This is a genomic window from Allobosea sp. (assembly GCF_030694325.1).
Taxonomy (GTDB): domain Bacteria; phylum Pseudomonadota; class Alphaproteobacteria; order Rhizobiales; family Beijerinckiaceae; genus Allobosea.
The window spans coordinates 1-54,534 of the sequence record NZ_JAUXYO010000219.1 but is presented as its reverse complement, the minus strand read 5'-3'; the positions used below and the strand labels follow the sequence as shown (position 1 = coordinate 54,534).

The 54,534-nt window shown below is 68.4% G+C and carries 58 protein-coding genes and 1 tRNA gene (1 of these 59 only partly in view); 23 read left to right on the top strand and 36 right to left on the bottom strand.

The window, feature by feature from the left end:
• From Q8M82_RS14640 to Q8M82_RS14615, 6 genes are all read right to left on the bottom strand, one after another.
• Window positions 1-90 carry the 5' end (the start) of a ribokinase gene (locus Q8M82_RS14640; protein WP_305692068.1) on the bottom strand. It extends 819 nt beyond the left edge of the window, so 90 of the gene's 909 nt are visible here — the first part of the coding sequence; the start codon lies at window positions 88-90; the stop codon falls past the left edge of the window.
• Window positions 87-983, bottom strand: a complete 897-nt coding sequence (locus tag Q8M82_RS14635) for a 2-dehydro-3-deoxygalactonokinase (protein WP_305692067.1) — start codon at window positions 981-983, stop codon at window positions 87-89. Before Q8M82_RS14635 ends, Q8M82_RS14640 begins: the two co-directional genes overlap by 4 nt.
• Window positions 984-1,165: 182 nt before the next feature.
• On the bottom strand, window positions 1,166-1,756 hold the full coding sequence (pcaG, locus tag Q8M82_RS14630) for a protocatechuate 3,4-dioxygenase subunit alpha (protein WP_305692066.1): 591 nt from the start codon (window positions 1,754-1,756) through the stop codon (window positions 1,166-1,168).
• Entirely contained in the window at window positions 1,746-2,456 is a 711-nt protein-coding gene (gene pcaH / locus Q8M82_RS14625; RefSeq protein ID WP_305692065.1) for a protocatechuate 3,4-dioxygenase subunit beta, read from the bottom strand. Before pcaH ends, pcaG begins: the two co-directional genes overlap by 11 nt.
• Window positions 2,453-3,223 carry a CoA-transferase subunit beta gene (locus Q8M82_RS14620; protein WP_305692064.1) on the bottom strand — a complete coding sequence of 257 codons (771 nt, stop codon included), beginning with the start codon at window positions 3,221-3,223 and terminating at the stop codon, window positions 2,453-2,455. The genes pcaH and Q8M82_RS14620 overlap by 4 nt, the downstream gene beginning before the upstream one ends.
• A 211-nt stretch (window positions 3,224-3,434) precedes the next feature.
• Window positions 3,435-4,292, bottom strand: coding sequence for a CoA transferase subunit A (locus tag Q8M82_RS14615; protein WP_305692063.1), 858 nt, complete (start codon window positions 4,290-4,292; stop codon window positions 3,435-3,437).
• Window positions 4,293-4,375: 83 nt separating this feature from the next.
• Here Q8M82_RS14615 and Q8M82_RS14610 point away from each other — a divergent pair, with 83 nt between their 5' ends.
• Window positions 4,376-5,143 carry an IclR family transcriptional regulator domain-containing protein gene (locus Q8M82_RS14610; protein ID WP_305692062.1) on the top strand — a complete coding sequence of 256 codons (768 nt, stop codon included), beginning with the start codon at window positions 4,376-4,378 and terminating at the stop codon, window positions 5,141-5,143.
• 10 nt (window positions 5,144-5,153) lie between these two features.
• Entirely contained in the window at window positions 5,154-6,047 is an 894-nt protein-coding gene (locus Q8M82_RS14605; protein WP_305692061.1) for an aldose epimerase family protein, read from the top strand.
• 9 nt (window positions 6,048-6,056) lie between these two features.
• Here Q8M82_RS14605 and Q8M82_RS14600 read toward each other — a convergent pair whose 3' ends face one another.
• Entirely contained in the window at window positions 6,057-6,707 is a 651-nt protein-coding gene (locus Q8M82_RS14600) for a L,D-transpeptidase (protein ID WP_305692060.1), read from the bottom strand.
• A gap of 233 nt (window positions 6,708-6,940) precedes the next feature.
• Here Q8M82_RS14600 and Q8M82_RS14595 point away from each other — a divergent pair, with 233 nt between their 5' ends.
• Window positions 6,941-7,693, top strand: a complete 753-nt coding sequence (locus tag Q8M82_RS14595) for a sulfite exporter TauE/SafE family protein (protein WP_305692059.1) — start codon at window positions 6,941-6,943, stop codon at window positions 7,691-7,693.
• A 24-nt stretch (window positions 7,694-7,717) separates the two neighbouring features.
• Here the strand turns inward: Q8M82_RS14595 and Q8M82_RS14590 are convergent, their stop codons facing one another.
• Window positions 7,718-8,443 (bottom strand): carbonic anhydrase, encoded by a 726-nt coding sequence (locus Q8M82_RS14590; protein WP_305692058.1) that lies wholly within the window; start codon window positions 8,441-8,443, stop codon window positions 7,718-7,720.
• A gap of 261 nt (window positions 8,444-8,704) precedes the next feature.
• On the opposite strand from Q8M82_RS14590, the gene Q8M82_RS14585 reads away from it, so the two are divergent.
• From Q8M82_RS14585 to Q8M82_RS14555, 7 genes are all read left to right on the top strand, one after another.
• Window positions 8,705-9,490, top strand: coding sequence for a helix-turn-helix domain-containing protein (locus Q8M82_RS14585; RefSeq protein WP_305692057.1), 786 nt, complete (start codon window positions 8,705-8,707; stop codon window positions 9,488-9,490).
• A 58-nt stretch (window positions 9,491-9,548) separates the two neighbouring features.
• On the top strand, window positions 9,549-10,310 hold the full coding sequence (gene hisF, locus Q8M82_RS14580) for an imidazole glycerol phosphate synthase subunit HisF (protein ID WP_305692056.1): 762 nt from the start codon (window positions 9,549-9,551) through the stop codon (window positions 10,308-10,310).
• Window positions 10,311-10,470: 160 nt separating this feature from the next.
• Window positions 10,471-10,788: a phosphoribosyl-ATP diphosphatase gene (locus Q8M82_RS14575; RefSeq protein WP_305681135.1), complete on the top strand. Its 318-nt coding sequence runs from the start codon at window positions 10,471-10,473 to the stop codon at window positions 10,786-10,788.
• Between the two features lie 69 nt (window positions 10,789-10,857).
• On the top strand, window positions 10,858-11,817 hold the full coding sequence (gene coaA, locus Q8M82_RS14570; protein ID WP_371126369.1) for a type I pantothenate kinase: 960 nt from the start codon (window positions 10,858-10,860) through the stop codon (window positions 11,815-11,817).
• A gap of 49 nt (window positions 11,818-11,866) precedes the next feature.
• Complete coding sequence (locus Q8M82_RS14565) at window positions 11,867-12,313, top strand: YqaA family protein (protein WP_305692055.1); 447 nt, start codon at window positions 11,867-11,869, stop codon at window positions 12,311-12,313.
• A gap of 81 nt (window positions 12,314-12,394) precedes the next feature.
• Window positions 12,395-12,745, top strand: a complete 351-nt coding sequence (locus tag Q8M82_RS14560) for a RidA family protein (RefSeq protein WP_305692054.1) — start codon at window positions 12,395-12,397, stop codon at window positions 12,743-12,745.
• Window positions 12,746-12,833: 88 nt separating this feature from the next.
• A complete protein-coding gene (locus Q8M82_RS14555; RefSeq protein WP_305692053.1) occupies window positions 12,834-14,207 on the top strand; it encodes a hypothetical protein in 1,374 nt (457 codons plus the stop codon).
• 5 nt (window positions 14,208-14,212) lie between these two features.
• Here the strand turns inward: Q8M82_RS14555 and Q8M82_RS14550 are convergent, their stop codons facing one another.
• Entirely contained in the window at window positions 14,213-15,373 is a 1,161-nt protein-coding gene (locus Q8M82_RS14550; protein ID WP_305692052.1) for an aminotransferase, read from the bottom strand.
• Window positions 15,374-15,657: 284 nt separating this feature from the next.
• Between Q8M82_RS14550 and Q8M82_RS14545 the strand changes: the two genes are divergently transcribed.
• The 3 genes from Q8M82_RS14545 to Q8M82_RS14535 all read left to right on the top strand — a co-directional run bounded on the left by Q8M82_RS14545 (window position 15,658) and on the right by Q8M82_RS14535 (window position 20,006).
• A complete protein-coding gene (locus tag Q8M82_RS14545) occupies window positions 15,658-17,142 on the top strand; it encodes a cobyric acid synthase (protein WP_305692051.1) in 1,485 nt (494 codons plus the stop codon).
• 229 nt (window positions 17,143-17,371) lie between these two features.
• Complete coding sequence (locus tag Q8M82_RS14540; RefSeq protein WP_305692050.1) at window positions 17,372-17,968, top strand: TetR/AcrR family transcriptional regulator; 597 nt, start codon at window positions 17,372-17,374, stop codon at window positions 17,966-17,968.
• A 70-nt stretch (window positions 17,969-18,038) separates the two neighbouring features.
• Window positions 18,039-20,006 carry a nucleoside-diphosphate sugar epimerase/dehydratase gene (locus Q8M82_RS14535; RefSeq protein ID WP_305692049.1) on the top strand — a complete coding sequence of 656 codons (1,968 nt, stop codon included), beginning with the start codon at window positions 18,039-18,041 and terminating at the stop codon, window positions 20,004-20,006.
• Here Q8M82_RS14535 and Q8M82_RS14530 read toward each other — a convergent pair.
• Together Q8M82_RS14530 and Q8M82_RS14525 are read right to left on the bottom strand one after the other, a co-directional pair.
• A complete protein-coding gene (locus Q8M82_RS14530) occupies window positions 19,930-20,859 on the bottom strand; it encodes an NAD-dependent epimerase/dehydratase family protein (RefSeq protein WP_305692048.1) in 930 nt (309 codons plus the stop codon). The genes Q8M82_RS14535 and Q8M82_RS14530 overlap by 77 nt on opposite strands.
• Window positions 20,856-21,875: an MraY family glycosyltransferase gene (locus Q8M82_RS14525; protein ID WP_305692047.1), complete on the bottom strand. Its 1,020-nt coding sequence runs from the start codon at window positions 21,873-21,875 to the stop codon at window positions 20,856-20,858. Before Q8M82_RS14525 ends, Q8M82_RS14530 begins: the two co-directional genes overlap by 4 nt.
• Before the next feature lie 133 nt (window positions 21,876-22,008).
• On the opposite strand from Q8M82_RS14525, the gene mmcB reads away from it, so the two are divergent.
• Window positions 22,009-22,476 carry a DNA repair putative endonuclease MmcB gene (gene mmcB / locus Q8M82_RS14520; protein WP_305692046.1) on the top strand — a complete coding sequence of 156 codons (468 nt, stop codon included), beginning with the start codon at window positions 22,009-22,011 and terminating at the stop codon, window positions 22,474-22,476.
• Between the two features lie 29 nt (window positions 22,477-22,505).
• Here the strand turns inward: mmcB and Q8M82_RS14515 are convergent, their stop codons facing one another.
• Window positions 22,506-23,075, bottom strand: a complete 570-nt coding sequence (locus tag Q8M82_RS14515; protein WP_305692045.1) for an ActR/PrrA/RegA family redox response regulator transcription factor — start codon at window positions 23,073-23,075, stop codon at window positions 22,506-22,508.
• Between the two features lie 73 nt (window positions 23,076-23,148).
• A complete protein-coding gene (locus Q8M82_RS14510; RefSeq protein ID WP_305692044.1) occupies window positions 23,149-24,504 on the bottom strand; it encodes an ActS/PrrB/RegB family redox-sensitive histidine kinase in 1,356 nt (451 codons plus the stop codon).
• Window positions 24,505-24,704: 200 nt separating this feature from the next.
• Here Q8M82_RS14510 and Q8M82_RS14505 point away from each other — a divergent pair, with 200 nt between their 5' ends.
• On the top strand, window positions 24,705-26,006 hold the full coding sequence (locus Q8M82_RS14505; RefSeq protein ID WP_305692043.1) for a polyhydroxyalkanoate depolymerase: 1,302 nt from the start codon (window positions 24,705-24,707) through the stop codon (window positions 26,004-26,006).
• A 96-nt stretch (window positions 26,007-26,102) separates the two neighbouring features.
• On the opposite strand, the gene Q8M82_RS14500 is transcribed toward Q8M82_RS14505, so the two are convergent.
• Window positions 26,103-27,527, bottom strand: a complete 1,425-nt coding sequence (locus Q8M82_RS14500; protein WP_305692042.1) for a sodium:proton antiporter — start codon at window positions 27,525-27,527, stop codon at window positions 26,103-26,105.
• Window positions 27,528-27,712: 185 nt separating this feature from the next.
• On the opposite strand from Q8M82_RS14500, the gene Q8M82_RS14495 reads away from it, so the two are divergent.
• Window positions 27,713-28,501 (top strand): class II glutamine amidotransferase, encoded by a 789-nt coding sequence (locus tag Q8M82_RS14495; protein ID WP_305692041.1) that lies wholly within the window; start codon window positions 27,713-27,715, stop codon window positions 28,499-28,501.
• Window positions 28,502-28,727: 226 nt separating this feature from the next.
• On the opposite strand, the gene Q8M82_RS14490 is transcribed toward Q8M82_RS14495, so the two are convergent.
• Together Q8M82_RS14490 and Q8M82_RS14485 are read right to left on the bottom strand one after the other, a co-directional pair.
• Window positions 28,728-28,803: transfer RNA gene (locus Q8M82_RS14490), tRNA-Ala, on the bottom strand.
• Window positions 28,804-28,995: 192 nt separating this feature from the next.
• On the bottom strand, window positions 28,996-29,394 hold the full coding sequence (locus Q8M82_RS14485) for a TIGR02300 family protein (RefSeq protein WP_305692040.1): 399 nt from the start codon (window positions 29,392-29,394) through the stop codon (window positions 28,996-28,998).
• A 231-nt stretch (window positions 29,395-29,625) separates the two neighbouring features.
• Here Q8M82_RS14485 and aroA point away from each other — a divergent pair, with 231 nt between their 5' ends.
• From aroA to Q8M82_RS14470, 3 genes are all read left to right on the top strand, one after another.
• Window positions 29,626-30,966, top strand: coding sequence for a 3-phosphoshikimate 1-carboxyvinyltransferase (gene aroA / locus Q8M82_RS14480; protein WP_305692039.1), 1,341 nt, complete (start codon window positions 29,626-29,628; stop codon window positions 30,964-30,966).
• A gap of 17 nt (window positions 30,967-30,983) precedes the next feature.
• The gene (gene cmk / locus Q8M82_RS14475) at window positions 30,984-31,652 is read left to right on the top strand and encodes a (d)CMP kinase (RefSeq protein ID WP_305692073.1); all 669 of its coding nucleotides are present in this window, start codon (window positions 30,984-30,986) and stop codon (window positions 31,650-31,652) included.
• 115 nt (window positions 31,653-31,767) lie between these two features.
• Window positions 31,768-32,523: a DUF1194 domain-containing protein gene (locus Q8M82_RS14470; protein WP_305692038.1), complete on the top strand. Its 756-nt coding sequence runs from the start codon at window positions 31,768-31,770 to the stop codon at window positions 32,521-32,523.
• A 117-nt stretch (window positions 32,524-32,640) separates the two neighbouring features.
• Here Q8M82_RS14470 and hrpB read toward each other — a convergent pair whose 3' ends face one another.
• A complete protein-coding gene (gene hrpB, locus Q8M82_RS14465) occupies window positions 32,641-35,151 on the bottom strand; it encodes an ATP-dependent helicase HrpB (protein WP_305692037.1) in 2,511 nt (836 codons plus the stop codon).
• Window positions 35,152-35,237: 86 nt separating this feature from the next.
• Between hrpB and trpA the strand changes: the two genes are divergently transcribed.
• From trpA to Q8M82_RS14450, 3 genes are read left to right on the top strand one after another with little or no spacing between them, the layout of a single operon-like run.
• Window positions 35,238-36,098 carry a tryptophan synthase subunit alpha gene (trpA, locus tag Q8M82_RS14460; protein WP_305692036.1) on the top strand — a complete coding sequence of 287 codons (861 nt, stop codon included), beginning with the start codon at window positions 35,238-35,240 and terminating at the stop codon, window positions 36,096-36,098.
• Window positions 36,099-36,149: 51 nt separating this feature from the next.
• Window positions 36,150-37,055: an acetyl-CoA carboxylase, carboxyltransferase subunit beta gene (gene accD / locus Q8M82_RS14455; RefSeq protein ID WP_305692035.1), complete on the top strand. Its 906-nt coding sequence runs from the start codon at window positions 36,150-36,152 to the stop codon at window positions 37,053-37,055.
• 16 nt (window positions 37,056-37,071) lie between these two features.
• Complete coding sequence (locus Q8M82_RS14450) at window positions 37,072-38,394, top strand: bifunctional folylpolyglutamate synthase/dihydrofolate synthase (RefSeq protein ID WP_305692034.1); 1,323 nt, start codon at window positions 37,072-37,074, stop codon at window positions 38,392-38,394.
• 11 nt (window positions 38,395-38,405) lie between these two features.
• Here Q8M82_RS14450 and Q8M82_RS14445 read toward each other — a convergent pair whose 3' ends face one another.
• Window positions 38,406-38,825 (bottom strand): type II toxin-antitoxin system VapC family toxin, encoded by a 420-nt coding sequence (locus Q8M82_RS14445; RefSeq protein ID WP_305692033.1) that lies wholly within the window; start codon window positions 38,823-38,825, stop codon window positions 38,406-38,408.
• Window positions 38,825-39,082 carry a type II toxin-antitoxin system Phd/YefM family antitoxin gene (locus tag Q8M82_RS14440; RefSeq protein WP_305692032.1) on the bottom strand — a complete coding sequence of 86 codons (258 nt, stop codon included), beginning with the start codon at window positions 39,080-39,082 and terminating at the stop codon, window positions 38,825-38,827. The genes Q8M82_RS14445 and Q8M82_RS14440 overlap by 1 nt, the downstream gene beginning before the upstream one ends.
• Window positions 39,083-39,165: 83 nt before the next feature.
• Between Q8M82_RS14440 and Q8M82_RS14435 the strand changes: the two genes are divergently transcribed.
• The gene (locus Q8M82_RS14435; protein WP_305692031.1) at window positions 39,166-40,026 is read left to right on the top strand and encodes an aldo/keto reductase; all 861 of its coding nucleotides are present in this window, start codon (window positions 39,166-39,168) and stop codon (window positions 40,024-40,026) included.
• Between the two features lie 174 nt (window positions 40,027-40,200).
• Here Q8M82_RS14435 and hisA read toward each other — a convergent pair whose 3' ends face one another.
• From hisA to yidC, 17 genes are all read right to left on the bottom strand, one after another.
• Window positions 40,201-40,941 carry a 1-(5-phosphoribosyl)-5-[(5-phosphoribosylamino)methylideneamino]imidazole-4-carboxamide isomerase gene (gene hisA / locus Q8M82_RS14430; protein ID WP_305692030.1) on the bottom strand — a complete coding sequence of 247 codons (741 nt, stop codon included), beginning with the start codon at window positions 40,939-40,941 and terminating at the stop codon, window positions 40,201-40,203.
• Window positions 40,929-41,585: an imidazole glycerol phosphate synthase subunit HisH gene (hisH, locus tag Q8M82_RS14425; RefSeq protein WP_305692029.1), complete on the bottom strand. Its 657-nt coding sequence runs from the start codon at window positions 41,583-41,585 to the stop codon at window positions 40,929-40,931. Before hisH ends, hisA begins: the two co-directional genes overlap by 13 nt.
• Complete coding sequence (locus Q8M82_RS14420; protein WP_305692028.1) at window positions 41,582-42,067, bottom strand: DUF2628 domain-containing protein; 486 nt, start codon at window positions 42,065-42,067, stop codon at window positions 41,582-41,584. Before Q8M82_RS14420 ends, hisH begins: the two co-directional genes overlap by 4 nt.
• A 12-nt stretch (window positions 42,068-42,079) precedes the next feature.
• The gene (gene hisB, locus Q8M82_RS14415; protein WP_305692027.1) at window positions 42,080-42,667 is read right to left on the bottom strand and encodes an imidazoleglycerol-phosphate dehydratase HisB; all 588 of its coding nucleotides are present in this window, start codon (window positions 42,665-42,667) and stop codon (window positions 42,080-42,082) included.
• 169 nt (window positions 42,668-42,836) lie between these two features.
• Window positions 42,837-44,033 (bottom strand): O-succinylhomoserine sulfhydrylase, encoded by a 1,197-nt coding sequence (locus Q8M82_RS14410; RefSeq protein ID WP_305692026.1) that lies wholly within the window; start codon window positions 44,031-44,033, stop codon window positions 42,837-42,839.
• A 112-nt stretch (window positions 44,034-44,145) separates the two neighbouring features.
• Complete coding sequence (locus tag Q8M82_RS14405; RefSeq protein ID WP_305692025.1) at window positions 44,146-44,871, bottom strand: pyrimidine 5'-nucleotidase; 726 nt, start codon at window positions 44,869-44,871, stop codon at window positions 44,146-44,148.
• A 69-nt stretch (window positions 44,872-44,940) separates the two neighbouring features.
• Window positions 44,941-46,260, bottom strand: coding sequence for a TRAP transporter large permease (locus Q8M82_RS14400; protein ID WP_305692072.1), 1,320 nt, complete (start codon window positions 46,258-46,260; stop codon window positions 44,941-44,943).
• Window positions 46,261-46,322: 62 nt separating this feature from the next.
• The gene (locus tag Q8M82_RS14395) at window positions 46,323-46,829 is read right to left on the bottom strand and encodes a TRAP transporter small permease subunit (RefSeq protein ID WP_305692024.1); all 507 of its coding nucleotides are present in this window, start codon (window positions 46,827-46,829) and stop codon (window positions 46,323-46,325) included.
• Entirely contained in the window at window positions 46,829-47,911 is a 1,083-nt protein-coding gene (locus tag Q8M82_RS14390) for a TRAP transporter substrate-binding protein (RefSeq protein WP_305692023.1), read from the bottom strand. Before Q8M82_RS14390 ends, Q8M82_RS14395 begins: the two co-directional genes overlap by 1 nt.
• A 171-nt stretch (window positions 47,912-48,082) precedes the next feature.
• Window positions 48,083-48,982, bottom strand: a complete 900-nt coding sequence (gene argB, locus Q8M82_RS14385; RefSeq protein ID WP_305692022.1) for an acetylglutamate kinase — start codon at window positions 48,980-48,982, stop codon at window positions 48,083-48,085.
• 99 nt (window positions 48,983-49,081) lie between these two features.
• Window positions 49,082-49,369: a BrnA antitoxin family protein gene (locus Q8M82_RS14380; RefSeq protein WP_305692021.1), complete on the bottom strand. Its 288-nt coding sequence runs from the start codon at window positions 49,367-49,369 to the stop codon at window positions 49,082-49,084.
• Entirely contained in the window at window positions 49,329-49,607 is a 279-nt protein-coding gene (locus Q8M82_RS14375; protein ID WP_371126368.1) for a BrnT family toxin, read from the bottom strand. Before Q8M82_RS14375 ends, Q8M82_RS14380 begins: the two co-directional genes overlap by 41 nt.
• 52 nt (window positions 49,608-49,659) lie before the next feature.
• Window positions 49,660-50,028, bottom strand: coding sequence for a DUF423 domain-containing protein (locus tag Q8M82_RS14370; protein WP_305692020.1), 369 nt, complete (start codon window positions 50,026-50,028; stop codon window positions 49,660-49,662).
• Window positions 50,029-50,138: 110 nt separating this feature from the next.
• Entirely contained in the window at window positions 50,139-51,374 is a 1,236-nt protein-coding gene (locus Q8M82_RS14365) for an alpha/beta hydrolase family protein (protein ID WP_305692019.1), read from the bottom strand.
• 120 nt (window positions 51,375-51,494) lie between these two features.
• Window positions 51,495-52,148, bottom strand: coding sequence for a ribosome biogenesis GTP-binding protein YihA/YsxC (gene yihA / locus Q8M82_RS14360; RefSeq protein WP_305692070.1), 654 nt, complete (start codon window positions 52,146-52,148; stop codon window positions 51,495-51,497).
• 22 nt (window positions 52,149-52,170) lie between these two features.
• Complete coding sequence (locus Q8M82_RS14355; protein ID WP_305692018.1) at window positions 52,171-52,797, bottom strand: CatB-related O-acetyltransferase; 627 nt, start codon at window positions 52,795-52,797, stop codon at window positions 52,171-52,173.
• Between the two features lie 42 nt (window positions 52,798-52,839).
• Window positions 52,840-54,534, bottom strand: a 1,695-nt coding sequence (yidC, locus tag Q8M82_RS14350; protein WP_305692017.1) for a membrane protein insertase YidC, incomplete at its 5' end; no start/stop codon positions are given.

Below are 54,534 nucleotides of genomic sequence, written 5' to 3'. Positions count from 1 at the left end.
GGAGGGGCCAATCACGGTCTCGCCGGCGCCGGGCAGACGCTCGACCGGCGTGACCAGATCGACATTGAGCGAACCGAAGACGACGATCATGCCGCGACGGCTCCCGCGAGGCGGCGGATGCCGGCGACGAAGGCAGCTTCCGGGGTGGTCACAATGGCCTTCAGCCCCGCTGCGGCCAGGCCTGCGCCATAGCTCTCAGCCATGGCGCCCTCGGCGACGAGATGGACGGTATCATGCCGCCCGAACAAAGCGAGCGCACCGGCGACCTCATGGCCGACCAGAAGAGCCGAGAGATAGGGCCCGACGGCCGAGCCCGGCAGTCGCCCGGCCAGCACCTCGGAGCGGGCCGCGAAGGCCGTGTTGAGCAGGCCGCCCGGGCGGCGCGAGGCAGCGAAGCCCGCCGCCAGGCCGAGCCGTGCGCCCTCCTCGTCCGGCTCCTCGGCGAGGCGGGAGAGGATCGAGTCCTGCCGCAGCAGGCCCCAGATCTCGCCGGTCATGAAGCTGGCGAAGCGGGTGATCCGTCCGCCCTCGACGAGGGCCCATTTCGAATGGGTGCCGGGCAGGCAGGTGATGCCGTCCTCCAACCCGAGCCCGACGATCAGCGTCTCCTCGCCGCGCATGACGTCGAAGGCGCCCTCGTCGCAGGAGAGGCCGGGCAGGATCAGCGCAGGCGTGCCGTCGGCCAGCGCGACCGTCAGTCCGGCCGCGGCGATGGCATCCGGCGAGGCGGGGCATGGCACATAAGCCGCCTCGACCCAGCCATTGCGGCTGCCGACCATACCGGCCAGCACGATGTCCGCCTCGGGCGCCATGCGGCGCAGATCGCCAGCGATGGCCTCGAACGCAGCCGGGAAGCCGCCTGCGGGAACCGCCTGGATGCCCTGGTTGGCGCTGCGGCGCTCCAGAACCTCGCCGGCTGCCGAGATGAGGAAGGCCCGGGCGCGGGTGGTGCCCCAGTCGAGCGCGATCAGGGGTCTGGGCATGGGGAAGGCTCCGGGACCCCCTCCCCCTCGTGGGGAGGGGCAGGGGTGGGGGGCGAACGACCGGGTGACAGTTGCATCACCAAAAGCGCTGGATCAACCGTTCACGCCTCGATGCAAGCGAGGCGCTCCACCTTTACGCCCCCCACCCCTAACCCCTCCGCAAGAGGGGAAGGGGAATGCCCTCACGCCGCGAAGAACACCGTCTCGTCCTGGCCCTGCAGATGGATATCGAAGCGGAAGCTGCCATCCGCCTCGCGCGTCGCGATCAGCGTGTGGCGCCGATCGGCGGGGACCAGCGCCAGAACGGGATCGGCGGCATTGGCCGCCTCGCCTTCGAAATAGATCCGGGTCGTCAGCCGGGTGAGGATGCCGCGGGCGAAGACGGAGAGCGAGAGATGCGGCGCCTGCATCGTCCCATCCGGGGCGGCGACAGGGCCGGGGCGAATGGTCTCGATCTGGAAGGCGCCCTCGACCGTCGTCTCCACGCGGCCGAAACCGGTGAAGCCGGCATTGCCGACGGCGTTGTAGCGGCCCTGCGCGTCGGCCTGCCAGGTCTCGAGCATGGCGTCTCCCACCGGGGCGCCATCGCCGTCATAGACCGTGCCGGCGATGCGGATGCGCTCGCCGGCGACGCCCTCGGCCGCGACGGTCCCGGTCGCGAGCTCGCTGCCGCCATAGGCGCACGGCGTCAGCGCATAGGCGAAGAAGGGGCCGATGGTCTGCGACGGTGTGATGCCGAGGGGAGCCTCGGCCGTTTGCGGATCAGTGCTCATGCGGCTCCTCCACCGGCGTCGCGTTGCGGCCGCGCAGGACGATGTCGAACTGGTAGCCGAGCGCCCATTCCGGCTCGGTCGTGGCGAGGTCGAAGCGCGAGACGAGGCGCTCGCGCACCTGCGCGTCGGTGATCGACTGGAAGATCGGATCGTATTTGAACAGCGGATCACCCGGGAAATACATCTGGGTGATCACCCGCGACAGGAAGCTCGGCCCGAAGAGCGAGAAATGGATATGGGCCGGGCGCCAGGCATTGTGATGGTTGCGCCAGGGATAGGCGCCGGGCTTGACCGTGACGAAGCGATAGCGGCCTTCCGCATCCGTCAGCGCGCGCCCCGCGCCGGTGAAATTGGGATCGAGCGGGGCCGGATGCTGGTCGCGGACATGGACATAGCGGCCACCGGCATTGGCCTGCCAGATCTCGATCAGCGTATGCGGCACCGGCCGGCCGTCCTCGTCGAGCACACGGCCGGAGACGATGATGCGTTCGCCCAGCGGTTCGCCGACATGCTGGCGGGTCAGGTCGCAATCACCCGCCGCGACGGCCGCATGGCCGAAGACCGGGCCGGTCGTCTCCGAGAGCGTGTGGGGCAGCAGGATCAGCGGCTTCGACGGGGCGCGCTTCACCGTCGAGCCATAAGCGGGCGACGCGTTCGCCGGATGCGCGGCCAGGCTCTCGCGCGGATAGATCAGGCTCATGCCGCCACTCCATGCGCTTGCTTGGTCCGGGCGTGGAGATCGCGCAGCACCGACAATTCCTGCTCCGTCGCCGCCGGCGTCTCCGCGACGTCGGCCGCGAAACGCAGCGGCCAGCCGCAACCGGCCTGGACCTGCTCGCGCGTCACGCCCGGATGCAGCGAGACGACGGTGAGTTCGGCGGTGTCGGGATCCGGCTCCAGCACGCAGAGATCGGTCATCACCTTGGTCGGGCCCTTCGTCTTCAGGCCGAGCGCAGCGCGGTCGCCCTTGCCCTTGCCGTGGCCGAAGGAGGTGATGAAGGGCAGCCTGTCGACGAAGGCGCGTGTGCCCATCGCCATGGTGATGAAGATCTGGCCGCAATTGCTGGCAATCTCGGGCGCGCCGCCCCCGCCGGGCAGGCGCACCTTGGGCGCATCATAGGGGCCGACGACCGTGGTGTTGAGATTGGCGAAGCGGTCGATCTGCGCGCCGCCGAGGAAGCCGATGGTGATGCGACCGCCCTGGAGCCAGTAGCGGAACATCTCGGGCACCGCGACGGTGGTCAGCGCGGTGTCGCAGAGTTCCCCGTCGCCGATCGAAAGCGGCAGCACGCTGGGCCGCGTCGAGAGCGTGCCGGATTCGTAGATCAGCGTGATCTTCGGCGCATGGGTGAGGCGGGCGAGGTTGCAGGCGGCCGAGGGCGCGCCGATGCCGACGAAGCAGACATCCTGGTTCGTCAGCAGGCGCGCGGCCGCGATCGTCATCATTTCGGTGGGGGTCGCGGTCATGCGTTCACTCCCAGGCGCGACCTGCCCCCTCTCCCCTCGCGGGAGAGGGTTGGGGTGAGGGGGCGCCGTGCCCTCAATCGCCGGCGCTCTTCATCCAGCGTCGGCCTCTGAAAGGTCGAGCGCCCCCTCATCCGTCTCGGCTTCGCCGAGCCACCTTCTCCCGCGAGGGGAGAAGGGAAAAGCGCGCCCGCTTCTGTCATCATGACACCCATCACGCCGCTACCTTCTGCCGGCCCGCATGGCGGGCGAAGGCATCGGGCCCCTTTTCCAGCACGTTTTGCTTGATCCAGGCTAGGAAGGTCTCGCGCTCGCGCGCGATCTTGTCCCAAGCGATGTAGAAGTCGTTGGCGCGCTTGTAATAGCCATGGGCGTAGGACGGATAGGCGCCGCCGGGCACATGGGCGACCGCGGTGACGGCCCAGAAGGGCAGGATGACCGCATTGGCGTTGCGCGGGCCGAAATCGTCGACGATCTCCTCGACCGTGACGAGCGAGCGCTTCGCGGCCAGAACCGCCTCCTTCTGCACACCAACGATGCCCTCGAGCAGGACATTGCCCTCGCGGTCAGCCTTCAGCGCGTGGATGATCGCCGCATCGGGGCGGATCGCCGGCACCGTCGCCAGCACCTCGCCAGTATAGGGACAGGTGACCGAGCGGATCTGCGGATTGACGCTGGGCAGATCGACGCCCTTGTAGCCGCGGAACACGGCGAAGGGCAGGTTCGCCGCCCCCGCCTCATAGGCGTTGGCCATGGCGGCGTGGCTGTGCTCCTCGATCTCGAGCCGATGCGGCCAGCCATTCTCGACCGCGTCGCGGAAGCGATGAAGCGAGCCGACGCCCGGATTGCCGCCCCAGGAGAAGATCAGCTTCTCCGCACAGCCGGTGCCGATCAGTTGGTCGTAGATCAGGTCCGGCGTCATCCGGATCAGCGTCAGGCGACGCTTGCCCTGACGGATCACCTCGTGCCCCGCCGCATGGGGGATGAGATGGGTGAAGCCCTCCATCGCGACGGAACAGCCATCGCTCAGGACCGCCTCAATTCCCTGCGAGAGGGAGACGAATTCCGCCACCTTGACATCTCCTCGTTCTGTGCGTTTATCGCACACTGTGTTGATAATCGAACGTTAGGCCAGCGAGGGGCAGGCGGTCAAGAATGGCTGGAGAGGCGCCCGACCGCGACCACATGGCCGCCCTCGAAAAAGGCCTGGCCGTGATCGAGTGCTTCGATGCCGGCCGCGACAGACTGACGATCGCGGATGTCGCGCGGGCGACCGACCTGTCGCGCGCAGCCGCCCGGCGCTGCCTGCTGACGTTGACCCGGATCGGCTATGCCAGCTTCGACGGAAAGTTCTTCCGGCTGACGCCGCGCGTGCTGCGGCTCGGCCATGCCTGGCTGGCCTCGGCCGCGCTGCCCCAGCTCGTCCAGCCCTTCCTGGAGCGGCTCTCCGAGGAGACGCACGAGTCATCCTCCGCCTCGCTGCTGGACGGGCACGAGATCGTCTACATCGCGCGCTCGGCACAAAGACGGATCATGTCCGTCGGGCTCTCGGTCGGCACAAGGCTGCCGGCCTTCTGTACCTCCATGGGCCGGGTCTTGCTGGCGGCGCGCGATCCCGCCGACGCCCGGGCGCGGATTCTCGCGGGCCGGCCCCGGGCGCTGACGCCGCACACCGTGACCGACCCAGACCGGCTGGCGGAGATCCTCACCGTCGTACGGGCGCAGGGCTACTGCATCGTCGACCAGGAACTGGAACTGGGCCTGATCTCGATCGCCATGCCGCTCATCAACGCGCGCGGCGAGGTGGTTGCCGCCTTCAACCTCTCCGGCCAGGTGCAGCGCAGCTCGGCTGTGGAGATGGCGGAGCGCTTCCTGCCGGGCATGCGCCAGCTCCAGGTGCTGCTGCGCCCGATGATCAGCTGAGGATGACACCATGCTGGAGCTGAAGGCGGGGCCGCTGAGTGCCCGCATCCACCCGGAGATCGGCGGCATCGTCGCCGCGCTGGAGTGGCGGGGGCCGGGTGGCCGCCTGCACCCGCTGCTGCGCGCGCCGCCGGGCCTCTCCCCCTCGACGGCGGCCCCCAACAGGATGGGGAGTTGGGCGATGGTGCCCTTCGCCAACTGCGCCTTCGACCGCGTCGTCAACGATGGCGAGCATCGCTTCGCACTACCGGACAACCGGCTGGGCGGCGGACACTGCATCCATGGCTTCGGCTGGCAGTCCGACTGGGCCCTACTCGGCCATACCGCCGGCCATACCCTGCTCGAACACCGCCGCGAGGCCGGCCCCGACCCCTATCGCTACCGGGCCACTCAGGAGATCGTGCTGGATGAGGTCGGTCTGACCGTCAAACTCGCGCTCACCAACGAGGCTGACGCGGTCCTACCCTATGGTTTGGGCCATCATCCCTGGTTTCCCGCCGCGCCGGATACGCGGCTGCGGATGACGGCGCGTGGGGCCCTCCTGTTCGGCGGCGAGGGCTATCGCGCCACCGGCTCCCGCGCGCTCGACGGCGGCGGCCCCTATGCGGACGGCGCCGTCTTCGCGACGGGCGACGAGGTCGCCTGGAGTTTCCTCGGCTGGGACGGCACGGCGCGGATCGAGACGCCCTCGACCGGGCTCGCCATCACCCTGACCGCGAGCGAGAGCCTGCGCTGCCCGGTGGTCTGGGCGCCGGCGGGCGCGGATTTTTTCTGCGTCGAGCCGCAGAGCCACGCCATCGGCTCGCCGAGCGAGCGCGAGGCGCGGGAAGCGGCGCCGCTGACGCGGCTGGCTCCCGGCGAGACGCTGGAGGGCTGGCTGCGGATCGTCCCCGAGGCGCTGTGAGCGGGGCTCTCAGCGCCAGCGCGGGCCGGTCTCGTAATAGCGCTGCAGATTCGTTGGCTGGTAGCCATAGGCGCCAGCCGGCAAGGCGGGACGCAGCAGGATCTGCTCGCGCGCGGCGTCCCAGTTCGGCGCCTTGCGCTGCTGGGCGACGGCGGCGGGCTTTTTGCTCTTCGCCTTGGCGATCTTCGCCTTGCTGCCGCCGGAAGCCTTGGCGAATTGCGAGAGATTGTCGGGCGCGGCGCCGTTCAGCGCGATGCGGGTCTGGCTGGCGCCGTGCTTCTTGACCAGCGCGAAGAGCTTGGCGGCGTTGGCCGGGTGCAGGCGGATGCAGCCATGCGAGGCCGGGCGGCCGAGTGCGCCGACCGCGGTCGTGCCATGGATGGCGTAACCGCCGCGGAAGAACACGGCATGGGGCATGGCCCCGCCATATTTGCGCGAATACCAGTTCTTCTCCAGCCGCGTCGGGCGGTAGAGGCCGTTGGGCGTGCGATAGCCCTTGCGGCCCGAGGAAATCGCCCAGTTGTAGCTCTCGCCGTCGGTCGTGGTGACATGGATGCGCTGGGCGGCGATGTCGACGCGGACATCGACGCCGGCTTCGGCCGAAGCCATGCCGACGAGCGACAGAAAGACAGCGGCCAGCAGGCCGAACAGACGACGCATCACACCACTCCGAAACCACGCAACCGCTGAACGCCTCGGCCTTGTCCTGCATCCGGGATCAAGCCCGGAGCGGCGGCCATTGCCCTCAGCAAACGCCCATGGCCGGCGCTTGTAAAGCGCGCGACCCAATCGTGGTTTCCGGACCGGCGCAGGCTCAGACCCCCGCGGCTTTGCGGGGAGCGCCGGCGGGTGTAGCAGGGGGCTTCGCTGCCCTCCCGCCCCTGCGGTCCTCCATGCTCGACATGCTCCTGCCGGCCGGCGTCGCGCCCGCCATCGCGCTGCTGCTGATCGCCGTCAGCTTCCTGACCTCGGCTTTCACCGCCGCCTTCGGCATCGGCGGCGGGGTGGCGATGCTGGGCGCGCTCGCCGGCACGGTGCCCCCCTCCGTGATCATCGCCGTCCACGGGCTGGTGCAGGTCGGCTCCAATGTCGGGCGAACCTATGTGCAGCGGGCGCATGCGCTCTGGCCGCTGGTGGCGCGCTTCACCGCGGGCTCGGTGATCGGGGCCGTGATTGGGGCCCTGCTGGTGGTCGAACTGCCCGAGCGCATCCTGCTCGGCCTGCTCGGCGCCTTCATCCTGGTCATGACCTGGCTGCCGAAGCCGCGGATTCCCGGGCTGGCCTCGAGCGGCCTCGTGATCGGCGGCGGTCTCTCGACCATCATCACGATGTTCGTCGGCGCGACCGGGCCCTTCGTGCAGGCGCTGCTGCTGCCGCTCAAGCTGGAGAAGCGCCAGCTGATCGCGACCCACGCGGCCTGCACGACCATTCAGCACCTGCTCAAGGTCTTCGCATTCGGCGCGCTGGGCTTTTCCTTCGCCGACTGGCTGCCGCTGATCGGCGCCATGATCGTCTCGGGCTTCGCCGGAACGATGCTCGGGACGAGGCTGCTGGAACGGCTGCCCGAGCGCTGGTTCGCGATCGCGATCAAGGCGATCCTGACGGTGGTCGGCATCGACCTGCTGCGCCGCGCCGCCGGCTTCTGAGCCGGCGGCATGCCGTGGTGAGCCTCAGATCAGCTTCACCTTGCCTGTCGCGAGATCATAGACGCCGCCGGCGACGGTGAGCTTCTTCTGGGCGACGCGCTCGGCGAGGATCGGCGCGGCGCTCTTCAACCGCTCGACATTGAGGCGGACATTGGCCTCGATCGCTGCTTCCAGCAGATCGGCGGCTCCGGACGTCTGCGCGTCGAGCACGGCCGGCTTGATCGCGTTGATCAGCGAGGGCAGATGGCCGGGCAGTTGCGTGCCGTTCTTGACGACATCGATCGTCGAGGCGATGGCGCCGCAGCGGCTATGCCCCAGCACCAGAATCAGGGGCGATTGCAGGACCGCCGCGCCGAATTCGAGGCTCGCCAGCCCATCCTCATTGACGAAATTGCCGGCGACGCGAACGACGAAGAGGTCGCCCGCGCCTTGGTCGAAGGCGAGTTCGGGAGCGAGACGGGAATCCGCACAGCTGACGATCGAGGCGAAGGGGTGCTGCGAGCGCGCCCGCGCCGCGCGGCCGGCCGAGAAGTCGCGCTGGTTGGGCTTGTTGGCGGCGTAGCGGGCATTGCCGGCCATCAACCGGTCGAGCGCCTCGGCCCCGCTGATCGCTGCGGGCGTCACGGCCGCCCCTTGCGCCCAGCCCGGACCGGCTAGGCCGGCCGTCAGGGCGAGCCCGGCGCCGAAACCGAACAGGGAGCGGCGGGACAGGGACGGAGAGGGGGCATTCTGGGCACAGCGTTCACACATCGGAGCCTTCCTCGGGCCAGCGTGGGTTTCGCATCCGGTAGAAGCGACGATCCGGGCTTGCCTCGCAATGGTATTGATGCTGCCATGGCTCAACAGTCCAAAGTCTGCACAAATCCGGATGCAGCGAGGACTTGCTGAACGATCCCTGAAATAGGTCCTTATCTTCAGTTGAATTACAATTCGCGCCAAATTATTCCCGCCTCCGCCGTAGCGAGCGAATCTGCGAGCTTCCGCTCGGCGATGCTGCATGGTGCGGACTCCGTGCTGCGGATGCATGTGGCCGAGAAGATCGTCAGCAAGGTCTTCGGCCGCAATCTGCAGTCGCATGCCGCCGGGCTCGTCGTCGTCATGCATTGCGAGGCCGAGCGCGGCGCCGGTCCGAGGCCGACATTGGCGCTGGTCCAGCGCGAGATGGGCCGTGCCCGCACGCTCGCCGCCTTCTTCGGGCTGCTGCGGCTCGCCGGCTATGTGACGCGCGAGCCGGTTCCCGGCGATGCCCGCTCGGCCTGGCTGGTGCCGGCACCACCGCTCTATGATGGGCTGCGGCAATGGCTGTCGCATCACGCCCGTTGCGGCGAGATCCTGGGGCTGGCCGAGCCGGGGCTGGCCGAGCGCTTGCGCGGCGACGACGCTTTCCTGCGGCTTTATCTCGGACATGCCCGCGAGCTGTTCGCGCGAACGCGGCAGGCCACGGCGGGGAACGGCGCGTGGGCCTGGCTCGATCGCTTCGATTGCGGCGACCGGATCGGACTCGTGCTGCTCGGCGCGCATCATCGCGCGGCGACGGGCGAGCCCGGAGACAGGGTCTGGTTCGACCTTCACGCCCGCGAGGTCGCCGCGCGCCTCGGCCTGTCGCATTCCCATGTCCGCAACGTGATCAACCGCTCCGAGGCGGAGGGATTGCTGGTGCAGGACCGCAGCCGGGGCCGGGTCGCGCTGACGCCGCGCCTGCTCGCAGAGAGCGAGGCCTGGTTCAGGAGCTTCTGGGGCTGGGTCGCCGAGACGGGGCGGATGGCGGAGGCGGACGAGGCGGCCCGGCGAGGGTGACGCCGGGGCGGAAATCCGGCATAGGCTCGCGCCAGCCCTTCCGGAAGCCGGCTTCGCCATGCTCAAGACCCGCATCATTCCCTGCCTCGACGTCAAGGACGGCCGCGTCGTCAAGGGCGTGCAGTTCCTCGACCTCGTCGATGCGGGCGACCCCGTCGAGGCGGCCAAGGCCTATGACGCGGCCGGCGCCGACGAGCTCTGCTTCCTCGACATCACCGCCAGCCACGAGGATCGCGGCATCCTGTTCGACGTGGTGACGCGGACGGCGGAAGCCTGCTTCATGCCGCTCACCGTCGGCGGCGGGGTGCGCAAGGTCGAGGACATCCGCGGGCTCCTGCTAGCGGGAGCCGACAAGGTCTCGATCAATACGGCGGCCGTCACCAACCGCCAGTTCGTCAGGCAGGCGGCCGAGAAGTTCGGCGACCAGTGCATCGTGGTGGCTATCGACGCCAAGCAGGTCTCGCCCGGGCGCTGGGAGATCTTCACCCATGGCGGGCGCAACCCGACCGGGCTGGAGGCGGTGGCCTTTGCGCGCGAGGTCGTCTCGCTGGGTGCCGGCGAATTGCTGGTGACCTCGATGGACCGCGACGGCACCAAGGTCGGCTATGATCTCGGCCTGACGCGCGCGATCGCCGATGCCGTGAGCGTCCCGGTGATCGCGTCCGGCGGCGTCGGCGATCTCGACGACCTCGTCAACGGCGTGCGCGAGGGCCATGCCTCGGCCGTGCTCGCCGCCTCGATCTTCCATTTCGGGACCTACACGATCCCGCAGGCCAAGGCGCATATGGCGCATGCGGGCCTGGCGATGCGGCTGGATTGATGGTGATGCTCCGGCAGCCTGTCATTCCGGGGCTTCGCTTCGCGAAGAGCCCGGAACCCACAACCGGGCGGGCCGCCCTGTTCTGGGTATCACTTGTTGCACCCCGTCGTGGGTTCCGGGTTCACGCCTTCGGCGCGCCCCGGAATGACAGAGGTTTGGCATGACCTTCACGCTCTCCGATCTCGAAGCCCGCATCGCCGAGCGCGCCGCCGCCTCTCCCGACGAGTCCTGGACGGCGAAACTGCTCGCCGCCGGCCCCGAGCGCTGCGCCAAGAAGTTCGGCGAGGAAGCGGTGGAGGCCGTGATCGCGGCGGTGAAGGGAGACCGGGACGAGCTGATCGCGGAAAGCGCCGACGTGCTGTATCATCTCTTGGTTGTACTCAAGGCGCGCGATGTTGCATTGCAGGACGTGTTGAGCCAGCTTGAGGCCCGCACCGTGCGCTCCGGTCTGGCGGAGAAAGCCGCACGCCCCCGTTGAACAGCCGAGGCTAGTCCTGCGTTGAACCTCGAAGCCTGGATTGCGGGCCGCACCATGGACCAGCGCGCGATGCCCGCCCCGGCCCTTCCCGATCTCGACTCGCCCTATCGAAGCTTCACCCGCGACGAGTGGGCGCATTTGCGCGCCGACACGCCGCTGACGCTGTCGGTCGATGACCTGACCAAGCTGCAGTCGATCAACGACCCGATCTCGCTCGACGAGATCGTGGCGATCTATCTGCCGCTGTCGCGGCTTCTTTCGCTCTATGTCGCGGCGACACAGGGGCTGTTCAAGGCGACGCAGCGCTTCCTGCTGGCCGAGGCCGAGGTCAAGGTTCCCTATATCATCGGCGTGGCGGGCTCGGTCGCGGTCGGCAAGTCGACCACGGCGCGCGTGCTCAAGGCGCTGCTCTCACGCTGGCCCAACACGCCGAAGGTCGAACTCGTCACCACCGACGGCTTCCTGCTGCCGAACGCCGAGCTCGAACGGCGCGGGCTGATGCAGCGCAAGGGTTTTCCGGAGAGCTATGACGGCTCGGCGATCCTGCGCTTCCTTTCCGACGTCAAGGCCGGCAAGCCGCAGGTCACCGCGCCCGTCTATTCCCACCTCGTCTATGACGTGGTGCCGGGCGAGAGCGTGACGGTCGAGCGGCCCGACATCCTGATCCTCGAGGGGCTGAACGTGCTGCAGCCGAGCCGGATGCCGAAGGACGGCACCGTGATCCCGTTCGTCTCGGATTACTTCGACTTCTCGGTCTATCTCGACGCCGACGAGAACGATCTGCATCGCTGGTACGTCAACCGTTTCATGACGCTGCGCCAGACCGCCTTCCGCGACCCGCGCTCCTTCTTCCGCAAATATGCGGAGATCGGCGAGGAGGAGGCTTTGACGATCGCGGAAGGTCTCTGGACCGGGATCAACCTGCCGAACCTGCAGGAGAACATTCTGCCGACGCGCCAGCGCGCCAGCCTGATCCTGACCAAGGGCGCGAGCCACCGGATCCAGCAGGTCGCGCTGCGGCGGCTCTAGGGATGCCGCCGGACGCAAGCCCGATCCGCCGACCCGACATGGGGCGCTGATGGAGGCGTTCTGGTCTCTGGCCGGCATGGCGGGTGCGGCCTTCGTCGCTGCGACTCTGCTGCCGGCTCAATCGGAAGCCGTCTTCCTCGGGCTCCTGGCGGCGAGGAGCGCCGATCCGCTGCTGCTGTTCCTGGTCGCCAGCCTCGCCAACACGGCCGGCTCGGTCGTGAACTGGTGGCTGGGACGGTTGATCGCGCGCCACGGCGTCGAACGGCTGCCGCGACGGCTGAGGCCCGATCCGCACCGCCTCGCCCAGGCGCAGGGATGGTTCGCCCGCTTCGGCTGGCCCTCGCTGCTCTTCGCCTGGCTGCCGATAGGCGGCGACCCGCTGACCTTCGTCGCGGGCACCCTCAACTTTCCGCTGGGGCGTTTCGTGCTGCTCGTCCTGGTCGGCAAGGCGGGGCGGTATGCAATGCTCTGGGCCGGCTGGACGGCGATAACCTAACGTCAGATCGCAACCTGTGCGGCGTTGCACGACGTCTCGGCACAGGCTACCAGCGAAGGCCCCATTTCTGGAGATCTGACCATGACCATTCACCGCATTGCCGTCGGCCCGCGCATGTCGAAGGCCGTCGTCCATGGCGACACCGTCTATCTGGCGGGCCAGGTCGCCGACAAGGCGGCGGGCAAGAGCGTCGCCGAGCAGACGCAGGAGATCCTCGGCATCATCGACGGGCTTCTGGCCGAGGCCGGCACCGACAAGAGCAAGCTGCTGATGGTCAATATCTGGCTTTCCGACATGTCGACCTTCGCCGAGATGAACGGCGTCTGGGACAAGTGGGTCGTCGCCGGCCAGACGCCCGGCCGCGCCACGGTCGAGGCGAAGCTCGCAGCGCCGCAGTTCACCGTCGAGATCGCGGTCATCGCCGCCAAGTGACCGCCCGCCGGCCCCATCAGGTGGGGCCAGTCCGGCATGCCGCGAGCGCAGGAGACGGGGAGGTGGCCAAGTGACCTCTCAGGATGACATGTCCGCCATGATCGCGCGGGTCGCGGACCGGCACGGCGTGCCGCTCGCGGTCCTGCTCGCCGTCATGGCCAGCCTGGTCAAGAGCGGCGTCCGACCCAACCTCGCGAGGCTGGAGCAGCTTCTCGGCCGCAAGGCCCGCGAGGTCGTCGCCTTACGCCGCCGCCTCGACCAGCGCAGCCAGGACGCGGTCGTGGGCGAGGCCCGGCGCAAGGCCGCGCGCGCCCTCGAGGACGGGCAGTTCATCGAGGTCGAGCGGGCGCTGGCACAGCTCGAGTTGCACTTCTTCGGTGGCATGACCGACCTCTCGGCCATGCCTGCCGACCAGCGCATCGCCGCCGGCGAAACGCGCGGCGACCGTGCCGCCACCGCCCTGCTCGATCTCACGCCGGCCGCCTGCAAGGAAGCGGCGCAGCGCTATGCCGAGGCCGCCGCCATCATCGGCACAGCGGACGTCGCGCGCAGCCGCGACTTCGCCCTGCGCCAAGGCGATGCGCTGGCGCGGACCGGCGAGGATTTCGCCGAGCCCGCCGGCTTCGAGGCAGCGATCGCCCATTTTCGAAGCCTGTTGTCGCGGCTCGACAATTTCGACGACACCATCGCCTGGGCGACCGTGCAGGAGCGCCTCGCGCGCGCACTGGCGGGGCTGGCTCAGCTGACGGGCGACGAAAAGCGGCTCGACGAGGCCCTCGCCTGCTGCCGGAAAGCGCTGGAGGATCTGCGCCACGAGCAGGCTCCGCTGCTGTGGCGGGCGCTGAAGCTGCGCTTCGGCCGCATCGCCATCCCGCTCGGGGAGTTGCGCGAGGACGACGCCCTGCTCGAGGACGCCATCTCGGCGCTCGCCACCGCACTCGCCCGCTGGGACCGCGACGGCGACGAGGCCCGCTGGCTCGAAGCCGAGCAGCTGATCTCGCGCGGCCGCGCCGCACTGGGCCGTCGCACCAGCGACCTGGCTCTGCTTGAACGCGCCTTCAACGGCTTCAACCGCGTCGCCAAGACCGTCGACCGCACGCGCGAGCCGCTGCGCTGGGCCGAGCTGCAGGATCAGATGGGCGGGGTTCTCGCCGCGATGGGCGAGCGCTACAGCGAGCCGGTCGTGCTCGAGGAGGCGGTCGCCGCCTTCGGTGCGGCGCTGGAGGAGCGCCGCCGAGAGCGCAGCCCCCAGCTCTGGGCCGCGAGCGCGGCCAATCAGGGCCTCGCTTCGATGCAGCTCGCGGCGCGGCGCAAGGACCCCGGCCTGGCGCAGCAGGCCTTCATGCAGATCGCCGCCGCCGTCGAGGCGATGCGCGAGGCCGGCCACGGCGCCGACGTCGCCGCCTTGCAGAAGAAGCTGGTCCTCGCCGGCAGCCTGGCCGAAAGCATGCGTAAGCGCTGAGGGCCTCAGGCCGCAGTGCCGGCCCTGCGCAGATCGGCGAGCCGTTCCAGCGCCGCATCGAGCGTTGCGTCACGCTTGGCGAAGCAGAAGCGCACCACGGTCTTGACCGCAGCCTGGTCGTAGAACGCGCTGACCGGAATCGCCGCCACGCCGTTCTCCAGCACCAGCTTGCGGCAGAAGGCGACGTCGTCGCTCTCGCCCAATGGGGCGATGTCGACATTGAGGAAATAGGTGCCGACGCTCGGCAGCACGCTGAAACCCAACCCCGTCAGCCCCCGCGCGAAGCGGTCCCGCGAGCGCTGGAAATCTGCCCTCATACCATCGAAATAGCCGTCCTCCTTGCCCAGCCCATAGGCGACGGCGGCCTGGAGATTGGGCGGCGTGGTGAAGGTGATGTACTGATGCGCCTTGGCCAGCACCTTCATCAGGGGCGGCGCGGCCATCACCAGCCCGACCTTCCAGCCGGTCAGCGAGAAGATCTTGCCGGCCGAGGAGATCTTGACGGTGCGCTCGCGCATGTCAGGGCGCCCTAGCACCGGGGCATGCCGCCGGCCGTCGAAGACGACATGCTCCCAGACCTCGTCGCAGATCGCGACCGCGTCATGACGGATGCAGAAATCGGCGAGAAGATCGAGATCGGCGGGAGAGAAGATCGTCGCCGTCGGGTTGAGCGGATTGTTGAAGAGAACGACCTTCGTGCGCGGCGAGAACGCTGCGGCGAGCGCGTCCTCGCTCAGACTGAAATGCGGCGGGCGCAACGTCACGAATTTGGGGATGCCGCCGGCACGACGCACGAGCGGGACATAGGCATCGTACATCGGCTCGAAGAGCACGACCTCGTCGCCCGGCGAGACCAGCGCCATCAACGCGCCGGCAATGGCCTCCGTGGCGCCGGAGGTGACCATGATCTCGCTGCCGGGGTCGAGATCGAGCCCCTGCCAGTGCTTGTAATGGGACGCCGTCGCCTGCCGCAGTTCCGGCAGGCCCATCATCGGCGGGTACTGGTTCCAGCCGTCGACGACGGCCTCGGCCGCCTTGCGGCGCACGTCGAGCGGTCCCGGATCGTCCGGAAAGCCCTGGCCGAGATTGACCGCACCGGTCTCGCGGGCAAGCTGCGACATCACCTCGAAGACGCTGGTCGGCAGGGCGGAGAAGATCGGGTTCATCGCGGTTCGTCGGCACGGCGGGAGGGGCAACACTCCCGCGCTTTAGCACGACCGGGTCGCGGACACACCCTGCAGCGGTTTCGGCCCTCTCAAAAATGCCGAATGATGATTGTTGACATTCGTCACTGATCAGTGTTCAAGTGATCAGGCCGGTTCACGACGGGCTCCTGTTGCGACTTCGCCCCTTTGGCGCAGCGGGAATTGGCGTGAACCGGTGACCCTCCCATTTTGCTCCAGGGCATGGCGATGGTTGCCGCCCTCGCGGCCGCCGCCTAATCAGGCGCATGGCTTCGCCCCGCACTCCCGCGCTCATGGTCCTCGGCACCGGCTCCAATGTCGGCAAGTCGCTGCTCGTCGCGGGGCTCTGCCGCCTCTTCGCGGATCGCGGGCTCAAGGTCAGGCCGTTCAAGCCGCAGAACATGTCCAACAACGCCGCAGCCACCGCCGCGGGCGAAATCGGGCGGGCACAGGCGCTGCAGGCGCGCGCCGCCCGCATTCCTGCGCATGTCGACATGAATCCGGTGCTGCTCAAGCCCGAGAGCGAAGCCGGCAGCCAGATCATCCTGCAGGGCCGTGTCGCCGGGCATCTTCCCTCGGGAGACTTCGCGCGGCGCGGCGATTTCCTGCCCAACGTGCTGGAAAGCTTCGAGCGGATCTGCACAGGCGCCGATCTCGTGCTGGTCGAGGGGGCGGGCTCGCCGGCCGAGACCAATCTGCGGGCGCGCGACATCGCCAATCTCGGCTTCGCCCGCGCCGCCGGCGTGCCTGCCATCCTGGTCGGCGACATCGATCGCGGCGGGGTCATCGCCAGCCTCGTCGGCACCCATGCGGTGCTGGACGAGGCCGACCGTGCGATGATCCGCGCCTTTGCGGTCAACCGCTTCCGCGGCGAGGTCGCGCTGTTTGGCGACGGCATCGAGACCATCCGCAGCGCCACGGGCTGGCCCTGCCTCGGTGTCGTGCCCTGGTTCGCGGACGCCGCGCGCCTGCCGGCGGAGGACGGGCTCGACCTGCGCAGCGCGCCGGCCCGGCCCGGCGCGCGCCTCAAGATCGCCATCCCGGTGCTGCCCGGCATCGCCAATTTCGACGATCTCGACCCGCTCAAGCTCGAGCCGGCGGTCGAACTCGTGCTCGTTCAACCGGGCCAGGCGCTGCCGGGCGATGCCGGGCTCATCATCCTGCCCGGATCGAAGACGACGCTGCGCGACCTCGCGGCCCTGCGGGCGCAGGGCTGGGACATCGACATCCTCGCCCATCGCCGGCGCGGCGGCCATATTCTGGGCCTTTGCGGCGGCTATCAGATGCTTGGACGCGTGGTACGCGACCCGCTGGGCCTCGAAGGTCCGGCCGGTGAGGCCCCAGGGCTGGGGCTCCTCGATGTCGAGACCGTGCTGGAAGGCCGCAAGACCGTTCGCGAGACCGGCTTCGTGCATGTCGCCAGCGGGGCCGCCGGCCAGGCCTACGAGATCCATCTCGGCCGGACGGAGGGGGCCGATCGCGCGCGGGCGCCGTTCCGGGTCGACGATCGCGACGAGGGCGCGGCGAGCCCCGACGGCCGCGTCGCCGGCAGCTATCTGCACGGCGTCTTCGCCTCGGATTCCGTGCGGGCCGCCTGCCTTGCCGCGATCGCGGGCGCGCCGCTTGCGTCGGGCACGAACTATGAGGGCGATGTCGAGGCGACACTGGACGGGCTGGCGGCGCATCTGGCGCGACATCTCGACATCGAGGCCCTGCTGGCTTTGGCACTTCGGCGCCCAGCGCCGAGCTGACATGCGCTGACCCGTCGGAACCCCGCGAGGAACTCCGCGTTTTTCTGGCGCGGTTCCCGCTCGTGCGGCCTGACGGCCAGACTGCTTAACCCAGATCAATGCACGCCGCGCGACGATGCGGCATGGGTTGAAAAAGCTTATTCACCAGAATGTTGACGAATGACGAAATTCGTCATAGCGGTCGGACACCGATCCATGTCCGGCGACATAACAGGACAGGCCCCAGCACGTGAGTCAGCCCGAGCGCGATACGAGGCAAAGCATCGTCGATACGGCCGAGCGCTTCTTCCGCGACATCGGCTACCAGAAGACGACGGTCGCCGACATCGCCAAGTCGCTGCGGATGAGCCCTGCCAACGTCTACCGGTTCTTCGATTCGAAGAAGTCGATCAACGAGGCGGTGCTGGCGCGGTTCAAGGGCGAGCTGGAGGAGTCCCTGTCGCTGATCATCGCAGAGCCGCGCTCGGCGGGCGCCCGCCTGCGCGACATGCTGCTGACCTCGCACCGGATCAACCAGGCCCGCTTCGTCGACCAGCAGCGGATGCAGGAGATGGTCTGCGCCGCGATGGAGGAGAGCTGGGACGCCATCCTCGGCCATATCGAGCGTTTTGATGCGCTGCTCGGGCGGGTCGTGGCCGAAGGCGTCGCCAATGGCGAGTTCCGCGCGATCGACCCCGTAGCCGCCACCCAGTGCATCCGCACGGCCATGATCCGTTTCCAGCATCCCCTGCTGATGGCGCAATGCGAGCGTTTTCCCGGCCCCTCGGCCGAGGAGATGATCGCGTTCATCATGGCCGCGCTGGAGACGCCCAAGCCCGCGGGCTGACGGTTCGGCGTATCCACGCGGCGCTCGCCGCGTTGACAAGCCGCCGAGGGAGCAGGATACCCCGCCCGTCATGGCCCAATCCTCCAAGCAGAGCGTCAAGAAGCTCGCCGTCATCGCCCACGATCTCGTGGCGACGGCGCTCGCGATCTGGCTCGTCTTCGTCATCCGCTTCGAAGGCCAGCAGCTCGAGGAGCATCTGCGCTATCTGCCGCGCTTCCTTCCGGCCTTCGTCGCCTATGGCGGCCTGGTCTATTGGCTGTTCTCGCTCTACCGCTCGAAATGGCGCTTCGCCTCGCTGCCGGACCTGTCGAACATCGTCAAGGCGAGCACGATCCTGACGCTGTCTCTGGTCGTGATCGACTATGTGCTGGTCTCGCCGGATTTCTATGGCGGCTTCTATTTCGGCAAGATCAGCATCGCGCTCTACTGGCTGGTCCAGATCGCCCTGCTGGGCGGGCCGCGGCTGGCCTACCGCTATTTCAAATACTCCCGCTCCCGCCACCAGGCCGCACGCGAGGCGTCGCACCCCGCGCTGCTGCTCGGGCGCGGCTTCGAGGTCGAGATGGTGATCCGGGCCATGGAGGCCGGCACCATGCGCAAGCTGCGACCGGCCGGCATCCTCTCGCCGCGCGCCGACGATCTCGGCCAATCGATCCGCGGCGTGCCCGTGCTCGGCCTGCTGTCGCAGATCGAGCAGATCGCCGGAGACGCGGCCGAGCGCGGCGAAGGCTTCCGCCGGATCGTCGCGACCCCGAGTGCGCTCCTGCCCGAGGCGGAGCCGGACAAATGGCTGGCGCGGACCCGCAAGCTCGCACTGCCGATCTCGCGCATCGACAGCCTCGGAGAAGGCGGCGCGCGCGATACCGAACTGGCCCCGCTCGAGATCGAGGATCTGCTCGTCCGCTCGACGGTCCGGATCGACCGTGAGCGGCTGGGTGCCTTCCTGAAGGACAAGCGCGTCATCGTCACCGGCGGCGGCGGCTCGATCGGCTCCGAGATCTGCCTGCGCTGTGCCGCCTTCGGCGCGGCCGAACTGCTGATCGTCGAGAGTTCGGAGCCTGCCCTTTTCCAGATCACCGAGCAGCTCAGCGTCCAGGAGCATGCCACGGTCGTGGCGGGCGTCCTGGCGGATGTGCGCGACCGGGACCGGATCACCGCGCTGTTCACCGCCTTCGCGCCCGACATCGTGATCCACGCGGCGGCGCTCAAGCATGTGCCCTATCTCGAGGCGGACTGGAGCGAGGGCGTCAAGACCAACATCTTCGGCTCGGTCAACGTCACCGACGCGGCGATTGCGGCCAATGCCAAGATCTTCGTGCTGATCTCGACCGACAAGGCGATCGAGCCCGTCTCGATGCTGGGGGCGACCAAGCGCTTCGCCGAGATGTATGCGCAATCGCGCGATGCCGAATTCGTCGCGGCCGCCGCCGGCATGCGTCTCGTGGCCGTGCGCTTCGGCAATGTGCTGGGCTCGGTCGGCTCGGTGGTGCCGAAATTCAAGGCGCAGATCGCGCGCGGCGGGCCGCTGACCGTCACCAGCCCCGACATGATCCGCTACTTCATGACCATCCGCGAGGCCTGCGACCTCGTGCTGACGGCTGCCTCGCATGCCCGTTCCGACGGACCGGAGGAGGAGCGGGCCGCGGTCTATGTACTGAAGATGGGCCAGCCCGTGCGCATCATGGACCTGGCCGAGCGGATGATCCGCCTCGCCGGCTTCGAGCCGGGCGAGGACATCGAGATCATCGTCACCGGCGTCAGGCCCGGCGAGCGCATGAACGAGATCCTCTTCGCCCGCGACGAGCCGATGGCCGAGACCGGGCTCGACGGCGTCATGGCGGCCAAGCCCGTCTTCGCCAACCGCGCGCGCCTGCAGGGCTGGCTGACACGGCTCGAGGTGGCGCTCAAGGCCGATGACCGGACGGCGGCGGATGCGATCCTCGACGAGGCGATCCCGGATTTCAGCCTGCGGCAGACCGCTGCGCCAGGCGACGCAGCGCCGAAGCCGTCTCGGCTGGCGGCCGCCAGCCAGCCCTGAGCAGACCCTCGGGCCGCGCCACGAGGCTGCCAGCGAGCTTGGCGAAGGCCTCCCGCCGCCCCGCCAGCCGCGCGCCCCACCGCAGCAGCCCCATCGGCACCGCGATCAGGCCCGGCCCCCGACCGAGGCCGGCCCGCAGCGCGGTCAGGATCGCGGCGACGCCGATCGGCTCCGGATCGGCCAGGGTGAAGGCCCGCCGCACCGGGCAGCGAGCCGTCAGGGCAAAGAGAACCGCATCGGCCAGGTTCTCGACCGCCAGCAGCGAGCGCGGCGCCGTCAGCGCGCCGAGCGGCAGGGGCAGCGGCAGGCGCGCCAGCCGGACCAGCGCCGCCATGTTGGCCTTGACCCCCGGCCCGTAGACCAGCACCGGGCGCAACGCCACCCAGTCCAGATCGAGACCGGCGAGCCCCTGCTCGGCGGCGAGCTTGGAGCGGCCATAGGCATCGTCGGGCGCCGGCAGATAGTCCTCGCGCAGCGGCGGGCCGTCGAAGGCCCCCGTCTGCGCCTTGATCGACGAGATGAAGACGAAGCGCGAAACACCGGCCCGGTAGGCCGCCTCCGCGAGGGCGAGCGTCGCCTGCGTGTTGATTTGCCGGTAAAGCGCCTCGTCGAGGCCCGGCCCGGCATGGGCGAGACCGGCGAGGTGGACGACATGGGAGACGCCCGCCAGCGCGGCCGTCCAGTCGACGGGCGCGGCGAGATCGCCGGTGACGACGCCCTCGGTTCCCGGCGGCGGCTCGGCCGCTTTTCTCTGGGCGACACGGACGCGGTATCCGGCCGCCAGCAGCGCCGCGACGACATGGGGGCCGACGAAGCCACCGGCCCCGGTGACGAGAACGCGCTCGCCGTTCATGCGGAGGCCGCCGGCCGCGCGAAGCGCCGCAGCAGCAGCCCCGTCAGGAGCACAGCCGCGGCCAGGCAGGCGAGTTGCACCCATAACACCGGCAGCAGCAGCGTCAGGCCCGCCAGCAGGACGAGGGCGAGATTGAGCCCGGCCACCTGCGTCACCACGGCCAGGACGGCGTGGCCATTGGTCGTCGCCTGCTGGTAGAAGTGCGAGCGATGCGCCTCCCAGACGCGCTCCCGCCGCGCCAGCCGGCGCAGCAGCGTCAGCGTGGCGTCGGCGACAGGGTAGAGCGGCAGGATCAGTGCCGCCGCCAGCGCCCCGTTCCCGGCCAGCCGGTAGAGCAGATAGGCGCCGAGCAGGCCGATCGGGAGCGAGCCGACATCGCCCAGGAAAAGGCGCGCCACCGGCTTGTTGAAGGGCGCGAAGCCGATCAGCCCGCCGCACAGCGCCGCCGCCAGCGCTCCCGTCGCCGGATCGACGATGCCGAAGGCGCCGGCAAGCGCGAGCGCGCCGGCCAGCGGCACGAAGCCGGCGACCGTGATCCAGTCGAGCCCGTCGATGAAGTTCGTCAGGTTCACGAACCAGAGGCCGGCGAGCAAAGCGAGCAGACGCTCGACCGCGAGGGGCATCGTTGCGGGAAACAGCCGGATGTCGGGGGCCGCATAAACGATCACGACCGCGACGCAGAGCGCTTGCAGCCCGAGGCGCAGGCCGGGCGAGAGCGGGCGGATGTCGTCCCAGGCTCCCACCAGCGCGAGGGCGGCGCTCGCGGCGAGTACGAAGCCGAGGCTGCCGGCGCCGGCAGCCGGCGGCACGACCGCCAGGATCAGGCCGAGCGCCGCGCAGATGCCGCCGAGGACCGCGATGCCTCCGCCCTGGGGCGTGGGGATGCGATGGCTCGAGCGGGCATTGGGCCGGGCCAGCGCATAACGCACCAGCAGGGGTCGCAGCAGGACGCAGAGCAGCGCCGATACGGCGGCGGCGGCCACGAGGACCAAAAGGAGAGCGAAGGCCTGAGTCACGATACAGATAACCGGAACGATGTCCGGCCATCCCTAGAGCATGACGAGGGGCAACGGGAGCCCATTCCCGCCCGCAAGGTGGGAGTCGCGCTTGCGCCTTGTCAGAATCGGCACAAAGAGGGAACATGCTCGAATGTCCATCATCGACCTTCCCCTGGAGCGGGTTCCGCGCCGGCCCGACATCACCCGCGGAGTCTGCCGCGGCGCCGCCCGACACCTGCGCGAGCGGGGCTATGCGACGGTCACCGAAATGACTTTCGCGAACGGCCGCCGCGCCGATATCGTCGCGCTGTCACCAGCGGGGGACCTGCTGGTCGTCGAGGTCAAGTCGGGCATCGAGGATTATCGCATCGACGGCAAATGGCCGGATTATCGCGAGTACTGCGATGCCTTCCTCTTCGCCGTGGCGCCGGAATTCCCGGCAGAGATCCTGCCCGAGGATGTCGGCCTGATCGTGGCCGACAGCTATGGCGGCGCGCTCATCCGGGAGGCGCCGCGCCATCCGCTCGCGCCGGCCCGGCGCAAGGCGCTGACCATCGCCTTCGGCCGGCTGGCGGCCGCGCGGCTGGCGGGATGGGAGGATCCCGCTACGCTGCGATAGACGGCAAAGCAGCAGGCCAGGCGCTGCCGTCAGCGCGGGGCGCGTTTGGCGAGGATGCGCTGCAGGGTGCGGCGGTGCATGCCCAGGCGTCGTGCCGTCTCGGAGACGTTGCGGTTGCAGAGCTCGTAGACGCGCTGGATATGCTCCCAGCGGACCCGGTCCGCCGACATCGGATTTTCCGGCGGCTGCGGTCGCGCATCGCGCGCGGCTGCGAGAGCCGCATGGATCTCGTCCGCATCCGCCGGCTTGGCCAGGAAGTCGAAGGCGCCGAGCTTCACGGCGCTGACGGCGGTGGCGATGTTGCCATAGCCCGTCAGGACGACGCCGCGCGCCTCGGGCCTGCGTTCCTTCAGCCGGGCGATGACATCGAGGCCGTTGCCGTCGGCGAGCCGCAGATCGATCACCGCGAAGGCCGGCGCCCGATCGTCCACCGCCGCGATGCCGGCGCTGACGCTGTCGGCGACACGCACGGCATAGCCCCGGCTCTCCATCGCCCGCGCCAGACGGGTCAGAAAGGGCTTGTCGTCGTCGACCAGCAGCAGCGACATGTCCGCCACCGCCGCGACCGGGAGCTGTTCGGTGAGCATGTCCTGAATCATCACGTCCTCCGGCCCGCCCCTGTCCCGGAAACCTCGGCCAGGGGTTCGGCCGCGCTGCGGGTTGGACGGGCTCTCATGAGCCAACTCTATGTAGGATCGCCGGTTCCGGCTTGTTAGGGCCTGCGGGCGGCAGATCGATCTCGAAGGCTTCGCGCGGCCAGGTGATGCGTACGCATGCCCCGGTCGCCGGTGCGGGGCGGTTCGAGAACTCGATCACCGCCCCGCCCCGCTCCAGCAAGGTCTTGGCGATGAAGAGCCCGAGCCCGAGCCCGCCGCCTGCGCGCGTTTCGCCGGCTCCATTGGTGAGATAGGGATCCCCGGCCCTCAGCAGGACGTCGGGCGGAAAGCCCGGGCCGTCATCCGCAATGGTGAGCATGACCTGTTCCTGGTTCCATTCGGCCGTGATCGTCACAGTCGACCGCGCGAAATCGACGGCATTGTCTACGATATTGCCGAGCCCATAGATCATGCCCGGATTGCGGCGGCAGACCGGCTCGGGCTTCTCGCCGGTCATCACGATCTCGAAGGGCACGCCGAAGGGGCGCTGCGGGCCGGCCGCCTCCTCGATGAGCAGGCGCAGGCCGAGCCGATCGAGCGGACCGCCATCGTCGTCCTGCAGAGAGGCGAGCTTACCGAGGATGCCGCGGCAACGCTCGACCTGCTCGCGCAGGAGGGCGATGTCGTCGGCCATCTCCCCCTCCGGCGGGGCCAGCCGCGCCAGTTCCTTGGCGACGAGCGCGATGGTCGCGAGCGGCGTGCCCAATTCATGGGCAGCGGCAGCCGCCAGACCGTCGAGCTGCGAGAGATGCTGTTCGCGCGCCAGAACGAGTTCGGTCGCCGCCAGCGCATCCGAGAGATCGCGCGCTTCCTTGGCGACCCGCCAAGCATAGATGCCGGTGAAGCCGAGGCCGAGCACGAGGGCCGCCCAACTGCCGATCTGATAATATGGGGGCAGTACCGGCCGGTCGGGCCCGGCCCAGGGCAAAGGCAGGTGGACGAGACTGACCAGCGTTGCCGCCGCAATGGCGATGACGCCGAGCAGGAGAGTCCGCTGCGGCGGCAGCGCGGTGGCCGAAATCATCACCGGCGCCAGCAGCAGGATCGAGAACGGGTTCTGGAGCCCGCCGGTGAGGTACAGCAGCACCGAAAGCTGCACGATGTCGAAGGCGAGCAGCGCCGTCGCCGCGCCCGGCTTCAGCCGGTGGCTGAGCGGAAAGCGAATGCGCAGCGCGATGTTCAGCCAGGACGAGACGGCAATCGCCGTGAAGCACCAGCCGAAGGGCAGGGAGAACCCAAGCCCGAAATGCACGCCTGCCACGGCCAGGCTCTGGCCGGCGATGGCGAGCCAGCGCAGACGCACCAGCGTGTCGAGACGCAGATGACGATTCACGCGGCCCAGGGCGAGTGTCGTAACGTCAAACGAGGTCATGACCGTGTCTGAACCATGGGCGATGCAGGGGTCAAGCGCAGCCCGCCGGAGCACGACAAACTGGGGGCAATCGTCATGAGAGGGAAATCTTAGCCTTTTGAAGGGTTGAATGAGAACAAATTAGGCATAGGCTGCGTTCATGTTGCGGCGCGGCATCGACGTGGCGCCGGAAGGATCGAATTCGCATGTATGGAGCTGCCATGTCGTTCGCTTACCATGCCTATGAAGCGGCTCACATGATGCTCAGCCCGGCCCGGAGTGTCTCCGACGCGCTGCATCTCGCCTTCCGCAATCCCGCCAATCCGATGACCTACACGCCGATGGGGCGGACCATCGCCGCCTCCTGCGAGCTGTTCGAGCGGACGACGCGCCGCTACGGCAAGCCGGCCTTCGGCCTGTCGGAAACCACCATCAACGGCGTCAAGGTCGCGGTCGAGGAGCGCGTGGTCTGGGAACGCCCCTTCTGCCGGATGGTGTATTTCGACCGCCGCATCGAGGGGCGCCGCAAGCCGCAGCCGAAAGTCCTGATCGTCGCCCCGATGTCGGGCCATTACGCGACGCTGCTGCGCGGCACGGTCGAGGCCTTCCTGCCGGGACACGAGGTCTACATCACCGACTGGATCGATGCCCGGCTCGTGCCGCTGATGGCGGGCCGCTTCGATCTCGACGACTATATCGACTACGTCATCGCCATGCTCCAGATGCTCGGGCCGGAAACCCATGTGATGGCCGTCTGCCAGCCCTCGGTGCCGGTGCTGGCCGCGGCCGCCCGGATGGAGGCCGAGGGTGACGACTGCGCCCCGCGCTCGATGACGCTAATGGGCGGACCGATCGACACCCGCCGCTCGCCCACCGCGGTGAACTGCCTGGCGATGGAGCGCGGCACGGACTGGTTCCGCCGCAACTGCATCACCAAGGTGCCCTTCCCGCACCCGGGCACGTTCCGGGACGTCTATCCCGGATTCATGCAGCTCTCCGGCTTCATGGCGATGAACATCGACCGCCATGTCAGCGCCCATTACGAGATGTACAAGCACCTGATCGCCGGCGACGGCGACTCGGCGGAGAAGCATCGCGACTTCTACGACGAGTACATGGCGGTGATGGACCTGACCGCCGAGTTCTATCTCCAGACCGTCGAGACGGTGTTCGTCGAGCATGCGCTGCCCAAGGGCACGATGATGCATCGCGACAAGCCGGTGGACTGCACGGCGATCCGCCGCGTCGCGCTGATGACGGTAGAGGGCGAGAAGGACGACATCTCCGGCGTCGGCCAGACCCAGGCCGCCCATGACCTCTGCCCGAACATCCCCGACGACAAGCGCGTGCATTATCTCCAGATGGGCGTCGGCCATTACGGCGTCTTCAACGGCTCGCGCTTCCGCTCCGAAATCGCCCCCCGGATCGCCGACTTCATGCTGACGCTCGACATGGAGGCCGCCAAGGGCCGCCGCGAGGCGAGCGCCGGCGCGGCGCGCAAGGGGCTGAAGATCGCGAGCTGAGGCTCTCGCGGTGGTTTTGGCTGCCGCTTGATCGACCACGCAAGGAACACCCGCCATCCCGGATCGACCGGGATGGCGGGTGTTTTCACGTTGGACTCAGCGGAAGAAGATCACCGTCTGGATGAGGAAGATCGGGATCAGGATCGCGCCCGACCAGGCCATGTAGCCGAAGAAGCTGGGCATCCTGACCTTCCGGTCCTTGGCGATGGCGTAGACCATGAAGTTGGGTGCGTTGCCGATATAGGTGTTGGCGCCCATGAAGACCGCGCCCGCCGAGACGGCCGCCAGCGTCAGCGCGCCCGTCGTCATCAGCACCTGGGGATCGCCGCCCGCCAGCTCGAAGAAGACGAGATAGGTCGGCGCATTGTCGAGGAATGATGAGAGCAGCCCGGTCAGCCAGAAATAGGCGACCGTGTTGTGGCTGCCGTCGGGATTGCTGACCAGCGCGACGAGGCCGGAGAAAGCGCCGTTGCGGCCGGCCTGCAGCATCGCAAGGACCGGGATGATGCAGACGAAGATGCCAGCGAAGAGCTTGGCGACCTCGAGGATCGGCCCCCAGCTGAATTCGTTGCCGGCCCGTACCGGCTTCGGCGTCAGCTTCAGCGAGAGACCCGCCAGGGCGAGCAGGACGATGTCGCGCACGAGGTTCTGGAGCTCGACCCTGGAGCCCAGGATGTCGAAGCCGATACCCGGCTTCCAACTCGCCGACATCAGGATGGCGCCGATGACGCCGCCGAGCAGGATGAAGTTGACCTTGCCATAGAGCTTGATGTCGCGGTCCGGCGTCGGGTCCCTCAGGGAGGGCATGCCCTCTTCCTTGCGGTAGAACCAATGATCCAGGGCGTAGAAGAGCGCCAGCAGGATCGCGACCGCCAGCAGCGTCTCCGGCAGGAGATGCGTCGTGGTCCAGAAGAAGCTCACGCCGCGCAGGAAGCCGAGGAAGAGCGGCGGGTCGCCGAGCGGCGTCAGCGAGCCGCCGATGTTGGAAACCAGGAAGATGAAGAAGACGACGACATGGACGTTGTGGCGCCGGTTGTCGTTGGCCCGCAGCACCGGGCGGATCATGATGATCGAAGCCCCCGTCGTGCCGACGAAGCTCGCCATCAGCGTGCCGATCGCCAGCAGGGCGGTGTTGGTGGCGGGCGTGCCGTGCAGGTTGCCCATAATCAGGATGCCGCCGGCGATCGTGAACAGGGCGAAGAGCAGGATGATGAAGGGAATGTATTCCAGCAGCGCCGTGTGGGCGAGAGCGGCGGCCGCCGGCTCGAATCCGCGCAGGGCGACCAGTGGCACGAGGACGAGAACAGCCCAGAACGCGGCGAACTTCCCGTAGTTCAGTTCCCAGAAATGCGAAAACAGGATCGGCCCCAGAGCGATCGACAGCAGCATGCCGGCGAAGGGCAGCGCCCAGAGCACGCCCATCGAGGCTCCGTCGATCCCGGCGGCGGCTAGGGCCGGGCCCGCCGGAAGGCAGAGCAGCAGGGCGACGGCGATCCCCGTCCGCCCGATCGTTCCAGCCATGCCCCCGCTCCACTTTTCCTGTGGTTGTCGCGATTTGTCGGGGGGACGGTTATACGATGGCCAGGGTGTCCGCAACCGAGCGAGGGGGGCCGGCTGAAGCCGCGGCGGCCGGATTTGCGCGGGCCGAATTTCGGGAGAATGATCATCTCTGTCGAGCGCGGAGTTCGCGCGATTCGGACCCTGCCATGTGCCGCTTCCTCGCCTATTCCGGCGTCCCCGTCTTTCTCGAGGATCTCGTCGCGGCCCCCTGCCACTCGCTGATCCACCAGTCGCTCCATGCCGCCGAGGCGAAGACCGGCACCAATGGCGACGGCTTCGGCGTCGGCTGGTATGGCGACCGGCCCGAGCCCGGCCAGTATCGCGAGGTGCGCCCGGCCTGGTCGGACGAGAACCTGCTCTCGATCGCGCGGCAGGTGCGCTCCCCGCTGTTCTTCGCGCATGTCAGGGCCGCGACGGGCACCGCCACGACGCGGGCGAACTGCCACCCCTTCGCCCATGGCCGGCATCTCTTCATGCATAACGGGCAGATCGGCGGCTACGGCCTGATTCGCCGCCGGCTCGAGGGGCTGATCCCCGATTCGCTTTATGGGGCCCGCGTCGGCACCACGGATTCGGAAGCCCTGTTCCTGCTCACGCTGGCGCGGATCGAGGAGGGGATGGCGCCCGCCATGGCGCTGGCGACCTCGCTCGGCGACGCGCTGGCGCTGATGCGGCAGGCCGGCACGAGCGAACCGCTGCGCTGCGCCGCGGCCCTCTCCGACGGCGAGACGATCCACGCGGTCCGCTGGGCGTCGGACCACAAGCCGCCGAGCCTCTATGTCTGCCAGCGCAGCGACAGCGTCGTCGTCGCTTCCGAGCCGGTGGATGCGGCGCGGGACTGCTGGCAGGCCCTGCCCTGCAACACGCTGGTCACGGTGTGCGCGGAAGCGGTCGCCATCGCGCCCTTCGAAGTGGGCCTGGCCGCGGCGGCCTGACGTCATTGATTTCGGTGGCGCAGATGAACCGGATGAAGGGCTCGCGCGATTAAGGATTGGTCGCTGCATCGCGGCTGAACACTTCGCCGCCCCGATCTCATCCCCTCCCAAAGGCCGTCGGGGCGGCGATACCCGCACGCAGGCGCGTATCACGCCGTTCGGCAGCGCGTCCGCGCCCCACGGCCGACGCCGTCGATCCGGATCAGGAGCTGAATTGAGAGGGAGATGGTGGAGCCAGGCGGAATCGAACCGCCGACCTCTTGAATGCCATTCAAGCGCTCTCCCAACTGAGCTATGGCCCCACTCTCAGCCGGCGGACATGGGGGTCGGCCGGGGTCTTTTCGGTTCCGGATCGCCGGGCTTTCGCCTCGGCTGGTCCCGGAACCGGGTCGCCGCGTCAGCGGCGAAGCGCTCTATAGGCGGGAGCGGAGGAAGACTCAAGCGCCGAATGTCGCCTGATCGTCATTCTTTTTCGCCGCTCCGGCGGGAGGCGTTCAGACGTCCTCGTCGCCCTCGATGTCGCCATCGATCAGGTCGGCGACGTCGTCGTCGCCTTCCTCGTCCTCTTCCAGGAAGGTGTCGTCATCGGGCGCGACGTCGTCCTCGACCTCGATGTCGTCCTCGCTGGTGACGACGGCGTCCTTCTCGGTCGCCTCGGCATCGGCCTCGTCGAGCGAGACGAGCTCGACGGCGCTGTCGGCGGTCTCGGCCTCGTCCTCGTCCTCATCGGGCTTGGCTGCGGCGGCGGCCGCCGCCTTGGCCTGCGGCTCGAACATCGAGCGCGGATAGGACTGTCCCGTGTAAGGCGAGACGATCGGGTCCTTGTTCAGGTCGTAGAATTTGCGCCCCGTCGTCGGGCAAACGCGCTTGGTTCCAAGTTCCGGTTTCGCCACTGCGTCGGACCTTCAATCATTCATGTTCAGAAAAGCAGGCGCGTCCGTTAGTCGGGGCGGCCGGCCCTGTCAAATGCTGATTCGCAGGCCAGGGCATGAACCCGGCCGCAGCGGCGGGATTGCCTCACCCCCTCGAGCCGGCGCGGGAACCCAACGCGGACGTGACGCCTGCCCTGCGGGCATGCTAGGCCACGCCGTTTCCGATCGACCAGCCTGCAGAAGATGTCAACCGTGGCTCACGCTCAGACCCCCGTTCCCGTCTCCGCACGCCGTGGCGGCCCGCTGCGCGGACGCGTCCGCGTTCCCGGCGACAAGTCGATCTCGCACCGGGCGATGATTTTCGGGCTGCTCGCGATCGGCGAGACGAAGGTGACGGGGCTGCTCGAGGGCGAGGACGTCATGCGTACCGCCGAAGCGGCGCGTGCGCTCGGCGCGATCGTCCATCATGACGGGCCTGGCTCCTGGCGGGTCCGCGGCGTCGGCGTCGGCGGCCTGCGCGAGCCGGGCGGCACGCTCGACTTCGGCAATGCCGGCACGGGCTCGCGGCTGATGATGGGCGTCTGCGGGTCGCACCCGATCACCACCACCTTCGACGGCGATGCCTCGCTGCGGAAGCGGCCGATGCGCCGCATCCTCGATCCGCTGGAGCTGATGGGGACGGTGATCGTCTCGCAGGAAGAGGGCGGGCGCGTGCCCCTGACCCTGCGCGGGCCGCAGGAGGCACTGCCGATCAGCTACCGCACGCCGGTCGCCTCGGCGCAGATCAAGTCGGCCGTGCTGCTGGCCGGCCTCGCCGCGCCGGGCGAGACCACGGTGATCGAGACGGAGGCGACGCGCGACCACACCGAGAAGATGCTGACCCATTTCGGCGCGCAGGTGACGGTCTCGTCCGAGGGCGAGCATGGCCGCCGCATCGTGCTGAAGGGCCAGCCCGAACTGCAGGCGGCGCCGATCGTGGTGCCGGCCGATCCGTCTTCGGCCGCCTTCCCGCTGGTCGCCGCTCTGATCGTGCCGGGCTCCGACGTGCTGATCGAGAGCGTGATGACCAATCCGCTGCGCTCGGGGCTCCTGACCACGCTGCGCGAAATGGGCGCCGACATCACCGTCGAGAGCGAGGCGAACGAAGGTGGCGAGGCGGTGGCGACGCTGCGGGTGCGCGCGTCGGGCCTGAAAGGCGTGACGGTGCCGCCCGAACGCGCTCCCTCGATGATCGACGAATATCCGGTTCTGGCCGTCGCGGCCTCCTTCGCGACCGGGACGACGCGGATGCGCGGCCTGCAGGAGCTGCGCGTCAAGGAATCGGACCGGCTGGCGGCGGTCGCGGCGGGGCTGAAGGCGGCGGGCGTGACCTGCGCCATCGAGGGCGACGATCTGGTCGTCGAGGGCTCGGGCGGCGCGGTCGCCGGCGGCGGCACCGTCGCCACCCATCTCGACCACCGCATCGCGATGAGCTTCCTCGTCATGGGCCTGGCAACGGACAAGCCGATGCAGGTCGACGACGGCGCGATGATCGCGACGAGCTTTCCGAGCTTCATCGCCCTGATGAACGGGCTCGGGGGTGAGATCGGATGACGCAACCGGCTCCAGGGCTGGTCATCGCGGTCGATGGCCCGGCTGCCTCGGGCAAGGGCACGCTGGCGCGCCGGCTCTCGACGCATTACGGCCTGCCCTATCTCGACACCGGCCTGCTCTACCGGATGGTGGCGCGGGCCATGCTCGACGCCGGGCATGATCTGCGCGACGCGACCGCCGCCGGCGAGATCGTGTCCCGCTTCGACGAGGGCGCCTTCGCCGAGGAGGCCCTGCGTGGCCGCGAGATCGGCGAGGCCGCCTCGGTGGTGGCGGCGATGCCGGCCGTGCGCAGCGGGCTGATCGAGCGGCAGCGACGGTTTGCGGCGCAGGCGGGCGGCGCGGTCCTCGACGGGCGCGACATCGGCACGGTGATCTGCCCGCAGGCGCAGGCCAAGCTCTTCGTCACCGCCACGCCGGAGGTGCGCGCCGCGCGGCGCCACAAGGAGCTGACCGGGCGCGGGGAGCCTGCCCCTTTCGACGGCATCCTGGCCGATATCCGCCGGCGGGACGCCCGCGATGCGGGGCGCAGCGACGCGCCGCTGAAGGCCGCGGAGGATGCGGTGGTCCTCGATACCTCGGCCCTGACGGTCGACGAGGCGCTCGCCGCCGCGATCGCGATCATCGAACACCAGCGGGGCTCGCTTCCGGCGGTGCCTTCTCACGGAGCGGTGACCGCCCGCCTTTAAGGCTTGGAACGAATCGAAAGCAGGAGCACAGTTCCGTCACGACGAGATGACGGAGGTGGCGATGCGGCGTTGGCTGTGCGGTCTCTTGAGTCTGGCTGCGGCCGCGATCCCGGCCATGGCCCATGCCCAGCCGGCGGCCGGCCCGCCCGAAGAGGTCGATGTCGCGCTGGTGCTGGCGGTCGACGTCTCGTTCTCGATGGATCTTGACGAGCTCGCCTTGCAGCGCAACGGCTATATCGAGGCCTTCCGCTCCAAACCGCTGCACGACGCCATCGCCAAGGGGGCGATCGGCAAGATCGCCGTGACCTATTTCGAATGGGCCGGCGGCCACTTTCAGCATGTCGTCAAACCGTGGACGATCATTGATACGCCGCAATCGGCCATCGCCTTCGCCGAGGAACTCGGCGAGGCCCAGACCCGGCGGGGACGGCGAACATCGATCTCGGCCGCGATCGATCTCGGCGTCCAGCTGATCGAGCAGGCGAATGTGGTGCCGCTGCGCAAGGTGATCGACATCTCCGGAGACGGCGCCAACAATGACGGGCGTCCCGTGACCGTCGCCCGCGACGAGGCTGCCGCCAAGGGCATATCCATCAACGGCCTGCCGGTCCTGCTGAAGCAGGCGAGCTATTTCGACCTCGACAATCTCGACATCTATTACAAGGACTGCGTCGTCACCGGGCCAGGCGCCTTCGTCATCCCGATCCGCGAGCGCCACCAGTTCGTCGACGCGACGCGCACCAAGCTAATTCGCGAGATCGCGGAGGTTGTCCCCGAAGGGCTCGGTCTGGTCCAGAAGGCTCAGTCGACCGGCACCAACGCCAGCTGTTTGGCCGGCGAGCGGCAATGGCGCGACCGGATGGGGAATTGAAGGGGCATCAACACCGTCATGCTCGGGCTCGACCCGAGCATCTCTCCAACCAGCGCCCTTCCTTCTCGAGATTCTCGGGTCTGCGCTCCGCTTCGCCCGAGAATGACGGCAAGTCCCTCACGTTCCCCTTGGCTTGGCCCGGGTCGTCGGCGGGGCGGCTGCGGGATCGTCCGGCCAGGGATGGCGGGGATAGCGGCCCTTCATCTCGGATTTCACCGCCGCCCATGAGCCGCGCCAGAAGCCCGGCAGGTCGCGGGTGATCTGCACCGGCTTGTGGCCGGGCGAGAGCAGCTCCAGCACGAGCGGCACCCGCCCGCCCGCCAGCGCCGGGTGTTTCGACAGCCCGAACAGCTCCTGCACCCGCACGGAGATCGTCGGGCCGGCCTCGGCGGCATAGTCGACCGCCAGGCTGGAGCCGGTCGGCGCCGTGAAATGCGTCGGCGCCTCGGCTTCGAGCCGTCGCTTCAGCTCCCAGGGCAAGAGCTCGGCCAACGCCCCGTCGAGATCGCCGGGTTCGATCGCCGCCAGCGACGCCCGCCCGACGATGTGCGGCGCGAGCCAGAGGGCGGCATCGGAAGCCAGGCCTTCATCCGAGAGATCGGGCCAGGCATCGGTCGCACGAGCCTCCGTCGCGGCTCGTCGCAGAAAGCCGACGCGCTCGCGCAACTGCCGCTGGGCCTTCGTCCAGGGCAGCAGGCCGATGCCGAGCGCGGCGATGCCTTCTGCCAGGACGGTCGCGTTCGCCAGCGTCGGCTCGGCCGGGAGTGGCCGCTCGGCCAGGCTGAGAGCGCCATAGCGCCTGACCGCCCGGACACGGAGCGCGCGGGCGGTGCGGTCGAAGCTCGTCTCGCTGCGGTCCTCGATCGCGAAGGGCGACAGTCCTTCGGCGACGAGCCAAGCGATGTCTTGCTCGGTGAAGGGTGCAGCCGAGAGAATGCGCGCCTGTTGGGCCGCGCCGGTCATCTCCGCGACCACGAGATGGATTTCGCGGGCGAGACGCTGGGACGGCTCCAGCGTCGCGCCGCGGCCATTGGCGAGGAGATACTGCCCCGAACCCGTGCTGCGCGCTTTGGCGACCCGCTCGGGGTATGCGAAGGCAAGAAGGAGCCCCGTCGAGAGGGTTTCGCCGGGGCCGGTCGGGCCTGCAGCCCGCTCGGCGGCGCGAGCCCAGCCCTCGGCCAGGCGGCGCATATCGGCGGCGCGGCCGCCTCTCTCCCGTTCCAGCCGGTCGAGCCGCTCCGACAGGTCGATCGCATCGCCTCCCAGGCCGCGCTCGACCAGCAGCGCCGCGAGCTGGGCCGCCGGGCCAGCCTGTCCGAACCGCGCGGCCACCACGACCATGCGGGCGAGGCGCGGCGGCAGCGGCAGGGTTTGAAGGGTGCGGCCTTCCGGCGTGATCCGGCTATCGCCATCCAGCGCGCCAATGCTGCTCAGAAGGCTGCGCGCCTCCTTCAGCGCCGGCGCTGGGGGCGGATCGAGGAAGGAGAGGCTGGTGGGGTCCGATACGCCCCAGGCGGCGCAGTCGAGCAGCAGCGGGGCGAGGTCGGCCGAGAGAATCTCGGGGCAGGCGAAGGCCTCCAGGGCGCCATTGCCGGCTTCCTCCCAGAGCCGGTAGCAAATGCCCGGCTCGGTGCGGCCCGCGCGGCCGCGGCGCTGGTCGCAGGCCGCGCGGCTGGCGCGACGGGTCTCGAGACGCGTCACGCCGAGATCGGGTTCGTAGACCGGGACGCGGGCAAGCCCTGAATCGATCACCACCCTGACGCCCTCGATCGTCAGCGAGGTCTCGGCGATGGCGGTCGCGAGCACGACCTTGCGGCGACCGGGCGGCGCCGGCAGCACGGCGCGGTCCTGCTCGGCCTGGTCGAGCGCGCCGTAGAGCGGCGCGATCTCGACGCTTTTGTCGCGGATGCGCTCGCGCAGGCGTTCCTCGACCCGCCTGATCTCGCCCTGGCCGGGCAGGAAGACGAGCTGCGAGCCGGGTTGCTCGTTCAGCGCCAGCAGCACGGCGTCCGCGACCTGGTCCTCGATCCGCTTCAGCGGGTCGCGGCCGAGATAGCGCGTCTCGACCGGAAAGGCCCGGCCCTGGCTCTCGATCACCTTCGCTTCGCCGAGAAGCTTTGCGACACGCGCGCCATCCAGCGTCGCCGACATCACCAGGATGCGCAGATCCTCGCGCAGGCCTCCTTGCGCATCGAGCGCGAGCGCCAGCCCGAAATCGGCATCCAGCGAGCGCTCGTGAAACTCGTCGAAGAGGACGGCCGCGACGCCGTCCAGCGCCGGATCGTCGAGGATCATCCGGGCGAAGACACCCTCGGTGACCACTTCGATGCGCGTCCTCGGGCCGATCTTCGAGCCCAGGCGGACGCGCAGGCCAATCGTCTCGCCGACACGCTCGCCCAGCGTCTGCGCCATGCGAGATGCGGCGCCACGCGCCGCCAGCCGGCGCGGCTCCAGCACGATCAGCTTGCTCCCCTTTGCCCAGGGCTCGTCGAGCAGGGAGAGCGGCACGCGTGTGGTCTTGCCGGCGCCGGGCGGCGCGACGAGCACGGCGTTCGGGCTGTTGCGCAGGGCGGCCGCGAGATCACCGAGAACGGCGTCGATCGGAAGGGGCGTGTCGAAGGCGCGCATGACCCCTGCGATGTGACGCAGCCCGCCAGCGCGCGCAAGCGCAACCCTCTCGCCAGCCCGCGCGCGCCATGCTAACCGCTCAGCCCATGACCGACACCCAGACCGCCACCGGCCAGGCTCGCATCCAGGCCCGTTTCCAGGCCTGCGCTGCCGAGGGCCGCGCCGCGCTCGTGACCTTCGTCACCGCGGGCGACCCCGACCTCGCCACCTCGGCTGCGATCCTGACCGCCCTGCCCGCCGCCGGCGCCGACATCATCGAGCTCGGCGTGCCCTTCACCGACCCGATGGCCGACGGCATCCCCGTCCAGCTCGCCGGGCAGCGCGCCCTGAAGGCCGGCCAGACGCTGAAGAAGACGTTGGCGATGGTCGCGGAATTCCGGGGCGCCGGGCACGACACGCCGATCGTGCTGATGGGCTACTATAATCCGATCTATGTCTATGGCGTCGAACGCTTCCTGCAGGATGCGCGCGCTGCGGGCGTCGACGGTCTCATCGTGGTCGATCTGCCGCCGGAGGAAGACACCGAGCTCTGCCTGCCGGCGCTGGAGGCGGGCGTGAGCTTCATCCGGCTGGCGACGCCGACGACCGACGACCGGCGCCTGCCCAAGGTGCTGCAGAATACCTCGGGCTTCGTCTACTATGTCTCGATGACCGGCGTGACCGGGGGCGCGATCACCAATTACGACGCGGTCGGCGATGCGGTGGCGCGGATCAAGCGCCACACGGACCTGCCGGTCGCCGTCGGCTTCGGCGTGAAGACGGCCCAGGACGCCGAAACCATCGCGCGGGGCGCCGACGGCGTCGTCGTCGGGTCGGCGCTGGTCGAGCGCGTGCGGCTCTCGCTCGATGCGCAGGGCAAGGCCACGGAAAAGACCGTTTCGGCTGTCACCTCGCTGGTGTCGGAATTGGCGGCGGGCATCCGCTCGGCCGCGAAGGCGGCGGCCTGAGGCCTCCGGCCTCCCCCCGTTGTCCGCGCCCCAACCGTCAGGGACCGATCCATGAACTGGATTTCCGAAGTCGTCCGGCCGCGCATCAAGACGCTGTTCAAGCGCGAGAGCCCGGAGAATCTCTGGATCAAATGCCCCGATTCCGGGCAGATGGTCTTCCACAAGGATGTCGAGGCCAATGGCTTCGTCATTCCCGGCTCCGACCACCACATGCGCGTCACCGCGCAGGATCGGCTGAAGCTGACCTTCGACGAGGGCAAGTGGCTGGACGTGCCGCTGCCCGAGGTCGCGACCGATCCGCTGAAGTTCCGCGACGAGAAGCGCTATGTCGACCGGCTGAAGGACGCCCGCGCCAAGACCGGAGCGACCGACGCCTTCAAGGTCGGCTATGGCCGGGTCAAGGGTTTCGCGCTGACCATCGCGGTGCAGGATTTCCACTTCATGGGCGGCTCGCTCGGCATGGCGGCCGGCGAGGCCTTCGTCAAAGGCGCACAGACCGCGATCGAGAAGAAGACGCCCTATGTCGTCTTCGCCGCCTCGGGTGGGGCACGCATGCAGGAGGGCATCCTGTCCCTGATGCAGTTGCCGCGCACGACTGTCGCGGTGCGGATGCTGCGCAAGGCCGGGCTGCCCTATATCGTCGTGCTGACCAACCCGACGACCGGCGGCGTCACGGCGTCCTACGCGATGCTCGGCGATATCCACATCGCCGAGCCGGGCGCGCTGATCGGCTTCGCGGGTCCGCGCGTGATCGAGCAGACGATCCGCGAAAAACTGCCCGAGGGCTTCCAGCGCGCCGAATATCTCAAGGACCACGGCATGGTCGACATGGTGGTTCACCGCCACGACCTGCCGGAGACGCTCGCCCGCCTCGGTCGCCTGCTCACGAAGCAGCCGGCCCCCGACCAGGACGCCAAGCCTGCGGCGCCGGCCGCACCGGTCGCCGAAGCCGTCTGAGGCGGCGTTCGGGATCATGGGGTCGTCCGATACGGTTCTCGCGCGGCTGCTGGCGCTGCATCCGAAGTTGATCGATCTCTCGCTCGGGCGGATCCTGACGCTGCTGGAGCGTCTCGGCGACCCGCAGAAGCGCCTGCCACCGGTCATCCATGTCGCCGGCACAAACGGCAAGGGCTCGACCATCGCCTTCATGCGGGCGATCCTCGAGGCGGCGGGGCTGCGCGTCCATGTCTATACCTCGCCCCATCTCGTGCGCTTCCACGAGCGCATCCGACTGGGGGCGCCCGGCGGCGGGCGCTTCGTCGACGAGGCGGTTCTGGTCGAAGCGCTGGAGCGCTGCGAGCGGGCCAATGCCGGAGATGCGATCACCTTCTTCGAGATCACCACCGCCGTCGCCCTGCTCCTCTTCGCCGAGCATGAGGCGGATGTCGTGCTGCTCGAGGTCGGCCTGGGCGGCCGCTTCGACGCCACCAATGTCATCGCCAACCCGGCCTGCACGGTGGTGACGCCGGTCTCGCTCGACCATGCCGAATATCTCGGCGACACCGTCACCAAGATCGCGGGCGAGAAGGCCGGCATCTTCAAGCGCGGCGCGCCCGCCGTCATCGCGCCGCAGGAGCCCGAGCCGACCGCGGTGCTCGAGGCCACTGCCGAGCGGGTCGGCGCTGCCAAAATCCTGATCGGCGCGCAGGATTTCTCGGTCCACGAGGCCGGCGGCCGGCTGGTCTACGAGGATGGCGACGGGCTGCTCGACCTGCCGCTGCCAAAACTCGCGGGCCGACACCAGCACGTCAACGCCGGCACGGCGATCGCCGCGCTGCGGGCGGCCGGCTATGGCGGACTGCCGGCCTCAGCCTTCGAGCAGGGCATGCTGAACGCCGACTGGCCGGCGCGGCTGCAGCGGATCGCGCGCGGCAAGCTCGCGGAACTGGTGCCCGGTCGCGCCGAACTCTGGCTCGATGGCGGACACAATCCCGATGGCGGCCGCGTGCTCGCCCAGGCCATGGCCGATCTCGCCGACCGCAACCCGGCACCGCTGGTGATGATCGCCGGCCTGCTCTCGACCAAGGATGCGGGCGCGACGCTGCGCCATTTCAAGGGGCTGGCGCAGATGTTGTTCGCCGTCCCGATCCAGAACCAGCTCGTCGCCCGGCCGGCCGAGGAGGTCGCGGTGCTCGCCCGCGCGGCCGGGCTCACGGCGGACATCGCGGGCTCCGTCGAACAGGCTCTGCGCGAGATCGCCGCGCGCGACTGGTCGGCCCCGCCGCGCATCCTGATCTGCGGCTCGCTCTATCTGGCGGGCGAGGTTCTGTCGGCGAACGGCACGCTGCCGACGTAACGAGGTCGCGCTCAGCGTTGAAAGGCCCAGGGGTCGAGCGTCGGGGCCCCACAACTGACAAAGTCGCCGACATTCCGGGTCACCACCGTCAAGCCATGAACAAGGGCGGTCGCCGCGATCATGGCATCGCGCTCAGGCTTTGGATCGGGGACATGCAACATGGCACAGCGCAACGCCACGGCTAGGTCCACCGCCAGGACCCGGCCGCTGAATTCGGGCAAAATCCGGTCCTTCAGCCAGCTGATCAGCATCGCGCCCTTGCGCTCATCCTTGCGCACGGCCCGCAGAGCGCCCCGTTCCAGCTCCAGAACGGTGATGGCGGACAGATACCAATCGTTGCGGTGCAGGCTTTCGGCCCACGCCAAGACGGATGGGTCGGCAATGCGTGGATTGCGCAGTTCCGAAATCACATTCGTATCGATGAGGAACATCAATCGAACTCGAACGGCTTGGACAGCGGCCCTTTCATTCTCTCGAATTCGAACGCGAAATCCGCTTCCGGCCTCGGATCAGCGATCGCTTGGGCCAGTGTCATGCCCCTCGAAGACAGTTTGCGATAATTCTCGATCGAGAGCAGTACGTGGGAGGGCCGGCCCCGATCGGTGATGAATACAGGTCCATCATGAGCCGCCTTTTTGGCTTTTCCGGTATCCTGATTGAACTCTCGGCTGGATAGCGTCGTTGGCATCGTGGCCTCCCCTGCATGCACACTGCTGGAGATCAATGTAGCGATGTTCCTACATTTTGAGAAGCGCCTTATGGAGACCTGCAATGGCCAAGGAGACGGTGATGCTGAAATCCTTCGGACCCACCGGCCGCGATGTTCCCGCCATCGGCCAGGGCAGCTGGTACATCGAACGCGGTGATCGCACGGAAGCCGTCGCGGCCCTGCGGCGTGGGCTCGATCTCGGCCTGACGCATCTCGACACGGCCGAGATGTATGGCGACGGGCGATCGGAGGCGATCATCGGCGAGGCGATCGCCGGGCGACGCGAGGAGGTCTTTCTGGTCTCGAAGGTGCTGCCGCACAACGCCTCGAAGGCCGGCGTACGCGCCGCCTGCGAAGGCTCGCTGCGCCATCTCAAGACCGACCGGCTCGATTGCTACCTGCTGCACTGGCGCGGGCCGCACCCGCTGGCGGAGACCTTCGCCGCCTTCGAGGCCCTGAAGGCCGAGGGCAAGATCCTGTCCTGGGGCGTCAGTAATTTCGACGAGGATGATCTGGACGAGGCGCTGGATGTGGCGGGCCCCGGCAAGATCGCCTGCAACCAGGTGCTCTACCACCTGCGCGAACGCGCGATCGAGCATGCGGTGATCCCCTGGTGCGAGCGGCACGGCGTCGCGGTGACCGCCTATAGCCCCTTCGGGCATGACGGTTTCCCAGCGGCGGGGAGCGCCGGCGGCCAGGTTCTGGCGGAGATCGCCGCGGTTCATGGCGCCAGCCCGCGGCAGGTCGCGCTCGCCTTTCTGACGCGCCGCGCCAGCGTCTTCGCCATCCCCAAGGCCGGGACGCGCGCCCATGTCGAGGACAATGCCGGCGCGCTGCGGCTCACGCTGACGGAAGACGACATCGCCCGCATCGACGCCGCCTTTCCGCGCGGACGAAAGCCGTCGTCGCTGCCGATGCTGTAGAGCATGCTGGTTTGGCACGGAAACACGCCGTCATCCCGGACAAGCCGCGAAGCGGCGCCGATCCGGGATCCATCATAGCGCTCCGGAGCCCTTCGATGGATCCCCGGGGCAGGCCCGGGATGACACCGTGGTTCCGAGATCACTCAGAATGCCCTGGAGACTTGCGGCCTGTGCTCAGGCCGCGCGCGCCAGCCGCTCCAGCGCGGCGGCGGGGTCGATGCGGCCGTCATAGAGCGCGCGGCCGGTGATCGCTCCTTCCAGGATCGCGGCGTCGGGCGCCATCAGCCGCTCGATATCGGCCATCGAGGCCAGCCCGCCGGAGGCGATGACAGGGATGCTCAGTGCCTCGGCGAGGCCGATCGTGCCGTCCCAATTGATGCCTTGCAGCATGCCGTCGCGGGCGATGTCGGTGTAGATGATCGCCGCCACGCCGGCATCCTCGAAGCGGCGCCCGAGATCGGCTGCGGCGAGAGTCGACGTCTCGGCCCAGCCCTCGACGGCCACGTATCCGTCGCGCGCATCGATGCCGACCGCGACCTGCCCCGGAAAGGCCTTCGCCGCCTCGCGGACGAAGCCGGGATCGCGCACCGCCGCCGTGCCGATGATGACGCGGCGGATGCCCTTGGCGAGCCAACCCTCGACCGTCTTCATGTCGCGGATGCCGCCGCCGAGTTGCACCGGGAAAGCGACCTGGCTCAGGATGGCCTCGACGGCCGCCGCATTCATCGGCTTGCCGGCAAAGGCTCCGTCGAGATCAACGACGTGGAGCCACTGGAAGCCCTGCGCCTCGAAGGCGGCGGCCTGCGCGGCGGGATCGTCATTGAAGACTGTCGCCTGGTCCATGTCGCCCTGTTTCAGGCGTACGCACTGGCCGTGCTTGAGGTCGATGGCGGGAAAGAGGATCACGGCGTCCATCTCAGGAAATTGGCGAGCAGCCGGAGGCCGAGCGTCTGGCTCTTCTCCGGGTGGAACTGGGTGCCCGCGACGTTGTCGCGCCCGACCATGGCCGTGACGGCGCCGCCATGATCGGTGACGGCGATCACCTCCTCGGGACGGGCGGCGGCCAGTGCATAGGAATGGACGAAATAGGCGTGCAGCCCCGAGGGGCCGGTTGCGATGCCGTCCAGCAGCGGATGAGCGCGGCGCGCCTCCAGCGTGTTCCAGCCCATATGCGGGATCTTGAGGCCTTCGCCGCCGGGCACGATCAGCGAGACGTCGCCCTCGATCCAGCCGAGGCCCTCGGTCACAGTGTATTCGAGCCCGCGCGAGGCCAGCAGCTGCATGCCGACGCAGATGCCCAGGAAAGGCCGCCCCTTGCCCCGCACGACCTCCTCCAGCACCTCGACCATGCCCGGGACGGCATCGAGCCCACGGCGGCAATCGGCGAAGGCGCCGACGCCCGGCAGCACGATGCGGTCGGCGGCGCGCACCGCATCGGTGTCGCTGGTGACGGAAATGGCCGAGGCGACACCGGCTTCGGCGGCGGCGCGCTCGAAGGCCTTGGCGGCGGAGTGCAGATTGCCCGAGCCGTAATCGATGATGACGACCGACTGGCTCATCGCCCTTGCGCCTCGGGAAACAGCCCGATCACCGGGAGGGGACTCGTCGGCTGGCTGCGCAGCGGCGTCGCCGGGGCGATGCGCGACGGCGCCGTCTCTCCGGCCAGCGCCCGCTCGAAATAACGCCGCTCGGCTTCGGAGAGATCGCGCGCCTCGACCACGTCGGCCAGGCGCCAGCCCTGCCGCGCGAGCTTGCGGGCCAGGAGGTTATGGCCCTCCAGACCGAGAAAGAGCGCGATCGTCCAGTGGGCGACCAGCATGGCGCCATTGGTCAGGCCGAAGCGGCTGCCGGCATAGAGCAGAGCGCCCCAGAGCAGGACATAAATCAGCGTCGCCAGCCAGAGCCGCTTTCCGAGCAGCCAGAGGCCGCCGAAGACGAAGGCCGGCCAGGCGAAGGTCTCCGGCAGGAGCCGTGCCTGCTCGATCTCGTCACGCGCGCCGCCCGAGCCCGGCGGCGGGATCATCACCGTGTAGAATGCCATGCTGCGATCCTCTCAGAGCGCGCCCTTGGTCGAGGGCACGCGGCCGCCCTCGCGCGGATCGACCTCGAGCGCATGACGCAGCGCCCGCGCCAGCCCCTTGAAGCAGCTCTCGGCGATGTGATGGGCGTTGTCGCCATAGAGCGTCTCGACATGCAGGGTGATGCCGGCATTCATCGCGAAGGCCTGGAAGAACTCGCGGACCAGCTCGGTGTCGAAGCTGCCGATCTTCTGCGCCTCGAAGCGGGTGCGGAAGACCAGGAAGGGCCGGCCGGAGACATCGACGGCGACGCGCGTCAGCGTCTCGTCCATCGGCAGATGGATGTCGGCATAGCGGCGAATCCCCTTCTTGTCGCCGAGCGCCTGCTTCAGCGCCTCGCCCAGCGCGATGCCGGTGTCCTCGACCGAGTGGTGGTCGTCGATATGGGTGTCGCCCTTCACCGCGACCTTGAGATCGATCAGCGAATGGCGGGCGAAGAGCTCGAGCATATGGTCGAAGAAGCCGACGCCCGAGGCGATCTCGGCCTTGCCGGTGCCGTCGAGAACGACCGAGACGGCGATATCGGTCTCGTTGGTGCGGCGCTTCAATTCGCCAGAACGCATGACGGCCTCGGTTTCCGGAGCAATTCGCGAGGCTTTAGCAGGAGGCCGGCGGGATGGCCATGGCCGAGGCCAGGCTCGTCATGCTCGGGCGAAGACCCGAGCATCTCGTGCCGGAGATTCTCGGGTCTGCGCTACGCTCCGCCCGAGAATGACGCTTTGCACTTGGCGCTCACATGCCCGCGAGCGCCCGCTCCAGATCGGCGACGAGGTCATCGGCGTGTTCCAGGCCGACGGAGAGGCGGATCAGCCCGTCCGAGATGCCCATGCTGGCGCGGATCTCGGGCGCGAAGCGCTGATGCGTCGTCGTCGCGGGGTGGACGATCAGGCTCTTGGCGTCCCCGAGATTGTTGGAGATGCGGATCAGCTTCAGCCCGTTGAGGAAGCGGAAGGCGGCCTCTTTGCCGCCGGCGACCTCGAAGGCGACCAGCGTCGAGGGACCCGTCATCTGGCGGGCGATGATGTCGGCCTGCGGGTGGTTCTTCGCGCCCGGGAAGATGACGCGCGACAGGCCGGGGCGGCCGGCGAGCCAGTCGGCGACGATCGCGGCGTTGTGCGCCTGCTGGCGCACGCGCAGCGGCAGGGTCTCCAGCGCCTTCAGCATCACCCAGGCGTTGAAGGGCGAGATCGCCGGGCCGGTCTGGCGCAGGAAGGTCTGGACATGGGTTTCGATGAAATCCTGCGAAGCGAGGATCAAGCCACCGAGACAGCGCCCCTGCCCGTCGATGTGCTTGGTCGCCGAATAGACGACGCAGTCGGCGCCAAGCTCCAGCGGGCGCTGGAAGAGCGGCGTGGCGAAGACGTTGTCGACCACGAGCGTGGCGCCGACCTCCTTCGCCACGGCGGCGACGGCCGCGATATCGATGACCTCCAGCGTCGGATTGGAGGGGCTCTCCAGGAAGAACACCTTGGTCTGCTGCGTCACGGCCGCGCGCCAGGCGGCGATGTCGGTGCCGTCCACCAGCGTCGAGGTCACGCCATAGCGCGGCAGATGCTCTTCGACGACATAACGGCAGGAGCCGAACAGCGCCCGCGAGGCGACCACATGATCACCCTGGCGGACCTGGCCCATGATCGCGGCGGTGACGGCCGCCATCCCCGTCGCGGTGGCACGGCAGGCTTCAGCCCCCTCGAAGGCGGCCATGCGGGCCTCGAGCATGGCGACCGTCGGGTTGGAGAAGCGGGCGTACTGGAAGCCCGGATCCTTGTTCAGGAAGCGCGCCTCGGCCTGCTCGGCGCTGTCATAGACATGGCCCTGGGTCAGGAAGAGCGCCTCGGAGGTCTCGCCAAACTGCGAGCGCAGCGTGCCGGCATGGACGAGACGGGTTTCGGGATGAAGGCCGGCGACGTCACCCGGAATTGCCGACATGATAGAAACTCCGAATCGTTCGTTTTAACGAACCATCGGCGTATCATTCTGCAAGCGGCCCGTAAAGCAGAAGGGATCTCTCCCCGCGACAGGCGGGAGTCAGCGGCGCGGCCTACCCTCGTGCCAGCGGCGTCAGGAAGGCCGTCAGGTTGGAGGTGACATGATGGACGTGCCCGGCCTCGACCGCCGCCTGCTCCCAGGCCTCGCGGAAGGGATCGGGCGTCTGCGGGATGATCAGCACCGTCTTCATGCCCAGCTCGCTCGGCACGAGGAGGTTCTTCTCGATGTCCTCGAACATCGCAGCCCGGCCCGGATCGACCGCATGCTTGGCGAGGAAGAGTTCGTAGGTCGAGCGCTCGGGCTTGGGCGTGAAGCCCGCCGCGACGATGTCGAAGACATCCTCGAAATGATCGATGATGCCGAGCTTGCCGGCGACATTGCGGGCATGGGCGACCGAGCCGTTGGTCAGGATCAGCTTGCGCCCCGGCAGCGCCGCGATCGCCGCGCCCAGCGCCGGGTCGGGTTCGAGCAGGCTCAGATCGACGTCATGGGCGAAGTCGAGGAAATCGTCCGGCTCGACGCCGTGCTCGGCCATCAGCCCGTTCAGCGTCGTCCCGTAACGGTGGTAGTAGTAATTTCGCAGCGCGTGGGAGGAGAGGCCGTCGAGCCCGAACAGCTCCTGCAGGAACAGGGTGATCCGCTGGTTGACCTGCGGCCAGACGCGGCTCTCATGCGAATAGAGCGTGTTGTCGAGATCGAAGACCCAATGGTCGACATGCGCGAAAGCCTCGACCTGAAGCGGCGGGGTCGCGACGGATGGGGCAGCTTGCGTGGTCATTGCGTCTTGCGCCGGGGCGGCTCCGTGATGTGGGGCTGCAAGCCTGACATGCAAGTCCTGACGCAGCCCTTACCAGCCGATCAGCCTGGGCAGCGCCGTCGCCAGACCGGGAACCAGAAAGACGATGAGCACCGCCAGCAACTGCATCCCGACGAAGGGCACGACGCCACGATAAATGTCGGCGGTGCTGACCTCGGCCGGCGCCACGCCCCGGAGATAGAACAGGGCCCAGCCGAAGGGCGGCGTCAGGAACGATGTCTGCAGCATCACGCAGATCAGGGCCGCGATCCAGACCAGATCCGTTCCCGCATTCTGGAAGACCGGCAGGAAGAGCGGCACGGCGATGTAGCAGATCTCGATCCATTCGATGTAGAAACCGAGCACGAAGACGATCGCCAGCATGAACCAGACGTCGGCGTTCGCCCACCCTGGCAGGATCGCGAACAGGTCCTCGACCAGCCTTTCCCCGCCGAGACCCCGGAAGGCAATGGCGAAGATCTGGGCACAGATCAGGATGAACATCATCTGAGCGGTGATCTTGGTGGCATCGTAGACGGCCTCCCTGACGATTTTCAGCGAGAACCGGCCGCCGATCGCGGTGACGAGCAGGGAGCCGAGCGCTCCCATCGAGGCGGCTTCCGTCGGCGCCGCGATGCCGCCGATGATCGAGCCCAGCACGCAGCCGACGAGGCCGAGTGGCGGGAGAGCGACCCGCAGGAGCTTCGTCAGCAATTCGCGCCGGCCCATGGCGTCGCGCTCGGCCTGGGGTACGGGCGGCACCATGTCCGGCCGCACCAGCCCGAGCGCGAGCAGATAGGCGATGTAGATGACCGACAGCAGGAGCCCCGGCAGCACGGCGGCCGCGAACAGCGTGCCCACCGATTCGTTCATGATGTCGGCGAGCAGGATCAGGATCAGGCTCGGCGGAATGATCTGGCCCAGGGTGCCCGAGGCACAGATGACGCCGCAGGCGAGGCCCTTGTCATAGCCGCGCTTCAGCAGGCTCGGCAGTGTCAGCAGCCCGAGCGTGACCACGGTGGCGCCGACGATGCCGGTCGTCGCGCCCATGACGATGCCGACCAGGATGATGCCGACGCCGAGCCCGCCGCGGGTGTTGCCGGCGAGGTGGCCGACCACCTCCATCAGATCCTCCGCCAGACGCGATTTCTCCAGCATCACCCCCATGAACACGAAGAGCGGGATGGCCAGCAGCGTGTAGCCGGTGACGACGCCGTAGATCCGGCTCGGCAGCAGGTTGAACAGGCCTGCACCGAAGCCGAGATAGCCGAAGACGAAGCCCGACAGCGCCAGCGTCAGCGCGACCGGGAAGCCGACCATGAGGAAGCCGAAAAAGGCGACCAGCATCGCGATCGCGTAGATTTCGTTCATCGGCACGGGCAGGAGCTTTCGAGACGGCGGGCGGGGACGGGGCGGAGGATGACCGTCCCCGTTCAGATGAGCCGGCGCAGTCGCGCGAGATGGCGCAGGCTTTCGGCGAGCATCTGGAGCAGCAGCAGGGCGAAGCCGAGCGGCAACAGGCTCTTCAGGGCCCAGCGATAGGGAATGCCGCCCGCATTGGCCGAGCCTTCGCCCTGCGCATAGGACTGCGAGACATAGCGCAGGGACAGCCAGATGATGATGCCGGTCAGCACGGTGAAGGCCAGCGCGCAGCCGAGATCGATCGCAGCCTTGGTGCGCTCGCCGAAGCGGGCGTAGAGGATGTCGACGCGGACATGATCGCCATGCAGCAGCGCGAAGGACATCCCGAACAGGCAGATCGGCACGAAGAGGTGCCACTCCAGCTCCTGCGCCCAGACGGAGCCGAGCGAGAAGCCGTAGCGGAGCAGGACATTGCCGGCCATCACCAGGACGAGCGCGAAGAGGCACCACGCACCGAGGCGCCCGCCGGCATCGACGACGCGCTCGAGCCGCGCCGCCGCCTGCTCCAGCGCGCTCATCAGAGCCTGACCTTGCTGTGGTAGACGCCCTCCGACAGAGCGGTCCAGGGCTCGTACTTCGCCTTGAAGGTGAAGTAGCTGTCATGGACCTTCTTCGCCACGGGGTCCTTGGCGATCGCCTCTTCAAGCACCTTCCCGGTGATCTCGCGCAGCGAGGCGACGACCGCGTCGGGCAGCGGCGCGGCGATGACGCCCTGGTTCTTGACGAGGTCCTCGAACGCCTCCGAGTTGTTCTTCTGGCACCAGGCCTCGCTCACGCCATTGCAGGCATCGGCGGCGCTGGTAACGATCGCCTGGAGGTCCTTGGGCAGGCTGTCCCAGGCCTTCTTGTTGATGACCAGCTCGGACACGGTCGCGGTCTCGTGCCAGCCGGTCGTGTAATAGTGCTTGGCCACCTTCTGCAGTCCGAGCTGGCGGTCGAGGAAGGGGCCGACGAACTCCGCCGCATCGATGACGCCGCGCTCCAGCGCCGGGAAGATCTCGCCACCGGGCAGCAGGCGGACATCGACGCCGAGCTGCTGGTAGACGCGGCCGGCAAGGCCGGGAATGCGCATCTTCAGCCCCTTGAAATCCTCGATCGTCTGGATCGGCTTGCGGAACCAGCCGGTCATCTGCACGCCGGTATTGCCGCAGGGCAGCGGCACGAGGCCGAAGCGGTCATAGACCTCGCGCCAGAGCGGGAGGCCGCCGCCCTCGTAGAGCCAGCCGTTCATGCCCTGGAAGTTCAGGCCGAAGGGCACGGCGGTGAAATATTGCGCGGCGAAGCTCTTGCCGGTCCAGAAATAGGAGTTGCCGTAGTTCATCTCGACGGTGCCGGCGGAGGCCGCGTCGAAGCCCTCGAAGGCCGGGACGAGTTCGCCGGCACCGAAGAACTGGATCTTGAGGCGCCCGCCCGACATGTCGTCGATGCGCTTGATCAGATCGGTCGCGCTGCCGGGGCCGACCGAATAGAAGGCGGCACGCGAGCCATAGGCGCTGGTCATCTTCCAGCTGAAGCGGGTTTGGGCGCGCGCGACGGCCGGCGCGGCGATCGTGGCGGCTGCGGCCAGCGCACCTGATTTCAGCAGATTCCTGCGGTCCATTCTCGCCTCCATGCTCTGCGGTTCGCAAAGCGGTCAGCAAGCGCTGTGCCATCTCGGCGATGCCGGCGGATCACAGATCGGTCAGGTCGGGCGAGCGGCGGCGGGGCACGAACGAAACCCCGCCTCACATCGAGGTGGGTTTCTTGCCCTTCGCCCGCGGATATGTCGGGATCAGCGCCGGATGATCGTGCCCGAGCCGGTGTCGGTGAACAGCTCGATCAGCACGGCATGCGGCACCTTGCCGTCGAGGATGACGACCGCCTCGACGCCCTTTTCCAGCGCGTAGATGCAGGTCTCGATCTTCGGGATCATGCCGCCCGAGATCGTGCCGTCGGCGATCAGGCGGCGGCATTCCTCGACGGTCAGCTCGGGGATCAGCACCTTGTCCTTGGTCAGGACGCCGGGCACGTCGGTGAGCAGCAGCAGGCGCTTGGCGTTCAGCGCACCGGCGATGGCGCCGGCGAAGGTGTCGGCGTTGACGTTGTAGGTCTGGCCGTCGGCCGCCGCGCAGACCGGCGCCAGCACCGGGATCAGCTCGGCCTTGAGCACCGAATCGAGCACCGAGGTGTCGACCTTCTCCGGCTCGCCGACGAAGCCGAGATCGAGCACCTCCTCGATCTTCGAATCCGGATCGACGACGGTGCGCGTCACCTTGCGGGCGGTCACCATGTTGCCGTCCTTGCCGCACAGGCCGATCGCCTTGCCGCCCTCGCGCGAGATGTATCCGACGATCTCCTTGTTGACCGAACCGGCAAGGACCATCTCGACGACGTCGACGGTGGCCGCATCGGTGACGCGCAGGCCCTGCTTGAACTCCGACTGGATGCCGAGCTTCTTCAGCATCGCCGCGATCTGCGGGCCACCGCCATGGCAGACGACCGGCTTCAGGCCGGACTGCTCGAGCAGGACGATGTCCTCGGCGAAATCCTCGGCAGTCGCGGCATCGCCCATGGCGTTGCCGCCATATTTGATCACGATGATCTCCTGGTCATAGCGCTGCATGTGCGGCAGCGCCTGGACGAGCAGATCGGCGGCCTGCGACGGCGTCAGGTGGGCGGCGGGGTTGATCATCGGTCGAGGCTCCGCGACGGCGCGCGAGGCATCGGCGCCGGGTGCGGCTTCTAGAGGAAGAAGCTGGCGCAAGGAAGCGGTCAAACGACCCGGTTGCTTTCAGGCGCGGCGCGCGGCTTTCCGGATAGCCTCGGCCATGCGTGCGCGCCAGTCGGCGCCGTCGCTCTTGTAGGTTTCGATGAGGCTCGGTTCCAGGCGCAGCGTCACGACCTGCTTGGCATCGTCGAGCCGGGGCCGGCCGGAACTGCGCGTGAGCGTGCCCTGGGCTGGCCGGACGACCTTGTCCCCGATCGCAAATTCAGCGCGGGCGATCTGGTCGTCGGTCCATTCCGGCCCATCATCGGGGTCAACGAAGGGCTGGGAGGACACGCTGTGCTTCGCGTTCATGACAATGCCTCATCGAAATTACCTGTCGCGCTTCGTCGCGCGGCGTCCAGACCACCATCACGAGACGGCCGGCGAGCAGCCCGTAAGTTAGGAAGCGCTCCTCGCCATAACTGAAACGGTCGTCCCGCAGTGTCAGAACCGGCCCGGCGAAGAGGATCGCCGCATCGGCGAAATCGAGTCCACGCGCTGACAATGTCGCGTCACGTTTCGCGTCGTGGAAGGTGATCTTCACGAGCACGGATGGTATGATCGGGCGCCTGGCAAGTCAATTTCCGTATTACGGAAAACCGTTAGCCGCGCCTCGCAAACAGCGCCGACAGCGCCAGCAGCAGCCAGCCCCCGAGCATCCCGAAGCCGCCGATCGGGGCGGCGCGGGGGAACAGCGCCTCGCCGGAAAAGCCGCGGCGCGACAGATCGGCCGCGAAGAGCGCGACGCCGGCGACGATCAGCGAAAGCGCGATGCGCGCCATGAGATCGGAGAGGAAGCCGGCCTTGCGGGCGGCTGTCGCGCCGAAGACCAGCGAGGCGTGGAACAGCAGCATCTGGCCGGCCGTCTGGACGTTGGTCGTGCCCGTGACATGGGCGGCCGCGGCGAGCAGACCGACGCCGGCCAGCCCCATCAGGGCGGCCAGGACGAGATGGATCTTGGCGGCGGTCATCGAGGTCCCTGGGCTGCGCGCTACGACGCTGCGGCGCGTAGGCTGGATGCGGGGGGAGGCCGCCCGGCGTCAAGCGCAGCCGGCAGCGGCCCGATGACGCGCCATGCGCCTCACTGCGCGTCGAACCAGGCCTTCCACTGCGGCACGGCCGTGGCGAAGGTGCCGCGATGACTGGTGTCGCCGGTCGGCACGGCCTCGACCTTGTCGTTGCCGATCGCATTTTGATAGGTCATCGGCAACTGGCCGATCTCGATGCGGATCGCCTCGTCGGTCAGCCCGTAATAGGTCCGCACCGGCGTCCTGATCACCCAGCGATAGGCGCTGGTCTCAGCCACCAGCCGGCCATAGGCGGAATTGGCGAAGAACTGCGCGTCGAAATATTCCGGGCGGATGAGCTTGCGCAGATCGGTCGGCACGGCAGCGGGGTCGAAGGGCTCGCGCCAATAGGCCTTGCGCGCGATGTCGTAGGTCTCGTCGGTCAGGAGCGCGCGGGCCAGGCCCGGCATGTTGTGATAGTTCTCGAAGGAGAACACGTTCAGGATGAAGATCGTCGTGATCCAGCTCGCGTCGATCTTGCGCGGGAAATTCAGGAAGCCGTTGAAGGCGGCGAAGGCGTCAGCCGGAGCACTGGCGGTGGTCGCGGCCTTGACCGGCATGCCGACGGCCTCGAGCCGCTCCAGCATGGCGAGCGTGACGAAGCCGCCCTGCGACCAGCCGCTGAGGAAGAGCTTGCTGTCCGACAGCTTGAGATCGGCGAGCACGGCGCGGCTGGCGAGGACCATGTCATAGGTCGCCTGCTGGTGGCTGCCCTTGACGAGATAGCCCTCGGGCTCCTTGGAGGCGCCCATGCCGAAATAATCGGCCCCGATGACGAGATAGCCCTGCCCTGCGAACTGGGCGATCATCAGTTGGGTCTCGGGCGACTGGTCCGGGAAGGACGGGACCTGTTCCTTTCCGTAGACCGTGCCGTGCTGGTAGGAGACCATCGGGAAGACGGTGTCCGCCGTGTCGGGCACTGCGAGAAGCCCGGTGGCCGAGATCGGCCGGTTGCCCTGCTCCGGCACCACCGAGGGATAGGTGACGCGATAGAGCTTCACGGCGTTGCGCGCCGGGGTGTAGGCGACGGTGATCCCGGCGAATTTCGGCGTGTCGGTCGTCAGGATCTGGTTCAGTCTTGCGACATCCCAGCGCGCGATCAGCTCGTACTGGACGCCCGACACCACCTTGACCGGCGCGGCCTGAGCCGGGACCGCCGGCGCCGCAGACTGGGCCAAGGCCGGACTCGCGAGAGCCAGGGTCGTCGCCAGCAGCGCGGCCCATCGACGGATGCGGTTCAGGATCGTCATGAAGGCCCCCAGAGAGCCGGGGAGCACCGGGTCATCATGCCCAGGCCGTCGCCGCGGCATGCCCGGCATCCTGCCGGGGCGATGTAAAGATTTGGTGGCCTTTGGCCTCCGGGGCGAGGCTCAGCCGCGCTCCGCCAGCACGCGCCCGACGGCGGCGCGCAGTTGCGGGATGCCCAGCCCGGTCTCGCTCGAGGTCAGGAGCACTTCGGGGAAGGCGGCCGGGCGGCGCTTGATCTCGTCATAGGTCGCTTCGCACATGAATTTCTGGTCGGCGGGCTTGAGCGCATCGCCCTTGGTCAGCACGACCTGGTAGGACATGGCCGCCTTGTCGAGCGTCTCGAGGACGGCGTTGTCGACGTCCTTGAGGCCGTGGCGGGCATCGATCAGCAGATAGACCCGCATCAGGTTGGGCCGCCCGCGCAGGTAGTTGTGGATCAGGTTGGTCCAGGCGGCGACCTTGGCCCGGCCGACGGCGGCGTAGCCATAGCCGGGCATGTCGACGATCGTCAGGCGTTCATCGGCGCCGACCTGCCGGAAGAAATTGAGCTGCTGGGTGCGGCCCGGCGTGTGCGAAGTCCGCGCCAGCGCATTGCGGCGCGTCACCGCATTGATGAGGCTCGACTTGCCGACATTGGAGCGGCCGGCGAAGGCGATCTCCTGGCCGACCATGGGCGGCAGGTCGTCGATATGGGTCGAGGCCCAGACGAAGTCCCAGGGGCCCTCGAAGAGCTTGCGGGCGGATTCGATCTCGTCGTCGGTGAAGGGCGTGGTCATGCTGGTGGTCATGGCGCTACGCCTACACGGCCCGGCGCAGCGCGTCGATGTCGGCGCCCGCGATCGCGGCGAGATTGCGGTCGATCTTCCCGGCGTCCCAGTCCCACCAGCGGATCGCGAGCAGCTCAGTGACGATCTCGGCCGGGAAGCGCATCCGCATGACGCGACCGGGATTGCCGGCGACGACGGCATAGGGCGGCACGTCCTTCACCACCTGCGCGCGCGTGCCGATGATCGCGCCGTCGCCGATGGTGACGCCGGGCATGATCACGGCCTCGCGGCCGATCCAGACGTCGTTGCCGATCACCATGTCGCCGCGGCCGGGCCATTCCGCGCGCGGCACAGCGCCCTCGAGGCCGAAGAGGGCGACGGGATATTTCGAGAAGCCGCCGGTGGGGTGGTTCGCACCGTTCATCACGAACTGCGCGCCCTGGGCGATCGCAACGAAACGGCCGATCACCAGCCGGTCGCCGACATCCTCGAAATGGTAGCGCACGCAGCGGGCGACGAAATGCTCGGGACCCCGCGAGTCGTCATAGTAGCTGTAGTCGCCGACCTCGATCAGCGGGTGGTCGACGATCGCCTTCAGGAAGGCGGTGCCCTTCCAACCGGAAACGGGATGGCGCGTGAGGGGATCGGGAAGCGGCATCGGCACCAAAGCGAAGGGCGGGGAAATCCCCGCCCTCGCGCATCACTTCTTGTTGCTGTTGGCGGGCTTGCCCGGGGCGGGAACGGCGGCCGGGGCGGGGTCGGGCTTCCTGCCGAACATCGCCTTGATGTTGTCGAAGAGCTCGATCTTAACCCCGAATTTCCGCATGATGTAGCCCTGCTGCAGCACCGAGAGCAGGTTGTTCCAGGTCCAGTAGATCACCAGACCGGCCGGGAACGAGCCGAGCAGGAAGGTGAAGAACACCGGCATCCAGGTGAACATCATCTTCTGGATCGGGTCCGGCGGCTCCGGGTTCATCTTCATCTGGATGAACATCGTGATGCCCATCAGGATCGGCCAGGCGCCGATCAGCAGGAAGGCCGGCACGGCGAAGGGCAGCAGGCCGAACAGATTGAAGATCGAGGTCGGATCCGGCGCCGCGAGGTCGCGGATCCAGCCGAAGAACGGCGCATGCCGCATCTCGATGGTGATGAAGAGGATCTTGTAGAGCGCGAAGAACACCGGGATCTGCACCAGCACCGGCCAGCAGCCCGCGAGCGGGTTGATCTTCTGGGTCTTGTAGAGCTCCATCAGGGCCTGTTGCTGCTTCATCTTGTCGTCGGCATAGCGTTCGCGCAGCGCCAGCATTTCCGGCTGGAGCGCCTTCATCTTCGCCATCGAGGCGTAGGACTTCGACGCCAGCGGGAAGAACAGGCCCTTCAGGATCAGCGTGACGATCAGGATCGCGACGCCGAAATTGCCGACATGCTTGAAGATCCAGTCGAGCAGGAAAAACATCGGCTTGGTGATGAAGTAGAACCAGCCCCAGTCGATCAGCAGGTCGAAGCGCTTGATGCCGAAATTCTGCTCGTAGCCGTTGATGGCGGCGACTTCCTTGGCGCCGGCGAAGAGGCGCGCCGTGCTCGTCGTGCTGGCGCCGGGGGCCAGCGTCACGGCTTCGGCGAGGAAATCGGCCTGATAGGTGCGCGCCGCGCCGGTCTGCACCGAGGAGAAGCGGCCGTCATATTTGCGCGACTGGTCGGGAATGACGGTCGCCGCCCAGTACTTGTCGGTGATGCCGACGAAACCGCCGCTGACGTCCTTCCAGACGCGGCCATTGGTGCCCGGCGCCAGAAGCGGCTCCTTGTCGACATGGTCGTAGGTGAATTCCTGCAGGCCCTGCTCGCCGAGGACGCCGATCAGGCCTTCATGCAGGACATAATAGCCGAGCGTCGGCGGCCGACCATGGCGGACGACCTGGGCATAGGGGAACAGAGTGACGGCAGCAGCGCCCTTGTTCTCGACCTCGTCCTTGATCGAGAACATCGCGTTGTCGTCGATGGTGACGATGCGCCGGAAGAGCAGGCCCTGGCCATTGTCCCAGGTCAGGGTCAGCGGCTTGGCCGGCGTCAGCACCTGGGAATCGGCGGTCCAGACGGTGCTGGCGTTCGGCAGCGAAACCGCAGTGCCCGGCGCAGCGACCCAGCCGAAATCGGAATAATAGCCGTTCGGCCCGCCGAGCGGCGAGAGCAGGACGATGATCGGACTGTTGGGATCGACCGTCTCGCGATAGGCCTTGAGCGAGACATCATCAAGGCGCGCGCCGGTGAGCGCGATGGAGCCCGCGATCTTGGGCGTCTCGATGCGCACGCGCGGGCTCTGCGCCAGGGCCTGGTCGCGGGTGAGGGCCACGCCGGTCGCGGGAGCGACGGCGGGCGCGACGGTCTGGCCCGGCAC

Excerpts from the sequence above, each read along its gene's own strand:
- Q8M82_RS14635 (WP_305692067.1), bottom strand. The coding sequence starts at position 983 with ATGCCCAGACCCCTGATCGCGCTCGACTGGGGCACCACCCGCGCCCGG.
- pcaG (WP_305692066.1), bottom strand. The coding sequence starts at position 1,756 with ATGAGCACTGATCCGCAAACGGCCGAGGCTCCCCTCGGCATCACACCG.
- pcaH (WP_305692065.1), bottom strand. The coding sequence starts at position 2,456 with ATGAGCCTGATCTATCCGCGCGAGAGCCTGGCCGCGCATCCGGCGAAC.
- Q8M82_RS14620 (WP_305692064.1), bottom strand. The coding sequence starts at position 3,223 with ATGACCGCGACCCCCACCGAAATGATGACGATCGCGGCCGCGCGCCTG.
- Q8M82_RS14610 (WP_305692062.1), top strand. The coding sequence starts at position 4,376 with ATGGCTGGAGAGGCGCCCGACCGCGACCACATGGCCGCCCTCGAAAAA.
- Q8M82_RS14605 (WP_305692061.1), top strand. The coding sequence starts at position 5,154 with ATGCTGGAGCTGAAGGCGGGGCCGCTGAGTGCCCGCATCCACCCGGAG.
- Q8M82_RS14600 (WP_305692060.1), bottom strand. The coding sequence starts at position 6,707 with ATGCGTCGTCTGTTCGGCCTGCTGGCCGCTGTCTTTCTGTCGCTCGTC.
- Q8M82_RS14595 (WP_305692059.1), top strand. The coding sequence starts at position 6,941 with ATGCTCGACATGCTCCTGCCGGCCGGCGTCGCGCCCGCCATCGCGCTG.
- Q8M82_RS14590 (WP_305692058.1), bottom strand. The coding sequence starts at position 8,443 with ATGTGTGAACGCTGTGCCCAGAATGCCCCCTCTCCGTCCCTGTCCCGC.
- hisF (WP_305692056.1), top strand. The coding sequence starts at position 9,549 with ATGCTCAAGACCCGCATCATTCCCTGCCTCGACGTCAAGGACGGCCGC.
- Q8M82_RS14575 (WP_305681135.1), top strand. The coding sequence starts at position 10,471 with ATGACCTTCACGCTCTCCGATCTCGAAGCCCGCATCGCCGAGCGCGCC.
- coaA (WP_371126369.1), top strand. The coding sequence starts at position 10,858 with ATGCCCGCCCCGGCCCTTCCCGATCTCGACTCGCCCTATCGAAGCTTC.
- Q8M82_RS14565 (WP_305692055.1), top strand. The coding sequence starts at position 11,867 with ATGGAGGCGTTCTGGTCTCTGGCCGGCATGGCGGGTGCGGCCTTCGTC.
- Q8M82_RS14560 (WP_305692054.1), top strand. The coding sequence starts at position 12,395 with ATGACCATTCACCGCATTGCCGTCGGCCCGCGCATGTCGAAGGCCGTC.
- Q8M82_RS14555 (WP_305692053.1), top strand. The coding sequence starts at position 12,834 with ATGTCCGCCATGATCGCGCGGGTCGCGGACCGGCACGGCGTGCCGCTC.
- Q8M82_RS14550 (WP_305692052.1), bottom strand. The coding sequence starts at position 15,373 with ATGAACCCGATCTTCTCCGCCCTGCCGACCAGCGTCTTCGAGGTGATG.
- Q8M82_RS14545 (WP_305692051.1), top strand. The coding sequence starts at position 15,658 with ATGGCTTCGCCCCGCACTCCCGCGCTCATGGTCCTCGGCACCGGCTCC.
- Q8M82_RS14535 (WP_305692049.1), top strand. The coding sequence starts at position 18,039 with ATGGCCCAATCCTCCAAGCAGAGCGTCAAGAAGCTCGCCGTCATCGCC.
- Q8M82_RS14530 (WP_305692048.1), bottom strand. The coding sequence starts at position 20,859 with ATGAACGGCGAGCGCGTTCTCGTCACCGGGGCCGGTGGCTTCGTCGGC.
- mmcB (WP_305692046.1), top strand. The coding sequence starts at position 22,009 with ATGTCCATCATCGACCTTCCCCTGGAGCGGGTTCCGCGCCGGCCCGAC.
- Q8M82_RS14515 (WP_305692045.1), bottom strand. The coding sequence starts at position 23,075 with ATGATTCAGGACATGCTCACCGAACAGCTCCCGGTCGCGGCGGTGGCG.
- Q8M82_RS14510 (WP_305692044.1), bottom strand. The coding sequence starts at position 24,504 with ATGACCTCGTTTGACGTTACGACACTCGCCCTGGGCCGCGTGAATCGT.
- Q8M82_RS14505 (WP_305692043.1), top strand. The coding sequence starts at position 24,705 with ATGTCGTTCGCTTACCATGCCTATGAAGCGGCTCACATGATGCTCAGC.
- Q8M82_RS14500 (WP_305692042.1), bottom strand. The coding sequence starts at position 27,527 with ATGGCTGGAACGATCGGGCGGACGGGGATCGCCGTCGCCCTGCTGCTC.
- Q8M82_RS14495 (WP_305692041.1), top strand. The coding sequence starts at position 27,713 with ATGTGCCGCTTCCTCGCCTATTCCGGCGTCCCCGTCTTTCTCGAGGAT.
- Q8M82_RS14470 (WP_305692038.1), top strand. The coding sequence starts at position 31,768 with ATGGCCCATGCCCAGCCGGCGGCCGGCCCGCCCGAAGAGGTCGATGTC.
- hrpB (WP_305692037.1), bottom strand. The coding sequence starts at position 35,151 with ATGCGCGCCTTCGACACGCCCCTTCCGATCGACGCCGTTCTCGGTGAT.
- trpA (WP_305692036.1), top strand. The coding sequence starts at position 35,238 with ATGACCGACACCCAGACCGCCACCGGCCAGGCTCGCATCCAGGCCCGT.
- accD (WP_305692035.1), top strand. The coding sequence starts at position 36,150 with ATGAACTGGATTTCCGAAGTCGTCCGGCCGCGCATCAAGACGCTGTTC.
- Q8M82_RS14450 (WP_305692034.1), top strand. The coding sequence starts at position 37,072 with ATGGGGTCGTCCGATACGGTTCTCGCGCGGCTGCTGGCGCTGCATCCG.
- Q8M82_RS14445 (WP_305692033.1), bottom strand. The coding sequence starts at position 38,825 with ATGTTCCTCATCGATACGAATGTGATTTCGGAACTGCGCAATCCACGC.
- Q8M82_RS14440 (WP_305692032.1), bottom strand. The coding sequence starts at position 39,082 with ATGCCAACGACGCTATCCAGCCGAGAGTTCAATCAGGATACCGGAAAA.
- Q8M82_RS14435 (WP_305692031.1), top strand. The coding sequence starts at position 39,166 with ATGGCCAAGGAGACGGTGATGCTGAAATCCTTCGGACCCACCGGCCGC.
- hisA (WP_305692030.1), bottom strand. The coding sequence starts at position 40,941 with ATGGACGCCGTGATCCTCTTTCCCGCCATCGACCTCAAGCACGGCCAG.
- hisH (WP_305692029.1), bottom strand. The coding sequence starts at position 41,585 with ATGAGCCAGTCGGTCGTCATCATCGATTACGGCTCGGGCAATCTGCAC.
- Q8M82_RS14420 (WP_305692028.1), bottom strand. The coding sequence starts at position 42,067 with ATGGCATTCTACACGGTGATGATCCCGCCGCCGGGCTCGGGCGGCGCG.
- hisB (WP_305692027.1), bottom strand. The coding sequence starts at position 42,667 with ATGCGTTCTGGCGAATTGAAGCGCCGCACCAACGAGACCGATATCGCC.
- Q8M82_RS14410 (WP_305692026.1), bottom strand. The coding sequence starts at position 44,033 with ATGTCGGCAATTCCGGGTGACGTCGCCGGCCTTCATCCCGAAACCCGT.
- Q8M82_RS14405 (WP_305692025.1), bottom strand. The coding sequence starts at position 44,871 with ATGACCACGCAAGCTGCCCCATCCGTCGCGACCCCGCCGCTTCAGGTC.
- Q8M82_RS14400 (WP_305692072.1), bottom strand. The coding sequence starts at position 46,260 with ATGAACGAAATCTACGCGATCGCGATGCTGGTCGCCTTTTTCGGCTTC.
- Q8M82_RS14395 (WP_305692024.1), bottom strand. The coding sequence starts at position 46,829 with ATGAGCGCGCTGGAGCAGGCGGCGGCGCGGCTCGAGCGCGTCGTCGAT.
- Q8M82_RS14390 (WP_305692023.1), bottom strand. The coding sequence starts at position 47,911 with ATGGACCGCAGGAATCTGCTGAAATCAGGTGCGCTGGCCGCAGCCGCC.
- argB (WP_305692022.1), bottom strand. The coding sequence starts at position 48,982 with ATGATCAACCCCGCCGCCCACCTGACGCCGTCGCAGGCCGCCGATCTG.
- Q8M82_RS14380 (WP_305692021.1), bottom strand. The coding sequence starts at position 49,369 with ATGAACGCGAAGCACAGCGTGTCCTCCCAGCCCTTCGTTGACCCCGAT.
- Q8M82_RS14370 (WP_305692020.1), bottom strand. The coding sequence starts at position 50,028 with ATGACCGCCGCCAAGATCCATCTCGTCCTGGCCGCCCTGATGGGGCTG.
- Q8M82_RS14365 (WP_305692019.1), bottom strand. The coding sequence starts at position 51,374 with ATGACGATCCTGAACCGCATCCGTCGATGGGCCGCGCTGCTGGCGACG.
- yihA (WP_305692070.1), bottom strand. The coding sequence starts at position 52,148 with ATGACCACGCCCTTCACCGACGACGAGATCGAATCCGCCCGCAAGCTC.
- Q8M82_RS14355 (WP_305692018.1), bottom strand. The coding sequence starts at position 52,797 with ATGCCGCTTCCCGATCCCCTCACGCGCCATCCCGTTTCCGGTTGGAAG.